General features: G+C 40.3%; 57 protein-coding genes and 1 riboswitch (1 of these 58 running past the window's edge). Of the genes, 33 read left to right on the top strand and 24 right to left on the bottom strand.

The features are described 5' to 3' along the window. Window positions 1–720: 720 nt before the first annotated feature. On the top strand, window positions 721–1,545 hold the full coding sequence (locus ACH63V_RS09075) for a TorF family putative porin (RefSeq protein ID WP_311070231.1): 825 nt from the start codon (window positions 721–723) through the stop codon (window positions 1,543–1,545). Between the two features lie 43 nt (window positions 1,546–1,588). Here the strand turns inward: ACH63V_RS09075 and ACH63V_RS09080 are convergent, their stop codons facing one another. Both ACH63V_RS09080 and ACH63V_RS09085 read right to left on the bottom strand, forming a co-directional pair. After that, entirely contained in the window at window positions 1,589–2,467 is an 879-nt protein-coding gene (locus tag ACH63V_RS09080; protein WP_396463308.1) for a dihydrodipicolinate synthase family protein, read from the bottom strand. Between the two features lie 15 nt (window positions 2,468–2,482). Beyond that, entirely contained in the window at window positions 2,483–3,259 is a 777-nt protein-coding gene (locus ACH63V_RS09085; RefSeq protein ID WP_111855745.1) for an aldolase, read from the bottom strand. Window positions 3,260–3,370: 111 nt separating this feature from the next. On the opposite strand from ACH63V_RS09085, the gene ACH63V_RS09090 reads away from it, so the two are divergent. Continuing rightward, complete coding sequence (locus ACH63V_RS09090) at window positions 3,371–4,804, top strand: PLP-dependent aminotransferase family protein (protein ID WP_396463309.1); 1,434 nt, start codon at window positions 3,371–3,373, stop codon at window positions 4,802–4,804. A gap of 24 nt (window positions 4,805–4,828) precedes the next feature. On the opposite strand, the gene ACH63V_RS09095 is transcribed toward ACH63V_RS09090, so the two are convergent. The 3 genes from ACH63V_RS09095 to ACH63V_RS09105 all read right to left on the bottom strand — a co-directional run bounded on the left by ACH63V_RS09095 (window position 4,829) and on the right by ACH63V_RS09105 (window position 7,254). After that, window positions 4,829–5,374 carry an NADPH-dependent FMN reductase gene (locus tag ACH63V_RS09095; protein ID WP_396463310.1) on the bottom strand — a complete coding sequence of 182 codons (546 nt, stop codon included), beginning with the start codon at window positions 5,372–5,374 and terminating at the stop codon, window positions 4,829–4,831. Window positions 5,375–5,473: 99 nt separating this feature from the next. Next, window positions 5,474–6,961, bottom strand: coding sequence for a YifB family Mg chelatase-like AAA ATPase (locus tag ACH63V_RS09100; RefSeq protein ID WP_396463311.1), 1,488 nt, complete (start codon window positions 6,959–6,961; stop codon window positions 5,474–5,476). Between the two features lie 65 nt (window positions 6,962–7,026). Further along, a complete protein-coding gene (locus ACH63V_RS09105) occupies window positions 7,027–7,254 on the bottom strand; it encodes an accessory factor UbiK family protein (RefSeq protein WP_396463312.1) in 228 nt (75 codons plus the stop codon). A gap of 279 nt (window positions 7,255–7,533) precedes the next feature. Between ACH63V_RS09105 and glnK the strand changes: the two genes are divergently transcribed. The 6 genes from glnK to ACH63V_RS09135 all read left to right on the top strand — a co-directional run bounded on the left by glnK (window position 7,534) and on the right by ACH63V_RS09135 (window position 13,040). Continuing rightward, window positions 7,534–7,872 (top strand): P-II family nitrogen regulator, encoded by a 339-nt coding sequence (glnK, locus tag ACH63V_RS09110; protein WP_000780326.1) that lies wholly within the window; start codon window positions 7,534–7,536, stop codon window positions 7,870–7,872. 57 nt (window positions 7,873–7,929) lie between these two features. After that, window positions 7,930–9,327 carry an ammonium transporter gene (locus ACH63V_RS09115; protein WP_396463313.1) on the top strand — a complete coding sequence of 466 codons (1,398 nt, stop codon included), beginning with the start codon at window positions 7,930–7,932 and terminating at the stop codon, window positions 9,325–9,327. 162 nt (window positions 9,328–9,489) lie between these two features. Beyond that, window positions 9,490–9,948, top strand: coding sequence for a transcriptional regulator NrdR (gene nrdR, locus ACH63V_RS09120; protein WP_000543541.1), 459 nt, complete (start codon window positions 9,490–9,492; stop codon window positions 9,946–9,948). Window positions 9,949–9,963: 15 nt separating this feature from the next. Further along, window positions 9,964–11,049 (top strand): bifunctional diaminohydroxyphosphoribosylaminopyrimidine deaminase/5-amino-6-(5-phosphoribosylamino)uracil reductase RibD, encoded by a 1,086-nt coding sequence (gene ribD, locus ACH63V_RS09125; protein ID WP_396463314.1) that lies wholly within the window; start codon window positions 9,964–9,966, stop codon window positions 11,047–11,049. Then, window positions 11,046–12,338, top strand: a complete 1,293-nt coding sequence (locus ACH63V_RS09130; RefSeq protein ID WP_001083669.1) for a DNA adenine methylase — start codon at window positions 11,046–11,048, stop codon at window positions 12,336–12,338. Before ribD ends, ACH63V_RS09130 begins: the two co-directional genes overlap by 4 nt. 42 nt (window positions 12,339–12,380) lie before the next feature. Next, window positions 12,381–13,040 (top strand): riboflavin synthase, encoded by a 660-nt coding sequence (locus tag ACH63V_RS09135; RefSeq protein ID WP_396463315.1) that lies wholly within the window; start codon window positions 12,381–12,383, stop codon window positions 13,038–13,040. 58 nt (window positions 13,041–13,098) lie between these two features. Here ACH63V_RS09135 and ACH63V_RS09140 read toward each other — a convergent pair whose 3' ends face one another. From ACH63V_RS09140 to ACH63V_RS09155, 4 genes are all read right to left on the bottom strand, one after another. After that, window positions 13,099–13,317 (bottom strand): hypothetical protein, encoded by a 219-nt coding sequence (locus ACH63V_RS09140; RefSeq protein ID WP_004883640.1) that lies wholly within the window; start codon window positions 13,315–13,317, stop codon window positions 13,099–13,101. A 130-nt stretch (window positions 13,318–13,447) separates the two neighbouring features. Beyond that, window positions 13,448–14,086, bottom strand: a complete 639-nt coding sequence (locus tag ACH63V_RS09145) for a hypothetical protein (protein ID WP_022575135.1) — start codon at window positions 14,084–14,086, stop codon at window positions 13,448–13,450. Between the two features lie 38 nt (window positions 14,087–14,124). Continuing rightward, window positions 14,125–14,532 (bottom strand): DNA polymerase III subunit chi, encoded by a 408-nt coding sequence (locus tag ACH63V_RS09150; protein WP_006581179.1) that lies wholly within the window; start codon window positions 14,530–14,532, stop codon window positions 14,125–14,127. Further along, window positions 14,525–15,973: a leucyl aminopeptidase gene (locus tag ACH63V_RS09155; protein ID WP_396463316.1), complete on the bottom strand. Its 1,449-nt coding sequence runs from the start codon at window positions 15,971–15,973 to the stop codon at window positions 14,525–14,527. Before ACH63V_RS09155 ends, ACH63V_RS09150 begins: the two co-directional genes overlap by 8 nt. A 143-nt stretch (window positions 15,974–16,116) precedes the next feature. Between ACH63V_RS09155 and lptF the strand changes: the two genes are divergently transcribed. The 4 genes from lptF (at window position 16,117) to ACH63V_RS09175 (ending at window position 21,160) form a co-directional block, all read left to right on the top strand. Further along, a complete protein-coding gene (gene lptF / locus ACH63V_RS09160) occupies window positions 16,117–17,217 on the top strand; it encodes an LPS export ABC transporter permease LptF (protein WP_396463317.1) in 1,101 nt (366 codons plus the stop codon). Further along, complete coding sequence (gene lptG / locus ACH63V_RS09165) at window positions 17,217–18,287, top strand: LPS export ABC transporter permease LptG (RefSeq protein ID WP_039249061.1); 1,071 nt, start codon at window positions 17,217–17,219, stop codon at window positions 18,285–18,287. Before lptF ends, lptG begins: the two co-directional genes overlap by 1 nt. 125 nt (window positions 18,288–18,412) lie before the next feature. Next, complete coding sequence (gene gpmI, locus ACH63V_RS09170; RefSeq protein ID WP_002048914.1) at window positions 18,413–19,960, top strand: 2,3-bisphosphoglycerate-independent phosphoglycerate mutase; 1,548 nt, start codon at window positions 18,413–18,415, stop codon at window positions 19,958–19,960. A gap of 15 nt (window positions 19,961–19,975) precedes the next feature. After that, complete coding sequence (locus ACH63V_RS09175) at window positions 19,976–21,160, top strand: S41 family peptidase (protein ID WP_396463318.1); 1,185 nt, start codon at window positions 19,976–19,978, stop codon at window positions 21,158–21,160. Between the two features lie 3 nt (window positions 21,161–21,163). Here ACH63V_RS09175 and ACH63V_RS09180 read toward each other — a convergent pair whose 3' ends face one another. From ACH63V_RS09180 to ACH63V_RS09190, 3 genes are read right to left on the bottom strand one after another with little or no spacing between them, the layout of a single operon-like run. Beyond that, window positions 21,164–22,585, bottom strand: a complete 1,422-nt coding sequence (locus tag ACH63V_RS09180) for a sigma-54-dependent transcriptional regulator (RefSeq protein WP_396463319.1) — start codon at window positions 22,583–22,585, stop codon at window positions 21,164–21,166. A gap of 24 nt (window positions 22,586–22,609) precedes the next feature. After that, entirely contained in the window at window positions 22,610–24,178 is a 1,569-nt protein-coding gene (locus ACH63V_RS09185) for a sensor histidine kinase (RefSeq protein ID WP_396463320.1), read from the bottom strand. A 10-nt stretch (window positions 24,179–24,188) separates the two neighbouring features. Next, window positions 24,189–24,824, bottom strand: coding sequence for a response regulator (locus ACH63V_RS09190; RefSeq protein WP_000633799.1), 636 nt, complete (start codon window positions 24,822–24,824; stop codon window positions 24,189–24,191). 211 nt (window positions 24,825–25,035) lie between these two features. Between ACH63V_RS09190 and pbpG the strand changes: the two genes are divergently transcribed. Further along, window positions 25,036–26,082: a D-alanyl-D-alanine endopeptidase PBP7/8 gene (gene pbpG, locus ACH63V_RS09195; protein ID WP_311070215.1), complete on the top strand. Its 1,047-nt coding sequence runs from the start codon at window positions 25,036–25,038 to the stop codon at window positions 26,080–26,082. A 107-nt stretch (window positions 26,083–26,189) separates the two neighbouring features. Here the strand turns inward: pbpG and thrC are convergent, their stop codons facing one another. The 4 genes from thrC to xerD form a co-directional block, all read right to left on the bottom strand. Continuing rightward, a complete protein-coding gene (thrC, locus tag ACH63V_RS09200) occupies window positions 26,190–27,329 on the bottom strand; it encodes a threonine synthase (protein WP_019457006.1) in 1,140 nt (379 codons plus the stop codon). A gap of 54 nt (window positions 27,330–27,383) precedes the next feature. Further along, on the bottom strand, window positions 27,384–28,685 hold the full coding sequence (locus ACH63V_RS09205; RefSeq protein WP_263612743.1) for a homoserine dehydrogenase: 1,302 nt from the start codon (window positions 28,683–28,685) through the stop codon (window positions 27,384–27,386). 244 nt (window positions 28,686–28,929) lie between these two features. Beyond that, window positions 28,930–29,745, bottom strand: a complete 816-nt coding sequence (locus tag ACH63V_RS09210) for a DsbC family protein (RefSeq protein ID WP_311070214.1) — start codon at window positions 29,743–29,745, stop codon at window positions 28,930–28,932. Window positions 29,746–29,891: 146 nt separating this feature from the next. Next, entirely contained in the window at window positions 29,892–30,812 is a 921-nt protein-coding gene (xerD, locus tag ACH63V_RS09215; RefSeq protein WP_396463321.1) for a site-specific tyrosine recombinase XerD, read from the bottom strand. A 143-nt stretch (window positions 30,813–30,955) separates the two neighbouring features. Between xerD and ACH63V_RS09220 the strand changes: the two genes are divergently transcribed. The 5 genes from ACH63V_RS09220 (at window position 30,956) to ftsW (ending at window position 36,048) form a co-directional block, all read left to right on the top strand. Further along, window positions 30,956–31,216, top strand: a complete 261-nt coding sequence (locus ACH63V_RS09220) for a FeoA family protein (protein WP_002053176.1) — start codon at window positions 30,956–30,958, stop codon at window positions 31,214–31,216. Further along, entirely contained in the window at window positions 31,213–33,069 is a 1,857-nt protein-coding gene (locus tag ACH63V_RS09225; RefSeq protein WP_311086982.1) for a ferrous iron transporter B, read from the top strand. The genes ACH63V_RS09220 and ACH63V_RS09225 overlap by 4 nt, the downstream gene beginning before the upstream one ends. A gap of 12 nt (window positions 33,070–33,081) precedes the next feature. Next, window positions 33,082–33,333, top strand: a complete 252-nt coding sequence (locus tag ACH63V_RS09230) for a DUF6587 family protein (RefSeq protein ID WP_031952219.1) — start codon at window positions 33,082–33,084, stop codon at window positions 33,331–33,333. Between the two features lie 147 nt (window positions 33,334–33,480). After that, the gene (gene murD / locus ACH63V_RS09235; protein ID WP_396463322.1) at window positions 33,481–34,827 is read left to right on the top strand and encodes a UDP-N-acetylmuramoyl-L-alanine--D-glutamate ligase; all 1,347 of its coding nucleotides are present in this window, start codon (window positions 33,481–33,483) and stop codon (window positions 34,825–34,827) included. A gap of 24 nt (window positions 34,828–34,851) precedes the next feature. Next, entirely contained in the window at window positions 34,852–36,048 is a 1,197-nt protein-coding gene (ftsW, locus tag ACH63V_RS09240; protein ID WP_191012483.1) for a putative lipid II flippase FtsW, read from the top strand. Window positions 36,049–36,098: 50 nt separating this feature from the next. Here ftsW and gluQRS read toward each other — a convergent pair whose 3' ends face one another. The 6 genes from gluQRS to ACH63V_RS09270 all read right to left on the bottom strand — a co-directional run bounded on the left by gluQRS (window position 36,099) and on the right by ACH63V_RS09270 (window position 42,569). Beyond that, window positions 36,099–37,082 carry a tRNA glutamyl-Q(34) synthetase GluQRS gene (gene gluQRS, locus ACH63V_RS09245; RefSeq protein ID WP_396463323.1) on the bottom strand — a complete coding sequence of 328 codons (984 nt, stop codon included), beginning with the start codon at window positions 37,080–37,082 and terminating at the stop codon, window positions 36,099–36,101. A 2-nt stretch (window positions 37,083–37,084) separates the two neighbouring features. Next, window positions 37,085–37,621: an RNA polymerase-binding protein DksA gene (gene dksA, locus ACH63V_RS09250; protein WP_263612749.1), complete on the bottom strand. Its 537-nt coding sequence runs from the start codon at window positions 37,619–37,621 to the stop codon at window positions 37,085–37,087. A 210-nt stretch (window positions 37,622–37,831) separates the two neighbouring features. Then, on the bottom strand, window positions 37,832–38,644 hold the full coding sequence (gene cpdA, locus ACH63V_RS09255) for a 3',5'-cyclic-AMP phosphodiesterase (RefSeq protein WP_396463324.1): 813 nt from the start codon (window positions 38,642–38,644) through the stop codon (window positions 37,832–37,834). Between the two features lie 4 nt (window positions 38,645–38,648). Continuing rightward, window positions 38,649–39,275 carry an NUDIX domain-containing protein gene (locus ACH63V_RS09260; RefSeq protein ID WP_396463325.1) on the bottom strand — a complete coding sequence of 209 codons (627 nt, stop codon included), beginning with the start codon at window positions 39,273–39,275 and terminating at the stop codon, window positions 38,649–38,651. Between the two features lie 75 nt (window positions 39,276–39,350). Beyond that, window positions 39,351–41,228, bottom strand: a complete 1,878-nt coding sequence (thiC, locus tag ACH63V_RS09265; protein WP_396463326.1) for a phosphomethylpyrimidine synthase ThiC — start codon at window positions 41,226–41,228, stop codon at window positions 39,351–39,353. Between the two features lie 89 nt (window positions 41,229–41,317). Beyond that, a riboswitch (TPP riboswitch) is annotated at window positions 41,318–41,452 on the bottom strand. Window positions 41,453–41,486: 34 nt separating this feature from the next. After that, window positions 41,487–42,569 carry a hypothetical protein gene (locus tag ACH63V_RS09270; RefSeq protein WP_396463327.1) on the bottom strand — a complete coding sequence of 361 codons (1,083 nt, stop codon included), beginning with the start codon at window positions 42,567–42,569 and terminating at the stop codon, window positions 41,487–41,489. A gap of 109 nt (window positions 42,570–42,678) precedes the next feature. Between ACH63V_RS09270 and ACH63V_RS09275 the strand changes: the two genes are divergently transcribed. The 4 genes from ACH63V_RS09275 to phoU all read left to right on the top strand — a co-directional run bounded on the left by ACH63V_RS09275 (window position 42,679) and on the right by phoU (window position 46,416). Beyond that, entirely contained in the window at window positions 42,679–43,260 is a 582-nt protein-coding gene (locus ACH63V_RS09275) for a TetR/AcrR family transcriptional regulator (protein WP_263612753.1), read from the top strand. After that, window positions 43,253–44,158, top strand: a complete 906-nt coding sequence (locus tag ACH63V_RS09280; protein WP_396463328.1) for a DMT family transporter — start codon at window positions 43,253–43,255, stop codon at window positions 44,156–44,158. The genes ACH63V_RS09275 and ACH63V_RS09280 overlap by 8 nt, the downstream gene beginning before the upstream one ends. A 96-nt stretch (window positions 44,159–44,254) precedes the next feature. After that, window positions 44,255–45,586, top strand: coding sequence for a TolC family outer membrane protein (locus tag ACH63V_RS09285; protein WP_396463340.1), 1,332 nt, complete (start codon window positions 44,255–44,257; stop codon window positions 45,584–45,586). A gap of 107 nt (window positions 45,587–45,693) precedes the next feature. Next, entirely contained in the window at window positions 45,694–46,416 is a 723-nt protein-coding gene (gene phoU, locus ACH63V_RS09290) for a phosphate signaling complex protein PhoU (protein WP_000075183.1), read from the top strand. A gap of 315 nt (window positions 46,417–46,731) precedes the next feature. On the opposite strand, the gene ACH63V_RS09295 is transcribed toward phoU, so the two are convergent. Then, a complete protein-coding gene (locus ACH63V_RS09295) occupies window positions 46,732–47,001 on the bottom strand; it encodes an oxidative damage protection protein (RefSeq protein WP_002053140.1) in 270 nt (89 codons plus the stop codon). Window positions 47,002–47,010: 9 nt separating this feature from the next. Further along, a complete protein-coding gene (gene argH / locus ACH63V_RS09300) occupies window positions 47,011–48,444 on the bottom strand; it encodes an argininosuccinate lyase (RefSeq protein ID WP_396463329.1) in 1,434 nt (477 codons plus the stop codon). On the opposite strand from argH, the gene ACH63V_RS09305 reads away from it, so the two are divergent. From ACH63V_RS09305 to gspD, 11 genes are all read left to right on the top strand, one after another. Then, window positions 48,435–49,574 carry a sensor histidine kinase gene (locus ACH63V_RS09305; protein WP_134263459.1) on the top strand — a complete coding sequence of 380 codons (1,140 nt, stop codon included), beginning with the start codon at window positions 48,435–48,437 and terminating at the stop codon, window positions 49,572–49,574. The two genes, argH and ACH63V_RS09305, sit on opposite strands and share 10 nt — an antisense overlap. Before the next feature lie 60 nt (window positions 49,575–49,634). Beyond that, on the top strand, window positions 49,635–50,375 hold the full coding sequence (locus tag ACH63V_RS09310) for a LytTR family DNA-binding domain-containing protein (protein ID WP_019457021.1): 741 nt from the start codon (window positions 49,635–49,637) through the stop codon (window positions 50,373–50,375). A gap of 100 nt (window positions 50,376–50,475) precedes the next feature. Beyond that, window positions 50,476–51,393: a hydroxymethylbilane synthase gene (hemC, locus tag ACH63V_RS09315; protein WP_396463330.1), complete on the top strand. Its 918-nt coding sequence runs from the start codon at window positions 50,476–50,478 to the stop codon at window positions 51,391–51,393. 4 nt (window positions 51,394–51,397) lie between these two features. After that, entirely contained in the window at window positions 51,398–52,165 is a 768-nt protein-coding gene (locus tag ACH63V_RS09320) for a uroporphyrinogen-III synthase (RefSeq protein ID WP_396463331.1), read from the top strand. A gap of 8 nt (window positions 52,166–52,173) precedes the next feature. After that, window positions 52,174–53,013 (top strand): hypothetical protein, encoded by an 840-nt coding sequence (locus ACH63V_RS09325; RefSeq protein WP_396463332.1) that lies wholly within the window; start codon window positions 52,174–52,176, stop codon window positions 53,011–53,013. Between the two features lie 9 nt (window positions 53,014–53,022). After that, entirely contained in the window at window positions 53,023–54,216 is a 1,194-nt protein-coding gene (locus ACH63V_RS09330; protein ID WP_396463333.1) for a heme biosynthesis protein HemY, read from the top strand. A 7-nt stretch (window positions 54,217–54,223) separates the two neighbouring features. Continuing rightward, complete coding sequence (locus ACH63V_RS09335; RefSeq protein ID WP_396463334.1) at window positions 54,224–54,664, top strand: acyl-CoA thioesterase; 441 nt, start codon at window positions 54,224–54,226, stop codon at window positions 54,662–54,664. Window positions 54,665–54,858: 194 nt separating this feature from the next. Next, complete coding sequence (locus tag ACH63V_RS09340; RefSeq protein WP_002053185.1) at window positions 54,859–55,185, top strand: H-NS family nucleoid-associated regulatory protein; 327 nt, start codon at window positions 54,859–54,861, stop codon at window positions 55,183–55,185. 331 nt (window positions 55,186–55,516) lie between these two features. Further along, on the top strand, window positions 55,517–56,260 hold the full coding sequence (gene gspN / locus ACH63V_RS09345) for a type II secretion system protein N (protein WP_396463335.1): 744 nt from the start codon (window positions 55,517–55,519) through the stop codon (window positions 56,258–56,260). Further along, window positions 56,260–57,099 carry a type II secretion system protein N gene (locus ACH63V_RS09350; protein WP_396463336.1) on the top strand — a complete coding sequence of 280 codons (840 nt, stop codon included), beginning with the start codon at window positions 56,260–56,262 and terminating at the stop codon, window positions 57,097–57,099. Before gspN ends, ACH63V_RS09350 begins: the two co-directional genes overlap by 1 nt. 41 nt (window positions 57,100–57,140) lie before the next feature. Beyond that, a protein-coding gene (gene gspD, locus ACH63V_RS09355) for a type II secretion system secretin GspD (protein WP_396463337.1) crosses the window boundary here: on the top strand, window positions 57,141–57,671 show its beginning. Its footprint extends 1,746 nt past the window's final position; only the first 531 of its 2,277 coding nucleotides appear in the window; its start codon is at window positions 57,141–57,143; the stop codon falls past the right edge of the window.

Here is a 57,671-nt window from a genome sequence, read left to right on the forward strand (position 1 = left end):
CATTTATTTTATATTCAAACGTCAAAAAATAATTGATTCTTGTGTTCGTTTTTTATCCATTTTTACTGGATATGTTTACTTTTTAACCTTGTTTTGAGTTGATTTTTTCAACGATTTATTTTAAACATCCTTTAAATTGTTACAATATAACATTATTTTAAAAGCGCAATGTATAAGAGTGGATTGTTATAAAAAGCCAATACAATTTAATTAAGCTGATCAAAATTAGTGCGATATTTTGCGTAAATTCTGTGCAGTACTCTTTTTGTTTATATTATCGCTTAAAAAAGACCCAAAATAGTTCATCAGTTTTAACTCAGAAATAAATAAAGAAATGAAGTAAGTAAAAATGCTCACTCACAGATCATTACAAGTGTGATCTTCAATAATTTACGTACTTTTTATATCTCGGCTTTAGATGTAAATAGAAAATTTACGCACATCAAATGAATACTTCTAAGCTCGGTAATAATTTCCGACAAGGGGTTTTTCTATGTTGAGCATTTTTAGCCTTGTAATAATTTTATTTTATTACATTGTTTTTTATAAATATATTTCTATGGGCGTTAGGCGGTATTTTCATTTTAAAAAGAATTTGATTTCAAAACTCATGCAACGTAGCGATACGAAATATCGACTTGGCACAGCAATTGCTAAAGCTTAAGTAACAAAATTTGTTTAATTCAATTAAATCGTGCGTTCATTGTGGGGGAGATCAAAATGATGAAATTTGCACTTAAAGCAGTAGCATTCGGCGTACTCACGGCAGGTTCAACCATGGTTATGGCTGAAAATGCTCCATCATCTTTTTACGGAATCACGACAACGGGTAGTGTAGCAGCAACCACAGACTATCGCTTCCGTGGTGTTACCCAATCTTCAAATAACCCTGCCATTCAAGGTGGTTTTACTTTTACTCATAAATCAGGTGCTTATTTATCACTTTGGGGCTCAAGTGTTGATTTTGGCGTAACGGGCAACTCAACTGAAACAGATGTCGCTTTGGGTTATACCAATACTTTAAAGTTATCCGATAAACTTGCACCAACTTATGATGTAGGTGTAATCCATTATGGTTACATTGGTTCGGGCCATAGTTTTGACCGTAATGGTATCGGTTACGATGGCAAAAACGGATTAGATTTTAATGAAGTGTACGGTAAGTTAACGTTTGCCGACTCTTTATTTAAAGGCGATGCACTTAGTGTAGGCGTTAACTATTCAAATGATTATTGGGCTAACTCTAAACAGTTCTGGTATTTTAATGTTGGTTATTCAGCGCCAATTGCAAACACTGGATTTACTGGGCTTGCATCAGTTGGTTATAACAAATTTAAAAATAAAGAAGCTTTAGCTGTAGTTGCGGGTGGTCCTGGTACGGACGACAGCTATATCGATTATAAAGTTGGTGTAAACCGTAATATCTTAGGTATTTTGGCTGAGTTAGACGTAGTGGGTACCGATGTGAGTACTTCTGGTATGACAGACGCTCAGAAGAAACCTTATGACGCTGGCTTAGTGTTTAGTTTAACTAAAACTTTCTAAGTTTATGCTGTAGAAAAGCGGGTAAATAACCCGCTTTTTTTATTTAATTTTCTATTTCAGAAAGTAATCGTTTTAACTGGTTAAGCTCAACATCCGTGGCTTTAGATAAAGGTTTACGTGGTAAGCCTGCAGAAATACCTTGTAGCTGTAAACCTGCTTTAATTGTTTTTGGTAATCCACCATTTACGATAAAGCGGAGTAAAGGAAGTTGTTGGTAAAATGACATCTGGGCCTGACTTAAATCACCATTTTTGACGTGTTGAATAAGCTGTTGAGGTTGCTGACCTAACAGGTTTGGTGCTGCTGTACACCAACCGCTTGCTCCTGCACATAAGGCTTCTAAAGCTAGAGGGTTGCAGCCGTTATAAAATGGGAGTTCTCCTTTTGAGAGTTCCTGAATTTTATGCATGCGCTGAATATCACCGCTACTTTCTTTCACCATCGTGATGTTTGCAATGTTGTTAAACATACGAACAATTAACTCTGGAGACATATCAACACCACTCGTTGCAGGGTTGTTATACACCATAATCGGTAAAGTCGTTGCCTGAGCAATCGCTTGGTAATATTCAAAAATCTCTTGGTCTGTTAGCTTCCAGTACGATACAGGAATGACCATAACTGCGTCTGCACCATAGCTTTGCGCGATTTGCGCCTTTTTGATGGCTTGATCAGTGGTGAGTTCTGAAATTCCAATAATGACGGGTAAGCGTTTATTAATACTTTCAATTGAAGTTTTTGCGACTAAGCACCATTCATCCCATTCAAGATAAGCGCTTTCGCCTGTACTGCCTAAAGGTGCAATCGCGTCGCAGCCATTTTCAATAAGCAAGTCGAGCATCTGTTTTAGAACAGGAAGGTTAATGGTGTTGTCATCAAAAAATGGAGTAACAGGGTAGCCAATAATGCCGTTTAGTTTCATGGTCGAAATCTCTTTTTAAATACAGTCAGAATGTTTTTTCAAAGCTTTACGTGCGTAGTAAGCAAAGTTGACTTTGTTGCGTTTATCGGTAGATACCCAGTCATGAGCTTCTGTAGCTAAATCGTGTGGGATCGGCTGAATTTGTCCGGCAGACATGGCTAGTAGTTGCAGTTGAGCTGCGCGTTCAATTAAAAGCGCCAAGTTGCAGGCTTCTTCAATGGTTTTTCCCGTGACCAGTTGACCATGGTGAGATAACAAAACAGCGCGGTTTTTACCCAGAGCAGAAGAAATCAAAATGCCTTCTTCATTGCCCACAGGAACACCTGGCCAATGGCCTACAAATGAGCAATCTTCATAAAGTGCGCAGACATCCATTTGAGAAATCATGAGCGGAATTTGAAGCATGGAAAGAGCCGCTACATGAGTCGGATGCGTATGGATAATGCAGTTCACTTCGGGATGTTCTTTATAAATCCATGTATGAAAACGGTTGGCTGGGTTTGCCATACCATCTTGATTGATGGGTTCTAAGTCTTGATTCACCTCAAGCAAGTTTGAGGCAGTAATTTCATCAAAACCCAAACCAAAACGTTGGGTAATAAAGGATTCTTTACTTTCACTACGACAAGTAATTTGGCCTGCTAAACCAGCATCATGGCCATGGTCAAATAAAATACGACAAGTGAGTGCAAGCTTTTGGCGATCAGTTAAATTTGAGTCGCTTATCCACTTTTGCATGTCTTGCTGTGCGTGTTGCATCAGCTCTTGTTTATTTACAGAAGCAGTCTTCATCTTTTCTCCAGTCCAGTTGACCAAATTAAGTAGGTGAAGGCAGAATAGAAAACAACTGGATGAATCAATACATCCAGTTTTTATAAGTTATATGGTCCAGATGGGGCAAATATGCTAAGACCTTGGCAAGTACATTTTCGTATCGATGAAAGAGAAGAAAAAACAGTTTTTTTAAAGCTTACTAACTTGATTAGTCAGGAAATTTTAAGTGGCCGTTTGGTGCAAGGAACTATGTTGCCAGGGTCTCGTAGCTTGTCAAAAGAACTAGGGATTAATAGAAAAACAGTACAAGCAGTCTATGAAGAATTAGAAGCACAAGGATGGCTGGTGACTCGTCCCAGAAAAGGCACATTTGTGGCAGATGTTTTGCCAGAAAAACAGTTTCAAATAGAGCTAGTATCTGAGCGAAAATTTAATGATAAGCCGATTATTCAAGAAGTTGCCTTATACCCACATAACGATGGTGTGCCAGATCCACGGCTTATTCCCTACGAATTATTTTCACGAGCCTATCGGCATGCACTGATTAAAATTACGCAAAACCAATACATGGGCTATGGTGACCCACGGGGAATGATTGAGTTAAGACAAGCCTTACAACAAATGCTATCGATGGAACGTTTTATGAATGTTGCCGAAGATGAAATTTGTATTGTACGTGGAAGTCAGATGGGAATTTTTCTTGCATCTCGTGCATTACCCAATCGGCAGGGCGTTATTGTTGTTGAAGAACTTTACTACCCATCTGCTTTTAAAGCGTTCCAATCAAATGGCTTTCAAGTGGTTGCTGCCAAATTAGATGAGCAAGGTATTGTCATTCAAAATCTCGAACGGATTTTAAAAGAACACTCGGTTGCAGCAATTTATACAACGCCACATCATCAGTACCCTACAACCGTTACCATGCCAATGAGTCGTCGTCTTCAACTCTTAGAACTTTCAAAAAAATGGGGCTTTTATATTATTGAAGATGACTATGATCACGAATTTCACTATGACAGTCGGCCTATGCCGCCCTTAACAAGTTTGCCTCATTCTGAATTGGTTATCCATGTGGGCTCCTTGTCTAAAGTTTTTGCACCCGGTATTCGCTTGGGTTACATCGTGGCATCTTCACCAATCATTCAATCCATTACTGAAGATATTTTATTGATTGATCGGCAAGGCAATAACATTACAGAACTTGCGTTAGCAGATTTAATGCAGCGAGGGGAGATCAAACGACACATCCGTAAAATGAAAAAAATATATCAACTACGCCGTGACCATGCCTTAGCTGAGTTTCAGCGAGTTTTTGCTGAGTCTGTTCAGATACAACCACCTGCGGGCGGAATGGCTTTATGGGTGAAGTTCCAGAAACCATTTACTCAAGATCAGCTTATAAAGTTAAAAGAACTCAATATTGATACAGAGCATAAGTTTAAACAAATTGGGTCTTCTAATTGTTGTATTCGCTTGGGTTTTGCCGCTTTATCAGAGAAAGAAATTACTGCTTTAATCGAGAAGTTAAATGAGATTCTTAATAAAAGAACAATGAACTCATAATCTGCTATTTCATTTTAAGAAAGTTCACTCTAATTGATCGTGATACTTTTGAATTTCTGAGACAAAGCCAAGCAGGAACGGTGTAACTTGTGACTTATATTCTTCAGTATGTAGCATTTCAAAAATTTGTTCAGGCGATTTGCTAAGAAGAGAGAAGCGTAAAAATAAATCTTCAAAAAAGTTGCTACTCACTGTCGAAAGTACTCTTCTTAAAGAGATTAGCATGTCGTCACCGCGACTAGATGCATGAACTAGAACGATAGGCTTGTCTATGATTTCAGTACGGGAAACCATCCAATCAATTGCATTTTTAAGACCACCTGGAATACAACGAATATATTCAGGACTTGAGATAATGATGCCATCTGCGTCAGAAACAGATTTGATGAAATCTTCCACTACAGTAGGCGTTTTTTCTCCTTCATTATCTGGAGAAAAGATAGGCAGATTATTAATGTGATCAAAAACTGTAAACTCAATACTGGACGGTGCTATATCTTTCATTGCTTTTAATAGCGCTGTATTTGTAGATGCTTTTCTTGTACTACCCGAGATAGCCAAAATTTTCATAGCGTCCTCTTTTTGCCTTTTTATATAGGCATTAATAAATTCTTTAATGAACAACTCATAACATATTAAAAAAGCGGATACACGATCCGCTTTTTTATTTTAAGAATGATTGCCTCGATAAGAGAGTGCTTCTGTGAGATGAGGACTTTGAATCATCTCACTTTGAGCCAAATCGGCAATGGTCCGTGCTACTCGTAAAACCCGATGATAAGCACGTGTAGATAAATTTAAACGCTGCTGAGCCATTTCAATCATTCGCTGTGACGTGTCATCCAGAATAGCGAACTGCTCTAATTGTTTAGGCGAAAGCGCTTGATTTAAACAATTTTGTCTTTGCATTTGTTGTTCATAAGCTGAAATTACACGCTGTCTTACAGCCGTAGAACCTTCAACAGGCGTTGGATCTTGTAGTTCCTGAGCTTTTAAAGGTGGTACATCAATATGTAAATCGATACGGTCAAGTAAAGGTCCTGATATACGATTTTGATAACGTTTAATACTCTCTGGTGAACACTGACAACGACTGTCTTGATTAAATGCGTAACCACATGGGCAGGGGTTCATCGCTGCAATGAGTTGAAAGTTTGCAGGATAAGTAATTTGCCGAGCTGCTCGTGAAATAATAATTTCTTTTGACTCGAGCGGCTGGCGTAAGACTTCTAATACTTTGCGATCAAACTCGGGCAATTCATCTAAGAATAGAACACCTAAATGCGATAATGTAATTTCACCCGGTTTAGGGTGAGAACCGCCCCCAACTAGTGCAATTGCTGATGCTGTATGGTGGGGTGCACGAAAAGGACGCTGTCCAAAAGTATGAGGCGTATTTGAGATAGAATAAATGCTAGCAACTTCAAGCGTTTCTTGAGTAGAGAGAGGCGGTAAAATTGAAGGAAGACGTGAGGCGAGTAAAGTCTTACCTGTGCCCGGTGGCCCTTTAAAGAGCAAGGAGTGCCCTCCAGCGGCTGCAATTTCTAGTGCACGACGTGGGCGTAGCTGACCTTTTACATCTGCAAGGTCAAATTTATACGGCATGTCATTTGAGCGGGAAGATGATTGCACCTGAGATAGCTTGGTATTTCCTAAAAAGTGTTCACAAACTTCTTTTAAATGGCCCACCGGATAACACTCAAGATTTGGTAAATGACTAATATCCTGACTATTATCGACTGGTAAAACAATTTTATGCTGGGCTTGCTGGCATGCCATTGCTAAAGTTAAGGCGCCTGATACAGGTCTTACATGACCGTCTAGTGCTAACTCTCCAATAAATTCAAAGTCTTCTGTGCAGTTCTCTGGAAGCTGACCTGAGGCAATTAATATCCCTAATGCAATCGGTAAATCTAAACGTGAACCATCTTTGGGCAAATCTGCGGGAGCAAGATTAATGGTCAGCCGTTTAGTCGGAAACTGAAATCCACTATTAATAATGGCTGAGCGAACCCTGTCTTTACTTTCCCTCACTGCCGCTTCAGCTAGCCCGACAATCGTCAGAGAGGGTAAGCCTTGACTCACATGCACCTCTACCTCTATGAGAGGGGCATGCAAACCTAAAAGTCCCCGAGTATAAATTTTAGAAAAAGACATCTTATTGTTCCATTATGGTGCTTAATTTTTAATCGTTGTAAAGTGTAAGTGCGCTACATTGGTGCTTATTTTTTATTTTTTAAAGTTTCTTCTAATAGACTCACTTGTTTTTGTAGCTCTTCTAAACGTTGGTTGGCTAAATGAAGTGCGGTTTTTTGTCTTTCGATTTCTTGTTTAGACACGAGGTCTAATTTCTCGACAGTTTCATTTAATAATGCACGTAAGTTTTTTTCTAAATCTTTTTTAGGCTCGTCAATTTGTTCCAAAATAGCCTGTAATAGAGCTTCTAGCATGAGATATCCAAACTGTTGTATTACCTTATGCTTGCCAGTTTAACACTGCTTGAACCTCGGATATAGGCTTCTCGGCTTTTCCATATTGGATAACGATAAAACGAAATAAAAACAGGACTGCAAATTCATTTTATTTTTAGTAGCTCATCTACATCTTGATAACTAAATAGGTTATAAAGAAAGCTCATGCAAAAGATTCATCTCCTCCAACCTTTGAAATATTGGCATGAAAATTGAACATAAAACCTTACTGGTGAAAAGAAGCCGAAGGAAACAAACATGAAGCTTGTAACTGCAATTGTAAAACCGTTTAAATTGGATGATGTGCGTGAAGCACTCTCTGACATTGGTGTACAAGGGATTACCGTAACTGAAGTTAAAGGTTTTGGTCGTCAAAAAGGGCATACAGAACTTTACCGCGGCGCGGAGTATGTGGTTGATTTCTTACCTAAAGTAAAAATCGAAATTGCGATTAGCGATGAAATGGTCGACGCAGTAATTGAGTCAATTACTCGTGTGGCAAGCACTGGGAAAATCGGTGACGGTAAGATTTTTGTGACTAACCTGGAACAAGTCATCCGTATCCGTACGGGTGAAACAGGACCAGATGCTGTCTAAATTGGCACAAAGCTTGCTGAGCAATAAATAGCTCGCAAATGAGGTTGGGGGACACGAATGAAAAAAATGCTTATGGCGCTGAGTCTAACAGGCGCACTTTTGGGTGGTACTGCCGCTTGGGCAGAAGAGACTGTAACAACACCGACATCTGAGGTTACAGCAACATCAACGTCTGCAGCACCTGCAACAACTGCAGCAGCACCAGCAGCCGCCGCAACTCCGGCAGCTCCAGCACCGACACCTAAACTCGATACAGGCGATACATCTTGGATTTTAGTGTCAACAGCTTTAGTACTGTTGATGACGATTCCTGGCTTGGCATTGTTCTACGGCGGTATGGTCCGTAAGAAAAACGTATTAAGTACCATGATGTTCAGCCTTTCTGCTGCAATTTTGGTAAGTTTGCTTTGGGTGATTGCTGGTTATTCACTCGCGTTCTCTGGCACAGGTGCATACTTTGGTGACTTGTCTAAAGCTATGCTCAATGGCGTAGGCTTTAATGCACTAAGTGGAACAATTCCTGAAAGCTTATTTGTTATTTTCCAAATGACTTTTGCCATCATTACTGTCGCAATTTTGAGTGGTTCAATTGCTGACCGTATGAAATATTCAGCTTTCATGGCGTTCATTACCATTTGGGTACTTGTGGTTTATGCGCCAATTACTCACTGGGTATGGGCAACAGACGGTTGGTTATTTAAAGCAGGTGCATTAGATTTTGCTGGTGGTACAGTTGTACATATCAACTCCGGTGTTGCAGGTTTAGTCGCAGCTTACATGCTTGGCAAACGTATTGGCCTTGGCCGTGAATCTATGGCACCTCATAACTTAACTTTAACTGTAATCGGTGCAAGCTTACTTTGGGTGGGTTGGTTCGGCTTTAACGGTGGTAGTGCTTTAGGCGCTGGTGCTCGTGCAAGTATGGCAATTCTTGTTACTCAAGTTGCTGCTGCTGCTGCTGCGTTCTCTTGGTTAGTTGTAGAACGTATGATTCGTGGTAAAGCTTCTGTATTAGGTGGTGCATCTGGTGCTGTGGCTGGTTTGGTTGTGATTACACCAGCAGCTGGTTTCGTCGGTGTCGGCGGAGCTTTAGTAATGGGCTTAATCGGTGGTGTAGTCTGCTTCTGGGGTATTACAGCACTTAAACGCTTACTTAAAGCGGATGATGCATTGGATGCCTTTGGTTTACATGCAGTAGGTGGTATTGTCGGCGCGATTTTAACTGGCGTGTTCTATAGTGATGAAATCATCAAAGCAGCTAGTGTAACTTTAGCTCCAACATTTGCAGGTCAATTGTGGGTACAAGTTGAAGGTGTACTTGCAACTATGGTTTACAGCGGTATTGCAACCTTCATTATTCTTAAAGTGATTGATATTGTGATTGGTCTGCGTGTTAATGCCGATGATGAACGTATGGGTCTGGATTTAAGCCAACATGGCGAACGTATCGAATAATTCGTAATATATCTGCTGTCTTAAAAGAACAGTCTTGCGCTGTGATCAAAGCGATGCCTTGATCTAGCTCAGGACTGTTTTTTTGTCTCATAGAATGCTGGTTCTGTAAGTGTAGAAATTTTGCTACACTAGGTCAAAGTAATTGACCCTATTAAGTCCGCTATGCATTGTCCATTTTGCAACGCCGCAGATAGTAAAGTCATCGATTCGCGTCTAGCCGCAGAAGGTTGTCAGATTCGTCGACGTCGTGAGTGTGTAAGTTGCGGTGAACGTTTTACCACTTTTGAAAGCTATGAAGTGGTGATGCCCCGTGTGATCAAATCGAATGGAAAAAATGAACCGTTCGATGAGGCGAAGCTACGTCGTTCGCTTATGCATGCCTTACAAAAGCGCCCAGTGACACAAGAGCAGATCGAAACGGTTCTAAGCGATATTCAATTGCAGATTCGCCGTTTAGGTGAGCGTGATGTTAAGTCTAGAACTATTGGTGAAATTGTCATGCAATCTTTATTCGCACTTGACCACGTTGCCTATGTTCGTTTTGCTTCGGTTTATCAAGACTTTCAGGATGTTGAAGCGTTTCGCCGTCAAATTGAGCAAATGCAACAACGTGAGCACTAAACATTTGAGATTTATATGTCTGAGTTGAAACAAGATCAGTACTGGATGCAGCAAGCCATTGAACTTGCCAAACGAGGACTCTATTCGACAAAACCAAATCCAAATGTCGGTTGTGTCATTGTCAAAGACAATCAAGTGATTGGTGAAGGTTTTCATCCTAAAGCTGGTCAACCTCACGCTGAAGTTTTTGCGCTGCGTCAGGCGGGTGAACAAGCACAAGGCGCAATCGCTTATGTAACACTTGAACCATGTGCTCATTATGGAAGAACCCCTCCGTGTGCTGAGGCACTTGTAAAGGCACAAGTTAAAAAAGTGGTTGTGGCATGTCCCGACCCAAACCCGCTTGTTGCAGGTAAAGGTGTTCAAATTTTAAGAAATGCTGGTATTGAAGTAGAAATCGGTATTTGTGAAGACTCTGCAGCCAAACTTAATCAAGGCTTTTTAAAAGCGATGTCTACGGGCATGCCATATGTACGTTTAAAAGTCGCTTCAAGTTTAGATGGGCGTACTGCAATGGCATCTGGTGAGTCGAAGTGGATTACGGGTTCTGCTGCCCGTCAAGATGTTCAACATTGGCGTGCCATTTCAGGCGCCGTGATTACAGGCATTGATACTGTGATTGCTGATGATTGCCAGCTTAATGTACGTTCACTCCATGATATTGAGATCGAGACGGTTGCTCAACCAAAACGGGTAATTCTAGATCGGAGAGGGCGCTTACCGCTCACCGCTAAAATTTTAGAAAATCCTGAAACTGTCATGGTGATGGGGCCATATCGTCAGGAACTTGCTGACTTAGGCGTGATACAATTAGAAATTCAGCCTTTAAAAACACTATTACAGACCTTATCTAAGCAATACCAAATTTATGATGTGTTGGTTGAAGCTGGCGCAACTTTGTCTACCGCCTTTTTACAAGAAGGTTTGGTGGATGAAATGATCAGTTATGTTGCCCCGACTTTATTGGGGCAAAGTGCAAGAGCCATGTTCAATGCAGATTTTGAATATATGGCACAGCAACTTCGTTTTAAACTTCTTGATGTAATACAACTTGATCAAGATATACGCTTAAGGTTAATCCCTACGCAAGAGAAAGTATGAATTCAGAGCCTTCGGTTTACCACAAACGTCGTCATGCAGCTCGCACGACAGACGAATATCTTTTTCATCAGCTTGTACCATACTTGGGTAACAAGCGCCGATTGCTCCATTTGATTTTAGAAGCCCTAGAAATTACAGGGACGCTGAATAGCAAGAAAAAGAATCCTCCAATTTTTGCCGACTTCTTTGCGGGTAGTGGTGTGGTGTCTCGTTTGGCACGTCAAAATGGTTACCGAGTCATTGCGAATGACTGGGAACCTTATAGCCATGCTTTAAATCATGCGATTTTAGCTTGTGTCGATGCACCTGCGTTTAAAGAGTTGGGTGGATATCAGAAAGCCATCGATTATTTAAATAGGCTGCCTGAGGTTAAAGGTTGGGTAACGCATAACCTTTGCCCTCGTAACGATGATGTCTATGATCCGTCGCGTGACCGTTTGTTCTTTAAGCGTCGTAATGGTATGCGCATCGATGCGATTCGCCAGCAAATTGCAACATGGCAGGCACAAGGCGCAATTAATGATGTAGAAATGAGTGCTTTGCTCGCACCATTACTCTATTCGGCAAGTTTTGTAAGTAATACTAGTGGTGTATTTAAAAGCTTCCATCAAGGGTGGGGCGGACGTACACAAACGGCGTTAGAGCGCATTGAATCATTGCTGTGGCTCACACCTAGCCGTTTTTGTGAGATTGGTGACCGTAAGCGTCCAGCTGCTGAAATGTGGTGTGTAGATGCTCAGCATTTAGCAAATCAGATGAGTGGTTTTGAAGTAGATGTAGCCTATCTTGATCCACCTTATAACCAGCATGCTTATAGTAGTAACTACCACGTTTTAAATGCATTGACGTTATGGGATCAAGTCGATTTACCACCGCCAGATACCAAAGGCTATAAGAGTGGTATTGATCGTGCATGGCGTAAAGAGCGTCCAAGTCCGTACAACTCGTCTAAACATGCAAAAGATGCGTATGAAAAATTACTTTCAACCATCAATGCACGTTATATTCTGACCAGTTATTCGACCGATGGTAATATTGAGCCAAAAGATCTACTGATGGCCAATCTGGAGCGTGGAAAAGTCACTTTACTAACTCAAGATGTTCCACGTTATCGCGTAAGTAAACAACGACAGTCAGAGCGCGCACGTGTGCTTGAGTTTATTGTGATTACCGATACTCATGCCAAACCAGGACCGCCATTACGTCAATTGTTAGGCCAGCTTTACCACTTTGCCGAGCTAGGTGGTGTAGATACTTCAGGTAACAGTACGCAGCTCGCACTTTGGTAAGCGCTGCAATTTAAGCAGTGTAAAAGATTTGGAGATTGAGCCATGTTTACAGGCATTATTGAAAGTTTAGGTAAAGTAGAAAGCCTGCAAAGTGTAGGTGGCGATGTGCGTTTACGTATTCAAACCGATTTGGATATGTCTGATGTACATTTGGGTGACTCAATTGCAACCAATGGAATCTGTCTCACCGTGATTGAGTGGGGTAACAATTGGTACGCAGCAGATGTTTCTCGCGAAAGTTTAAACCGTACTACTTTGGGTAACTGGAAAGTGGGTCAACGTGTCAATGTTGAAAAAGCGATGCTGCCGACAACCCGTTTTGGTGGACACATTGTTAGTGGTCACGTTGATGGCGTAGGTGAAATTACCGTAGTACGTGAAGATGCTCGCTCAATTTATTATGAAGTGACAGCGCCTGTAGAACTAGCTAAATATTTAGCAGAAAAAGGTTCTGTAACTGTAGATGGTATTAGTTTAACCATTAACCATTTGCGCGGTAATATTTTAAGTTTGAACTTAATTCCACACACAGCAGAACGTACCAATATTGGAACATGGCAAGTAGGTAGCAAAGTTAACCTTGAAGTCGATGTATTAGCACGTTATATCGAACGTTTATTACTGGGTGATAAAGCTGCTGAACAGAAGACTGAATCAAATATTAGTATGGCTTTCTTGGCTGAAAATGGTTTTTTAAAATAAAATTTTAAATCACCAAAATAAAAAACCGGACACTTGTTCCGGTTTTTTATTTTAAAAATTAATGCTTGGTGAGAGTAACCGAATGAGTACCAACCCATGGTTTATTGTGCTGGGTGCGTGTAATTGAAAACTCACCTTTTTCTGACGCTCGTGTAAGCAAGATTGAAAGCGAATTAAAGTCGTTATGACTCATATAAAGTTCTTGTGCTGAAAATGTCCATTGCTCACCCTGATTAAGCTGCTCAAGTTGCGTTGAAATCTGATGCGGAATGTCCATTTTTACCCTCATTAATTTTCATAAATAACCATGCGTTATTCTAATAATTATTTGAACTAAAAGAATATTATGCATGACCATTTTGTGACAATTAAATGTCATTTTGATGACAAAGAGGGTTTCACAAACTTTACTTTTCTATTTTTTCATCAGAAAACTTAGAATTCTTTAAAATGTATTCGATTTCTTCTTGAGCTGCCGAATTTAGCTTAGCTCGGAAAGCTGTTACAGATTGTTCAATTAAGCTCTCAGCTTCAAGTTCTAAACGAATGCGTAAACTTTCAAGCTCAGATAGAATTTGATCATCGGTAATGCTAAGTTTTACGCCAGAAGAGTAGTTAACTGCTGGGGTTTCAGGATTTTTCTGATAACGCGCAGTTTGTTCAGCAACTTCTTGTTCTAAATGACTGCGGAAAGCTTGTAGAGCTTCAGTTTGTTCACTAAATTTACGAACTTCGTCTGCTTGTAATTCAGCAGCATAGGCTGCTTCCATTGCGCGCTTATCTGCAAGAGACTTTTCTAAAGCAAGCTGACGACGAATACGTGCCTGTTCGATTAACTCAGCTTTTAAGTCAGCATAAGCTTGTTCAATGTTTTGCTGTGACTCTAGCTGTGCCTTCTCATCATTGAGTACCCAAAGTTGAATAGGCGTCTGAGGCTCTAATAAATCACAAATACGTGCCAAATCCTGTTGATAGGCATGACGGACAGCTTCAGGCGCATTTAACCATCTTTTTTTAAAATCTTGCCCGACATTTAATGCCACCACAGTTCTCCTTTGTTCAACAGTATCTACATTTTAGCGCGTTATAATTTAAAGGTTCGAGGTTCTATACCCAAACGACGATACATTTTAAATTTTTCTCGGCCAATTTGCTTGGCTGCTTCATTATTTTCAACAATTTCTATAATGTGGCTAAAATGATTCACTTGTTCAAGTGCATGATTGTTAAAATTAAATACCAACCAGCCTTGTTCAGAAGGTTGTTTAGCCGAAATACATACTGCTGCGTCTGCCTGATCAATCCCATGTGCAATGAAACTGGTCGGATCAAAGCTCCACAATTTTTCATCAAGTGTTTGTTGTAACTGTACATCTGGGCAATACCACCAGATGTTTGAATGCTTCAGCAAAATCTTTCGACATAAACGGCAAGCACTATCGACTTGCCGTTCTTCACTGGTTTCAAACAGATAAAAGCTAACTTTAGCCATTCGTATTTACACGGTTAGCCAAGAATTGCATAAGTAGTGGTACTGGACGGCCAGTCGCACCTTTTGCTGTACCTGATAACCAAGCTGTTCCTGCGACATCTAGGTGAGCCCAACGATAGTCACGAGTAAAACGCTCAAGGAAGCAGGCTGCTGTAATTGCACCACCGTGTGGTCCACCAATGTTAGCGATATCTGCAAAAGGTGAGTCCAATAGTTCTTGATAATCATCAATCACTGGCATGCGCCATACACGGTCAAATGATTGTTCACCCGCCTGTTGAAGCTCAGCTGCTAAGGCATCATCAGGAGAGAATAAACCGCTTAGCACTTTACCTAATGCCACTACACAAGCACCGGTTAAAGTTGCGATATCAACCACGACTGCTGGGTTGAAACGTTTGATATACGTTAACGTATCGCAAAGAACCAAACGGCCTTCTGCGTCAGTATTTAAAATTTCAACCGTTTGACCACTCATGGTCGTTACGATATCGCCTGGACGGGTCGCTTTACCCGAAGGCATATTTTCTGCTGCTGCAATCGCGCCCACCACATGGATTGGTAGGCGTGCTTCACATAATGCGCGGATTGTACCGAGTACAGAGGCTGCTCCACACATATCGAATTTCATTTCATCCATGCCAAGGCCTGGTTTTAAAGAAATACCGCCTGTATCAAAAGTAACGCCTTTACCGACAAGTACGACAGGAGCTTGTTCAAGCTGTGCTTGGTATTCAAGAGTGACAATACGACCTGGACGCTCAGATCCTTTGCTGACTGCAAGGAAAGCATACATACCTAAGTCAGCCATTTGCTGCTCATTCAATACAGTCACTTTGAGTAAATCAGGGAATTCTGCTGCTAAAGCTAAAGCCTGTTCAGCCAGATATTCAGGGAAACAGATATTACCTGGACGGTTTCCTAAGTCACGCGCAAAAGACTGACCAGATTGTACTGCATGCACTAACGCAAGTTGATTTTCATCAAGACTGGTTTGTGGACTAATTAAATCAACTTGTTGTAACAGAAATTCATTTTTTTTCGATTTAAACTCATCATAACCATAAGCTGCTTGAGTTAAGCTTAAGGCGAATAAATAATGGTATTCGACAGGTAATGCAGCAATATCAATTGCGATATGCTTAAATTTATTTTGTGTCGATTTGATAATGGTTTGTGCCAATTTAGCTAACTTAACTGCTTGAAGTTCAGCTGCTTTTCCTAAACCAAGTAGTTGGCTATGAGGTTGAGTGCTAAGCTGACCAAATAATGGCAGTGTCTCATTGAAGTTAGCTTTATATTGAGTCGCTGTAAGAATACTTTCTAGGTTATTGATTTGATATGTATTGAGGCTGCTTTGTAGCTGTTCTGAATCAACTAAAACCCACAAAGATTCATTAGATGTTTGTTCAGGAAAAGTTGTATAAGTTGTAAATTTCATGGCTGCCGTGATTGCCTATAGAAAGTTATGTTGGATTAAAACATTGAAACACTTTCAAGCATAGCGTTGCAATGTGCGGTTTTATATTTTTAACATTCGGGTAAACTAGCGTTCGTCCCGTTTAGCCTTTTGGAAGTATTAATTTGATTATTCGGCGTTATCTCGTCAAGCAAGTTGTTTCTACCTCATTGGTGGTCATTGCATTATTGACCCTAATTATGATGGGTGGTCGTCTGATCAAATACTTTGGTGTGGCGGCACAGGGGCGTTTAGATGCAAGTATTTTATTTAGCATCGTTGGATACCGCTTACCTGAATTTTTAACTCTCATTTTACCACTAGGTCTTTTTATTGGTTTAATGTTGGTGTTCGGTCGTTTATATGTTGACCATGAAATGGCTGTCTTGAATGGTAGTGGGGTAAGCCGTCATCAGTTAGCACGCTTACTTATTCCAATGACACTGGTTTACATGGTGTTTCAGTCTGTACTTATGCTATGGATGACGCCGTGGGGACTACGTGAATTTGAAAAATTAACAACGACCCAAGCTGTACGGACAGGCTTTGACTTGGTTCGACCAAGAGAGTTTATTTCTTCGGGGCCTTATACGATTTATGCAGGCTCATTGTCGGAAGACCGTAAAAACCTCAAGGATATTTTCTTTTATCAACGCGCGACCAAAGAAGGCAAGCCAGATGTCATGATTTTGGCAAAAGAGGCAACACGTGTTGAGATGGCTAATGATACCGCCAATGTTGTCGATCTGGTTCAAGGTCGCCGTTATGAAATATATCCGGGACAACCTAAATATACGCAAGCAGAGTTCCAGTCTTACCGCTTAAGGCTTGAGAATGATAAAGACGTTAAGTTTGAAAGTAGTGAAGTAGAAGCACTTCCAACTTCTAAGCTATTGGCTAAAACTAATGATCCAGTCATTAGAAGCGAATTGGGATGGCGTTTATTTGGTCCGTTTACCATTATTGTTGCCCTAATGATGTCGGTTGCATTGTCTGAGGTGAGTCCTCGACAAGGTCGTTATTATCGTCTTATTCCATCTATTTTTATTTTCGCGAGCCTGATTGTGCTTATGATTGCGATTAAGACTCGTATTAGTAAAGGTGAGTTGGATATTTGGGCTTATCCAGCGGCTTTATTGGTTTATGCAATTGCAGCTGCCTTATTTTCACGTAAACAGAAATTAGGGCCGAAAATCAAGAAACAGATCAAGCGAGTGAAATTATAATGTTAGCACGTCGAATAGTCGCCAAATATGTGACGAAAACCACTGCGCTTGCAATGTTTGGTACCACCATTGTCTTATCTGTTTTGCAAGTCTTGTTTACCTATTTGGGTGAGTTGGGTGAGTTAAAGCCTGACTATAATGCATGGCAAGCTTTTATCTATGTATTATGGGGCGCTCCTCGTTATCTATACGAAATTTTGCCTATCTCGGCCTTAATTGGTGCTGTGATTGGATTGGGCGCTTTAGCATCCAACAGTGAACTCATCGTGATGCGCTCAGTTGGGATTAGTTTATGGCGTATTGTGGGCTGGGTAATGCGTTCAGCTTTGCTACTCATTGTTTTATCTTTTGCGTTAAGCGAGTGGGTTGTTCCCTATACCAATGAGAAAGCACAAAGTATCAAAAGCCATCGTTCAGTAGCGGCTTTAGGCGAAGTGAAAGGTTATTGGTCACGAGAAGGGCAACGCTTTATTTATATTGATTATGCAAACTCGCAAGGAAATTTAAGAGATATTCAGGTGGTCGACTTTGACAAAGAATATCACTTGCAGTCAGTAATTAATGCAGAGCAAGGAAAGTTTATCAAAGATGGTCAATGGTCTTTGCAAAAAGCCAGCCAGACCGACATTCTTACAGATGGTAATTCAATACAAAATAACCATGATCAGCAGTCTTTAGGGTTGGCTTTACAACCTAAATATGTACACATGGTGACTTTAGACCCTGAAGACTTATCTCCAAGTCAGCTCATTAGTTTTATGCGCTATATGGAGGAATATAGCCAAGTTCCTAAAACTTACCAATTGGCTTTCTGGCAAAAAGTTGCCTCTCCATTTTCATTGATTACGCTTGTATTAGTGGCGTGTTCTTTTATTTTTGGTCCACTACGTCAACAGTCAATGGGTTTCCGTTTGGTGATTGCACTCTTTATTGGTTTAGGCTTCTATTACTTGCAAGATTTCTTGGGTTACGCAAGTTTGGTATATGCACCTTCTCCAGCTTGGTTTGTACTTGTACCTATTATTTTAATGTTTGGTGCCGGAAGTTACTTACTTTACCGTGCCCGCTAATTCGAAAGAATATGAATGGCTTTCTCAATGATCTGCATTGGTGAAAGCCATAGGAAAAAATAGAGTCTTCACCGAAAATTCGGTAAGATATTGCGATGAAATTGTAGACAAAAGAGAAATTGATTATGACGGATGCAACTGCTGGCAAGATCCCTCACGTTCTGGTAATTATGGACGGTGTTGGACACCGTGAAGCGATTGAAGATAATGCTTTTCTTGCAGCAAAAACCCCGAATTTAACTGCAATGAAAGCAAAGCATCCAAATAGTCTGATTTCTGGTTCTGGCGAAGATGTAGGTCTACCTGATGGACAAATGGGTAACTCCGAAGTTGGCCATATGAACCTTGGCGCTGGCCGTGTGTTGTACCAAGATTTTACCCGTATTACTAAAGACATTCGTACTGGCGACTTTTTCAAACATGAAGTGTTGATTGACGCTGTTGAAAAAGCAAAAGCGGCAGGCGGTGCAGTTCATATTATGGGCTTACTTTCTGAAGGTGGTGTTCATTCACACGAAGACCATATTGTGGCAATGTGTGAGCTTGCATTAAAACGTGGTGCAAAAGTTTACCTTCATGCATTCCTTGATGGTCGTGATACTCCTCCACGTAGTGCTCAACCTTCATTAGAAAAATTAGACGCTTTGTTTGCTCAATATGAAGGCAAAGGACGTATTGCAACCATGATTGGTCGCTATTTTGCAATGGATCGCGATAATCGTTGGGACCGCGTTGAACAGGCTTACCGTTTATTGACTGAAGGTGAAGCTGTTCGTACCGCAAATACTGCAGTTGAAGGTTTAGAGCTTGCCTATGCAGCTAATGAAAATGATGAGTTTGTAAAAGCAACTCGTATTGGTGATGTGGCCAAAGTTCAAGACGGCGATAGCGTTGTTTTCATGAACTTCCGTGCTGACCGTGCTCGTGAAATTACTCGTGCATTTGTCGAAAAAGACTTCGCTGGTTTTGAGCGTAAAGTTGTACCGAACCTTTCTAAATTTGTCATGTTGACGCGTTATCAGGCAAGTATTGATGCACCTGTGGCATATATGCCTGAAGAGTTGAAAAACTCACTTGGTGAATATTTATCTTCTCTTGGTAAAACGCAATTACGTATTGCTGAAACAGAAAAATATGCTCATGTGACATTCTTCTTTAGTGGTGGTCGTGAAGATGAATACCCAGGTGAGAAGCGTATTCTAATTCCATCACCAAACGTTGCAACATATGACTTGAAGCCTGAAATGAGTGCTTATGAAGTAACTGATGAACTCGTTAAGGCAATTAACTCAGGTGAGTACGATTTACTTGTTGTGAACTTTGCCAATGGTGATATGGTAGGTCATACAGGCGTATTTGATGCTGCGGTTAAAGCCGTTGAAGCAGTTGATACATGTTTAGGTCGTGTATACGAAGCTGTGATGGCGAAAAAAGGCCACATGCTTATTACTGCTGACCATGGTAATGTCGAGCAAATGCAGGACTATGAAAGTGGTCAGGTTCATACTCAACATACAACAGAGCTTGTACCGTTTATTTATGTTGGTCCAACACAAGCGACTATTGCAGAAGGTGGTGTACTTGCAGATGTTGCACCGACCATCCTTAATCTAATGCAGATTCCTGTACCTGCGGAAATGCAAGGTCGTAATCTGATTACATTATCTGCATAAGCGATAGGTGACTAAATGCTGCAACACAATATATATAAAGCTTTTTTTGGTAGTGTATTGATGTGTTGCAGCCACCTCGCTCTTGCTGCTCCTGTTGTAAAAGAAAAATTATCGCCTCAGCATGCTGATTCACAAGAATCTGAAGAAAGTTATGCAGAAGTCCCTATTGAATCGATTCAGCAGTTTGTACAAATTTACGGAATTGTTCGCGATAACTATGTCGATGAAAAGTCGGACGACGCTTTATTTTTACAAGCAATTAAAGGCCTTGTTAGTGGTCTAGACCGTTACTCCCGTTATTTGTCAGCTGAAGAATATCGTCAACTCATTCAATATACCGAAGGCGACCTTGCTTCGGTTGATTTCGCGTTAAGTCCAGAAGCACATATTCATAAATGGATGATTCGTGACCTGAAGGCGGGTTCAGACTCATATAAATTAGGCTTAAGAAATGGCCAAACTATTTTAAAGATCGACAACCAAGAGCTTAAGAATCTGACGCAAGATCAAGTATTTGGTTTGCTTTATGGATCGATAGGGTCAACACTTCAAGTACAGACAGAAGAGGCAAATACCCCAATCAGTTTGGTTCGTAATAAAAAGATTGAAACCGATATTGAACCTGTCATGTTACATAATCAGGTATTGGTTTTAAAAATTAGAGTGTTCCAGCAAGATACTGCCAATGAGATTAAACGTTTAATTGAAGAAAATAGTTCTTCGCGTTTAAAAGCCGTATTAATTGATTTACGAAATAACCCAGGTGGGCTGTTATCTGCTGCTGTTGAGTCAGCCGATTTATTTTTAAATCATGGCATTATTGTTTCTACAAAAAGTCGTTCGGAAGGCAATCAGCAATTTCAGGCTTTACCGGGGAATGATTTTCAAAATATAAAAGTCGGTATTTTAATTAATCACCGATCTGCATCGGCTGCAGAAGTTTTTACTGCTGCAATGAAAGAGCATCAACGTGCTTGGGTCATTGGTGAGAAAAGTTATGGAAAGGGCGTTGTACAAAAGCTTTTCCCTTTACCAAGTGGGGCAGCCTTACAAATGACGGTCTCACATTACTACACACCAAACGGCAATATGATTGAAGGGCAAGGTATTCAGCCTAACCAGACTTATCCCTTACCTCCAGAAATGAAAGAAGAAGTGTATTTAGATCGTGTTGCCGATCTACTTCTAAAAAGGAAGTAAGCTTTATACTTCCTGTTCAGTTTCAGTATCTAATCCAAATTTCTTCAAGCGATAGCGTAAAGAACGGAAAGTCATTCCTAGTTTTTTAGCTGCTAAGGTTCGATTCCAATGGGTCATATTGAGTGCATTGAGCAAGATATCTTTTTCAATACTTTCTAAATAACGCTCCAAGCCCTCAGTAGGCAATTTCTTTACAGTCTGTGGAGTAGCCACTGGACTTTGTAAGCTTTGAGATGCCGATGTTATTGGATGAGGAATATTTGCTCTTAAAGGTGCAGGATGCAAATGTGGTATATCAATGTTGGCATCGTCGCTTAAGGTAATTGCTCGCTCAATCATATTCCTTAATTCGCGAACATTGCCCGGAAAGTGCTGCTGTAACAAGTAAGTTTCAGCTGCTTCGGTTAATTGCTTAGGTGGGGTTTCCCACTCCATACAAATTTTCTGAATAAAGTGATTTGCAAGTAACAAGACATCTTCACCACGTTCACGTAGAGGCGGTAACATCAGGTCCATAACGTGGATACGGAAGAATAAATCCTGACGGAATTTGCCTTGTCTAACCAATAAATCTAAGTCTTGATGACTCGCACTAATTACCCGAAAATCAACATCAATTTCCTGATCGGAACCGACAGGACGGATCTTTTTTTCTTGTACCGCACGGAGTAGTTTAACCTGCATACTTAATGGTAATTCGGCAATTTCATCTAAAAATAAACTACCGCCATGAGCCGATAAAATTAGGCCTTGTTTGTCTTGCGTGGCTCCAGTAAAGCTACCTTTTTTATGCCCAAACAGCTCACTTTCCATGAGTTCGGTTGGAATAGCACCGCAGTTAATCGCAATAAAAGGACCTTCACTACGGTTACTCAGCCGATGAACTAGGTTAGCAACTACTTCTTTACCTGTTCCAGACTCACCCGTAACAAATACCGGTGCTTGAGAGCGAGCAATTTTTTTAATTGCGACGCGTAATTGTTGAATAGGCAGAGAACGACCGATTAATAATTTGTTTTCTAAAGCACTCTCGGCAAAATCATGCTCTGCTTTTTGCCGATTCAAGGCTTTCTGTAATAACTGATCTAGATGTACTTGGTTGATGGGTTTGCTTACAAAATCAAAAGCACCTGCTTTTAATGCTGCAATTGCAATATCCATATTGCCGTAGGCAGTTAAAACCGCAATAGGTGTGTTGGTGTAATTTTGAGAGACATGTTTGACTAGATCTAACCCACTTCCATCGGGTAGGTTTAAATCGGTTAAACATGCATCGTAATGAAACTGTGTGAAGAGTTGTTTGGCCTGTTCAACCCGATAAGCAAGATGTGTTTTAATCCCCATTCGTGCAAGTGTCATTTGCATTAAAAGGCACAAATCTTCTTCATCGTCTACAAGCAAAACGAGTGGTTGCTGTTCTGCCATTTCCCCAAAAACCTAATAAAAAAATCAATATATTATTGGGCATTCTATTCTGAAGCATGCCCCTTGTTTTTGCTCTACATAGGTGAGCTTTGCATGGTTTGCCTCACAAAAACTATGAGACAAGTATAATCCTAAACCAGTTCCATTAATTTCGGTACTAAAAAATGGTTTAAATAGTTGAGATATATCACGTTTTGAAACGCCTTCACCGTAATCGATCACATCAATATAAATTTTATTTGTTTGTGAATGAATGTTGATCATGACATTCGGTGAGTCGGGTGCATTGTGCCGTAGAGCATTTCGCACCAGATTGATCATGACTTGTCTTAATTGTTTTTCGTCAAATAAAAATTTTAAAGAACGATCAGAAATTTTGAGCTGAATAGAATGCTTAACGTCAGATAAATCTTCATCGAGTAATGTATTTATAAAGTGGTTTAAGTCAATCTGAATGGGGTGTGTTCTTTCACTACGAGCAAGTCCTAAGGTGTCTTGAACAATACTATCAATGCGTTTGGTTTGCTTGCCAATCATATGGCGTAAAGTATTTTGTTGTTCTGGTTCGCTATCTTTAAGTAGTTCATTTGCTTGAACAATTGCAGCAAGGGGATTGCGAATTTCATGTGCAATACTTGCTGAGAGTTGACCTAAAGCCGCAAGTTTGAGCTGCTGTGCTTGCTGATTAATTTGCTGGGCATCTTGTAAAATAAGCAGTGTTAGCGCTTGTTGTGGGACTAAAAGATGTTGCACTTTAATATTAATAGAATAGGCGGATAACCGAGACTCAAAAATAAATCGGTCACCTTCTTGTAAGTCACCAAACTTCAATATTTCAAATAAATCGGCATGCCATTTAGCCAAAGAATATTTTTCATTGGCAAATTGGGGAGGAATGCCAAGCAGTGAGCAAGCGGCTGGGTTGCTGACAACGATGTCGTAGTTTTCATCTAAAACTAAATAGCCTTCTTCAATTTGTTCTAAAATATAACGGTTAATATTTTGTAATTGATAAAGTTCTATTGATTGGTGAAAGGTGAGTGCTTCAAGTAATTTAAAACGCTGCACGGCAATTTGCCCAATACCATGCACCACAAAAAATAAGAAGGCCAGTAGGGCGCTATTACCGATCGTGTTTAGATTATTGTAGTCGAACAAACTACCCACGAAGCGTTGGTAAATAACTGCAATGATCGCAAGTAAGGTAATGATTAAAGACATTCTTGCGCTGAGCAAAATTGCCGAGGTAAAGATTGCAATTACATAAAGTAGACTAAGCTGTAAATTTGGTTCACCAACAGAAAAAGTCAGCAAACTCAAACAAATAACATCGACAATAAAAAATAAAGCAAGCTGGCGTGTTGCCTGAGTCGCAACCAATTTAAAGCATAACAACTGGACAAGGCTTAAGAGCGAATAGCCGAGTAGTGTGTAGAAATATAAAGCAGGGTGCTGCAAGCTATTGTCGGTTTGCGCATTGGTTGAAACCAAAATAATAGTCAGGCTAACCGCAATAATAAGACGGTATAAACCATACCAAGTGCCCAAACGAAAAATCGTATGGGACAGGGATGAATTTAAAGGAGAGTGCATGTAAGTCTGCTTATGGTTTGATCAGACCGTAACGAATCGCAAGATGTGTGAGTTTTACATCACTATCAATTCCTAACTTTTCAAAAATACGATAACGGTAAGTATTTACAGTTTTCACACTCACAAAAAGTTTATCGGCAATTTCTTGTGCGCTAATACAGTTGACGACCATCATCGCAACTTGCATTTCTCGCTCCGATAATGAATCAAAAGGGGATTGTTGAGTGTCGGATAAATAAGAGCTTGCTAGCTGCTCGGCAATATCAGCGCTAAAATATTTACCGCCCTGCATGACTTTATTAATTGCACGTACCATCTCGGCAATTGGCGCACCCTTGGTGATATAGCCTTTTGCACCGGCTTTTAGCAATAAAGATGGGTAGGGTTCTTCAGCAAGGCCACTTACAGCAATGACTTTGGTCTCTGGGGCTGTTTGTAATAAACGACGAGTTGTTTCTACACCACCGATGCCCGGCATGTTGACATCAAGTAGTACGACTTGCGGATGTTGCTGGCGAACGATAGCAATTGCTTCTTCCCCAGATTCGGCTTGTCCAATTACCTCAACATCTGCATGATCTTCTAACATACGGCAAATACCCGTACGTACCAGTTCATGGTCATCGACAACTAAAACTGTAATCAAGAAGACCTCCTTTCTTTCAAAAAACAAGTTTTTTGTTACATAAAGCAAAATAAGCTTGCAATGGAATGACAAAATTAGCAATCCTATTCTTCTATAGTGAGCGAATAGTTGTGCACAATTGTGTCGGTAAAGCTTTATACCTTATATCCCAAATGTAAGGCATAATGATAGTAAGCGCAAATGTGTGTCACCCTGAGTCGAGTATTGTGCCGTGAAAAATTCTAAAAAGTCTTTAATGCATGTGCTAAGCATGTCTATTTTGCTTAGTTTGAGTTCAACAAGCTTTGCAGAACTCGTCAATAACCCGTCCTCAGGGAGTACTGGTACTGCAAGTTTAAATTGGTCAGCAGCGGATGCTAGTCAACTTTTAAATGATGAAGATGATGAGCCAACGCCGCAAGGTTCAACTTCCGTAACTACAACTTTGCGTGGCGGTAATGCGCCAAAAGTTATTAGCTCTACACCTAGAGTTGCTCCAATCCGTGATACTGGGGGTTATAACGCCCAGCCGAGTGTCAGCGCACGTGCTGCACTTGTGATGGATGCACAAACAGGTGAGGTTCTTTATAGTAAAAATACCAACGCATCGGTACCGATTGCGTCTATTACCAAATTAATGACAGCAGTTGTAACGGCAGATGCGCGTTTAAACATGTCAGAAGAAATTACACTTGAGCAAATCGATTTTGCTGGTGCAAATGGTAAAAACTCAAGCTCAACCTTACGTGTTGGCGACAAGATGAACCGTGCAGAAGTTCTTCTGTTTGCTTTAATGAAGTCTGAAAACCCGGCAGCAGCAGCTTTAGCGCGTACTTATCCGGGCGGTCGTCCTGCATTCGTAGCAGCGATGAATGCGAAAGCACGTTCTTTGGGTATGAGTGCAACTCATTATTATGAATCAACTGGTTTAGACCCACGCAATGTCTCTTCTGCGCGTGACTTGGGGATTTTGGCGAGTACAGCATCTCAGTATGGTTTGATCCGTCAATTCTCGACAACACCGACTTATGATTTTAACTTGGGTTATCGCGTGTTGAAATCTAACAACACCAATGCCTTAGTCCGTAATGGTGGTTGGAATATCAACTTATCTAAGACTGGTTATATTAATGAAGCAGGCCGCTGTGTTGTGATGCACACGACTGTAAACTCACGTCCAGCAGTGATTGTATTGCTTGGTGAGCCAAGTACACAGGCACGTAATAACGATGCAACTAACTTATTAGGTTGGTTGAGTAATTTGCCAAAACGTATTTAAGTTCAATATCTTAAAAACGCTTCTACTAAGAAGCGTTTTTTATGGCATTTAAAAAAGCATAAAAAAACGGCTGTATTAAACAGCCGTTTTTTATAAAAACTCAGATCTTACATATTAGATAAAATCGAATCTTTAACTTGGTCCATTGTTGCATCAATTGACAACATCACTGCATCAGCACATTGTTTAATTGCAGTATCAGGATCTTTCAAGCCATTACCAGTTACTGTACATACGATGACAGAACCTTCAGCAATCTTACCGGCTTTAATGTCACGGATCGCGCCGCCTATAGAAGCAGCAGACGCTGGCTCAACAAATACACCTTCATACATAGAAAGTAAGCGTTGAGCTTCTAAAATTTCGCTGTCTTGAAGTTCATCAAACCAGCCTTTAGAGTCACGTACTACAGCTTTTGCATGGTTCCAGCTTTGTGGGTTACCAATACGGATTGCAGTTGCAACTGTTTCAGGGCTTTCAACTGGAGCACCACGTAAGAATGGAGCTGCGCCAGAAGCTTGGTAACCTACCATTGTTGGTAAGCCTTCTGGTTTAGGACCAGTGAATTGATCGGTCGCAGCATCGTAAACAACTTGTTCGAACTGATCAGCAGGTTGGTTTGCTACAGCTTCTGTATAACCCATCCAGTGAGCGGTGATGTTACCTGCGTTACCTACTGGCAAGCAGTGATAATCAGGTGCGCGGCCCAAAGCTTCAACGATTTCATAAGCAATGGTTTTTTGACCTTGCAAACGGTAAGGGTTGATTGAGTTTACAATCGTTACAGGTGCTTGATCAGCCACTTCTTTTACTAGACGCATACCATCATCGAAGTTACCACGGATTTGCATAGTGATCGCACCATACATCATGGCTTGAGCCATCTTACCCATCGCAATTTTGCCTTCTGGAATCAAAACAAATGCTTTGATACCAGCGCGAGCAGCGTATGCAGCAGCAGCAGCAGACGTGTTACCAGTAGATGCACAGATAATCGCTTTAGAGCCTTCTTCAACCGCTTTGGTTACAGCCATGGTCATACCACGGTCTTTAAATGAACCAGTCGGGTTTAAGCCCTCATATTTCACATAAATTTCAACATCTTTGCCAATAATACGTGGAATATTCTCAAGTTTAATGAGTGGGGTGTTGCCCTCACCCAAAGAGATAGCACGAGTAGTTGCCGAAACTGGCAAACGGTCACGATAACGATCTACAAGACCAGTATAACGATTGGCATTAGACATGATGGTGTTCCAATTAGAGGTGAAGCGGGAGAGGGAATCTTTCCCTCAACCTGATTAACTATCGAGCGATTCTAAACGAATTCTTACGATTTCGCCACGAATAGCAGGTAATGCTTGGATTTGCGCAAGAGCATCATCCATTTTTGATTCAACGATTGGATCGGTCAAAATTACGATTGGAATGAGGTCTTTTAAGCGTGATTGTTGCATGATGGCATCAATACTGATTCCAGCACGGCTTAAGATGGTCGTTACATCTGCAAGTACACCAGTCTGATCTTCAGCATTTAAGCGGATGTAATAACCTGTGGTCATTTCTTCACGGCTTAAAATTGGCATATTCGTTAATGCTTCAAAAGCAAGTTGAGGAATTGTACCTGCGCCATCTTCTGTATAAGAGATGTCACGAACAATATCAATCACATCGGCAACAACCGCAGAAGCTGTTGGGCCTGCACCAGCACCAGCGCCGTAGTACAGCGTTGGACCAACTGCATTTGCCTGAACTAAAACAGCATTTTTAACACCGTTTACGTTAGCAATAAGTTGCTCATCTGGAATAAGTGTTGGATGAACACGTAATTCAATGCCATGTTCAGCACGACGGGCAATACCTAAATGTTTAATGCGGAAACCAAGCTCTTCGGCATACTTCACATCTTGTGCAGTGATTTTGCTGATACCTTCGGTATAAACCTTATCGAATTGAAGAGGAATACCAAAAGCACAAGACGCTAAAATTGTAAGCTTGTGTGCAGCATCAATACCTTCAACGTCAAAAGTTGGGTCTGCTTCTGCATAACCGAGTTCTTGAGCTTCTTTTAATACATCATCAAATGCACGACCTTTCTCACGCATTTCAGTGAGAATAAAGTTACCTGTACCATTGATAATGCCTGCAAGCCACTCGATATGGTTTGCAGCAAGGCCTTCACGGATCACTTTAATAATTGGAATACCGCCAGCTACTGCTGCTTCATAAGCAATTTGCACAGCATTGTCTTCAGCTGCTTTAAATAGTTCATTGCCATGTTCAGCGAGTAAGGCTTTGTTTGCAGTAACAACTTGCTTACCGTGTTTGATCGCTTCCATGATGACTTCGTAAGCAGGGTGAATACCACCCATCACTTCTACAACCACATCAACGTCTGGTTGACGAACGATATCAAGTAAGTCTGCGCTTTGTTTAATCCCTTCTAATTCAAGATCTGGACGAGGGCGGCGTGTTCCAACGTGGGTAATTTGAATTTCTCGACCGGTGCGACGTTTAATTTCAGCGGCATTTTCTTGTAGTAGTTTAAGGGCTCCTCCACCTACGGTTCCTAAACCGAGTATTGCCAGGCGAACTGGTTTCACGTCACACTCCATATCATCATTTAATCATTTAGTTGAAGCTAGATCATAGCTAAAAAAAACGCCAGACTCTAGCGCTTTTCGTGCCTGTTCAATCAATTAGAGTGCGATGTTCGGAAAAGCAGAGTAGATCAGTCTTTAAACACTGATAGAAAAAGTATTAATTATTGGAAAAACAAAGCGCTGCAATAAGAGCAGCGCTTTGTTGAAGAGATAGCTAATTAATCCTTCATCAGCTTGATGGATGTTATTTATCCAGTTTTTTAACCAATTCATCTGGTGTTAAGTAGCCACCCAAGTACTCGCCATCAACATTATAGATTGCAGGAGTACCATTTACGCCCATGTTTAAACCAAGTTGATATTGTTCGCGAACAGGGTTTTTACATTGCGCAGGTGGAATACTAACGCCTTGTACAGCTTGGTTAAATGCAGCTTTACGGTCTGCACTACACCAAACGGCTTCCATGGTTGGCATGAATTGCTCACCACGTGGCCAAGCAATGTAACGAACCTCAATACCCTTTTCATTAATTTCAGGTATGTGCTCATGTAGTTTATGGCAATAAGGACAGCTTGCATCGGTAAATACATAAATTACATGTTTAGCCTTACCACCCTTGGCTGGGTAAACAATCAAATCTTCATTTTTTAAAGCAGCAAGGTGCTTTTTATTTTCTGAAGCTTGCAGGTTATCGCCAATATTATGTAGCTCTTTACCGCCTAAACGGATGACATCACCTTGAATAAGGTATTTACCATCACTAGTTGTATAAATCGACGTCATGCCTTCGAGATTTACCCAATATAAATTAGGAACTTCAGTAGGCTTAATGTCTAAAATTTTGGCGTTGATATTTGCATTCTTAAATTGTTTTTGCAAAGTTTCAATTAAACGCTGTTTAGCATTACGTTCAATAATAGTTGAAGCTTCCCCAGTAGCAGGTGCGGTCGCTGTGAGCGCATCTTCTTTTTGTGGTTTGTTTTCTTTAGAACAAGCACTGAACAACAAGCTAGAAGCCAAAGCACAGGCAAGAAAAATTTGAGATCGGGTAAAGGACATAGATAACCCTTATTTCATCAGTATTTATAGTCAGAAGCTGCTAAGCATAACAAAAAATCTAGTATGTATTGTTAAAACTTTCTTAACCTTTGTGAACGAAATCAAACGATTGTTCGCTGAATTTCAAATAATTCGTTTAAAAAATTTTAACCTCTAGGGTGATGTTTTTCATGTAATTGTTGCATTCTGACTTGTGCTACATGGGTATAGATTTGGGTAGTAGATAAGTCACTATGACCCAGTAACATTTGTACTACGCGTAAATCGGCGCCATGATTAAGTAGATGTGTTGCAAAGGCATGACGTAAGGTATGAGGCGACAGCTCAGCCTGAATATTGGCTTGTAAGGCATAACGTTTAATCGCATACCAAAAGTTCTGACGACTCATAATTCCGCCATGTTGGGTTAAAAAGAGATAGTCAGTAGAGCTTTTATAGAGTTGAGGCCGAGCATCCTGCAAGTAGCGCTCTACCCAGTCACAGGCATATTGTCCTAAAGGCACCAAACGTTCTTTATTGCCTTTACCGGTAATACGTAAATAACCTTGTTTTAAATTGATCAGCTCCAAACGTAGGTTGATTAGCTCAGAAACGCGTAAACCACATGCATAAAGTACTTCAAACATCGCTCGGTCACGTAACCCCAAAGCTGTTGTAATGTCAGGTGCTTGAATAAGTGCTTCGACGTCTTCTTCTGATAAATCTTTGGGTAAAGCTCGGCCAATTTTGGGTGAGTGATGTGTCGCTACTGGGTTATCACTTCGTAATTTTTGTTCACGTAAAAATTTGTAAAACTGGCGTAGGGCAGATAAGCAGCGTGCGATTGAGCGTGGACTTTTTCCTATTTTGGTAAGTTCAATTAAGACATCAGAAATGTCATCACTCGACCATTTCGGCAAGCTATTTTTTTTATGAAGTTCAGCACATTGAATCAGGTCAGATAAATAAGCATTACGAGTATGTGGACTTACTGTTTGAGCAACCAAATAGTCACGAAAACCTTGTAAAAAGCTCAAATGTCCAGGAATTTGAACAGGGCTTGGAATACGCGGTTTTTTATTTATCATAAACAATATCCTCTAAACCACTGTACTTTAAAAGAAACTTTAAGATTTGTCGATTAAAGTAGGTGAGAATTGAAATCTAACCTTATTTGGTAATTATTCTCATTTATATGTATACTAGAAGAAAAGGTTTAGGATCGGATGCGGTGCGTTTATCAGCGTTGAAAGTGAAGCAAGCGGCTACCATCACCAAAGTAGATCGGATGACACAAACGTCCGAGCAGCAAGATTTGGTCGCAATTCGTTTGGAAAGCTTGGGCTTTGTACCAGGTACTCGAGTGGAAGTGATTACCAAGGGTATTTTTGGTGGTGATCCGATCTTAATCCAAATTGGCTTTACTCGTTTCGCTTTACGTAAGGCGGAAGCGGAAAAAATCGAGATTCAGTTAGAAGGAGTACCCGCATGAGTGATGCGCTACGTATTGCCCTTGTGGGAAACCCAAACTGCGGTAAAACTTCTCTGTTTAACCATTTAACTGGAACAAGACAAAAAGTTGCTAACTATGCGGGCGTAACTGTAGAGCGTAAAGTCGGTAACTTTCAGTTACCTTCAGGTCGTGCAGTTCGTGTACTGGATTTACCAGGTACCTATAGTTTGCAGGCAACCAGTCCAGATGAAGAAATTACCCGTGATGTCTGTCAAGGCAAAATTGCCGAAGAAGGGCAGCAAGATGCTTTTTTATGTATTGTCGATGCGACCAACTTAAAACTGCACTTGGGTTTGGTGCTTGAAATTATTGAATTAGGTCGCCCAATTCTGGTTGTGTTGAACATGATGGATGAAGCGCGTCGTCGTGGTATCCAGATTAATACACAGAAACTCTCTGAGCGTTTAGGTGTCCCTGTTGTTGAAACAGTTGCCGTACGTAACTCAGGCATTGAAAACTTATTGCATGCACTTGACCAAGAGAAATATACCGTACCGCATACTGAACTGAGTGGTTTAAGTGGTGGACATCATCAGAAAATCGAAATGATTTTTAAAGATGTGGTCAATTTTGTTGATCATGATGATAAGCGTACTGATTTTCTAGATCGAATTTTCTTACATCCTGTGTTGGGTTTACTCAGCTTGGCAGTGATGATGTTTATTGTCTTTCAGGCGGTATTCGCTTGGGCGGAACCTTTTAAAGCTGCAATTGAAGATGGCGTAATTCCATGGTTAGGTGAATGGTTAAATGGAGCTATTCATCAGCCTGTGCTACGTAGTTTAGTGGTAGATGGTGTTCTGGCGGGAGCGGGTACAGTGTTGGCATTCTTGCCACAAATTTTGATTCTTTTCTTCTTTATTTTGGTGCTCGAAGAATCAGGTTATTTACCGCGTGCTGCGTTCTTGCTCGATAAATTAATGTTTAAAGCTGGCTTGAGTGGCCGTTCTTTTATTCCATTATTGTCGAGTTTTGCCTGTGCGATTCCCGGCATTATGGCAACCCGAAGTATTAGTGATTCACGTGACCGTTTTACCACGATCATGGTTGCACCTCTCATGACATGTTCGGCACGTTTGCCTGTCTATGCCTTGTTAATCGGTGCATTTATTCCAAGTCAAACTGTTCTAGGGATTTTCAACTTACAAGGTTTGGTGCTGTTTGGTTTATACATGGCGGGTATCTTAAGTGCGCTTTGTGTTGCCTTTGTGATGAAGTTCTTGCGTAAAGACAAATCACAACATGCCTTGTTAATGGAGTTACCAAGTTATCGTTTTCCTGACCCAAAAAGTATTGCTATTGGGTTGATGGAACGCGCAAAGATTTTCTTACGTCGTGTTGGTGGGATTATTGTTGCATTAACCATTATTCTTTGGTTCTTGTGTACTTTCCCTCAAGCACCAGAAGGTGCAACGCTACCGGCAATTGATTATAGCTTTGCGGGTATGGCGGGACACTTGATTCAGCCTTTATTTGCACCGCTTGGCTTTAACTGGCAAATCGTGGTGGCTTTAATTCCTGCGATGGCTGCTCGTGAAGTTGTGGTCGCAGCATTAGGTACGGTATATGCGTTGTCTGGTGCTGATGATAATGCTGTTGCACAAGGGCTTGCCCATTTGATTAGTGCAAATGGCACAGGCTGGTCACTGGCTACAGGCTTGTCTTTATTGGTCTGGTTTGTTTATGCACCACATTGTTTAGCAACTTTGGCAACGGTACGCCGTGAAACAGGTTCATGGAAACATGTGGCAGTCATGACAGCTTATCTATTTGGTTTGGCTTATCTCATGTCATTTTTAACTTACCAAATTGCATCACGCATTTGGGGTTAATAGGAGGCGCTTATGTTTGATTACCTTATTGTTGCTGTATTGGTGTTGTGGAGTGCCATTGTTGTCTTTAAAAAGGTATTTCCTCAAACATCCGCTTCAGTATTTCTTGCCCTATCAACCCAGTGTCAACGGTTGGGCTGGCAGCGTTTGGCGACATGGCTGAAGCCTAAACAGGCTGCTGGTTGTGGCGGTAATTGTGGTTGTTCTGCTGATGATACTCCTGCACAAAAGTCCGCTCCGGTACAAACGGTGAAGTGGCGTTAATTTTTCTGTATAAAAAGCCATCGAATGATGGCTTTTTTACGCACTGACACAAAAAAAGTAGAATAAAAGTCAAACTGAAAAAGTATTCAAAACAGCAAAGTGCTAACATTTTTGCCATTCTGTCGATTGATAAATTGTGGGGCAAAAATGTTAATACAACGTGGTGGGTTAAAAGTTGTAGCAGGCTTGGGTATATCAGGTGTTTCTGCTGTAAATTTCCTGCATGAACAAGGCTACCAAGTTGCAGTAACGGATTCCCGCCCCACACCTCCTGGACATGATCAAATTCCTGCAGATGTGAAGACCAGTTTTGGTCAACTCGACCAAGAATTATTACTACAAGCAGAAGAAATTATTTTAAGCCCGGGCCTTGCCCCACAATTACCAGAAATTCAGGCTGCCATTGCTCAAGGGATTTCTGTGGTGGGTGATATTCAGCTACTTCGCCGTGCAACTGATGTGCCGATTGTTGCGATTACAGGCTCTAATGCGAAGAGTACGGTTACTACTTTAATGGGCTTAATGGCTAAAGATGCAGGTAAGAAAGTTGCCGTTGGTGGCAATCTTGGTCGCCCAGCTCTAGATTTATTAAAAGATCAACCAGAGTTATTGGTACTTGAGTTATCAAGTTTCCAGTTAGAAACCACATCTCACTTAAATGCTGAGGTGGCTGTGGTATTGAACATGAGTGAAGATCACTTGGATCGTCATGGCAACATGTTAGGTTATCACCAAGCAAAACACCGTATTTTCCAAGGTGCTAAGAAAGTTGTATTTAACCGTGATGATGCTTTGAGCCGTCCTCTAGTACCTGATACAACTCCAATGCAAAGCTTTGGTCTAAATGCACCTGACTTAAATCAGTACGGCGTTTTAAGAGATGCTGACGGTACACTTTGGCTTGCTCGTGGCTTGCAGCGTTTAATTAAAAGCTCAGACTTATATATTCAAGGTATGCATAACGTAGCCAATGCTTTAGCGTGTTTAGCATTAGGTGAAGCAATTGGTTTACCTATGGACTCTATGCTTGAAACTTTAAAACACTTTAAAGGTTTAGAGCATCGCTGTGAGTATGTAAAGACCGTGCATGATGTACGTTATTACAATGACTCTAAAGGAACCAATGTGGGTGCGACCCTTGCAGCAATTGATGGTTTAGGTGCTGCGATTGAAGTGAAGAAAGGTAAGGTTGCACTCATTTTAGGTGGACAGGGTAAGGGCCAAGACTTTGCTCCTTTACGTTCTTCTATCGAAAAGTATGCCAAAGTTGTGGTATTAATTGGTGAAGATGCTCCGGTCATCGAACAAGCCATTCAAGGTGCAACAAAAATTTTACATGCAGCAACGCTTACAGAAGCTGTAGAGCTGTGTCAACGTGAAACACACGCTGAAGATGTGGTATTGCTATCACCAGCGTGTGCAAGTTTTGATATGTTTAAAAGTTATAATGACCGTGGTCAGCAGTTTGTTGCCTGTGTCAATTCGTTGGTTTAAAGAAAATATGATTAGGAATGTAGTATGGCAGGCTTAGCTCAGACCACAATCCAGAAAATCAATCATTGGTATGAACGGATATTGCCGAAATGGCCAACGGAAGTGACGCCACGTAATGTCTTGATTTTCTGTGTCGTTGCATTGTTATGTATCGGTTCGGTGATGGTAGCATCTGCTTCGATGCCTTATGCAGAATATATGCATGAGAACCCGTTTCACTATGTCATCCGCCATGCAATTTCTATTGCAGTTGCTGGGGTAGTGGCGTATTTGACCTACCGAATCTCACTCAATACATGGTTTAAAAATACTTTTCCGCTGTGGTTATTAACCATGGTTCTGTTACTTGCTGCTTTGGCGGTAGGTTCGGAAGTCAATGGTTCTACTCGTTGGATTAAAATCGGTGGTTTTACCTTGCAGCCTACAGAGGTTGCCAAGGTTATGATGGCAATCTTTACAGCAGACTACGTGGTACGTCGTGCCAAAGAAGTACGTACGCACTGGAAAGGTTTACTGCGTTTAAGTGGTGTGATGGCAATTACGGTCGGTTTGATTATTGCCGAGCCTGACTTGGGTGCTACGATCGTTATTGTCATGATGATGGTTGGGGTGTTCTTTTTAGCAGGTGCACCACCAACACAGTTCTTGATTATGCTTGGTGCGATTGTCACCGGTATTGTGTTTTTGATCTTATTTGAGCCTTACCGTTTTCAACGTTTGATTTCATTTACTGACCCATGGGCAGACCCATTAGGTGTGGGTTATCAGTTATCAAACGCACTCATGGCATTTGGTCGTGGTGAATGGTTTGGAACAGGTTTGGGGCATAGTGTTCAAAAGCTATCTTATTTACCTGAAGCGCATACTGACTTTATGTTGGCCGTGTTAGGTGAAGAGTTTGGCTTCTTTGGTATTTCGATTGTCATTGGCTTGTCTTTCTTGATGTTGGCTTGTTGTATCAAAATTGGTCACCGTGCTTTGAAACATCATTATCTTCGCGCAGGTTATTTAGCTTACGGTATCAGTATTATTTTCTTGCTCCAGATCTTGGTAAATGCGGGCATGAATATGGGTTTGATGCCAACTAAAGGTTTGACTCTGCCATTTATTAGTTATGGTGGTACATCTTTAATGATGTGTGCAGCCATGATTAGTTTGATCTTAAAGATTGATGCATCAACTCAAGAAGTGAACCCTGAAAGAGAAGAATCAAACTTCTAAAGCATTTCAGTTGTTATAAAAAGCCCGATATCGAATCGGGCTTTTTTTATTTATAAATATATTCCGCCAAGCTCTTGTCCGTGAGGAATTAAATCTACATTCCACTGCGCTACAGCTTGCTTGAGCATCAGTCTAGGTTGATCTAAATCAACGCTTGGTTGGCCTAGTGCTTGTATGGCTTGTTGTAGTAATTCAGGAGCTTTAGTTAAATCGAGTGCTTGAGCAAGATTTTGTTTAGAAAGCTTTTGCCCTTGATCATTCATGGCGAGTGGAAGGTGCATATAGCTGAGTTTAGGATAACCGAGGAGCTGACCTAACCAGATTTGACGTTCGGTGTTATCTAAGAGGTCTGCGCCGCGAACAACGTGTGTAATACCTTGTAGATAATCATCTACAACTACAGCAAGTTGGTAGTTAATAATGCCGTCGCGACGTTTAAGAACAAAGTCTCCAAGGTCGTATTGCAGATTGGAGCAATGACGTCCTTGTAGGCGGTCATCGAAACAGATGTGCTGATCTTGTACTTTTACCCGAATCGCTTGACCGTGAAAATCAAGATTCAGATCACGGCAGGTACCTGCATAGATTGCATTTGAACCGAGCATTTTACGGGTACACTGACAAGCATAAACCAGACCCTCTTTTTTAAGTTGGTCTAATACACTTTCATAAATGTCTAGGCGGTCTTTTTGAAAAATGATCTCGGCATCTGGATCGAACTGAAAAGCTTCGAGTGATGCGAGTATATGGTCTTCACTACCGGGGTAGATGCGGGGAATGTCGGTGTCCTCAACACGAACTATCCATCGCCCTTGATGAGCTCTGGCATCACAATAGCTGGCAACAGCCGTAATGAGTGATCCGAAATGTAAAGGGCCGGTTGGCGAGGGCGCAAACCGGCCTGAGTATGAGCAGCGATTAAGCGGAACATTGTTCCGCCGCTGCGCAAGAGAAAAGCTATGCTTTTCTGGCAGGCGATTTAACTGCTGCGCAAGAGCCGAGTTGTACTCGGCTAGAGAATTCTCAACAGTCACAATTAACCGTTATTTTGCTTCTCTTTAATTTCTGCCAAAGTTTTGCAGTCAATACATAACGTTGCAGTTGGACGTGCTTCTAAACGACGTAAACCGATTTCGATACCACAAGTTTCACAGAAACCGTAGTCTTCGTTTTTAATCGCTTCCATAGATTGTTCGATTTTACGAATTAATTTACGCTCACGGTCACGTGTACGTAATTCAATTGCAAATTCTTCTTCTTGGGTAGCACGGTCATTTACGTCTGGCAATGCAGTTGATTCGTCTTGCATCGTATTTAAAGTACGATCAACTTCAGACATTAATTCAGCTTTCCATGCTTGCAGAATTTGTCGGAAATGCTCGAGCTGTCCTTCAGACATGTACTCTTCATTTTTCTTAGGTTGATAAGGTGCAATACCAAATAAACTTGCAGTTGTGCCTACGTCAGAAGTTTTAGGTTTCACTTTACGTGCACGTTTTGCAGAAGCTTTATCACCTTCTACTACAACTTCTGTATGTTCATCCAAAACTTGGTTGTGGTTGTCATTCGCCATAATAGGGCATTCCTCATCATACACGTATTATCTATACGCAAAAAATATGGTGATATGCAAGTGTTTTTATAGAAAACCATCGATGGATTTTTCCATCGGGTCGTCATCATATAGATTTTTCCTGCAAGATGATAGTCATTCCGACCCGTAAATATTTTCAAAACGTGTTTGTACTAGTCATAATTCTATATAAGCATATAAAAAATAGGGCTAATAGCCTGAAATATCAGTATTTATACGGGTTTTAAAATTTTCAAGTCGAAACACTTTTGTTTCAAAACTACCATCGTTATTCAGACGAATGTAACGATAACCCGGTGCATTTTGATCGAGTGCAAAATCATTACTAAACGGCTTAAACTGTACACTTGTGGAAGGTGTCGAGAAAAATTCGATGCCTTGCCAAATATTAAGAGAGTCTTGATGGACGTGTCCGCAAACTAACGCTTTTACATTTTTAAATGGGCTTAACGTATCAAGAAGAACATTCGAGTTTTGAAGCTTATGGTGATCAATCCATTTTGATTTCATTGCAAATGGATGGTGATGACAAGCCAGTAAAACTGGATGATCTGCAAATTCCTCAAGTAGATTTGTTAAGTTTTCTAATTGTTCCGAAGACAAATGACCATCCACTTTTCCCTTTACCGCGCTATTGAGCATAATCACTCGCCAGTTGCCTAAACCGACAACCACAGGTTCCTGATGGTTTTCGTTATGCAATGGAAAGTGGTCAACATTGTCATGATTGCCGAGAGTCTGGAAAAATGGCAGGCCCAAGGTTTGCATAAAGTTGATGTAACGCTTGTAGGTAATAGGTGTTGGTGCTTGCGCGAGGTCTCCAGTATGAATAATCGCATCGGCTTCGGGATGTTGTTTTAATATCTGTTGAATAATGGCATGGAAACTTTCTTCAGGATTCATCCCCACAAATTCTAGCTGTGGATACTCCAATAAATGTGTATCGGTAATTTGTATGATGACATGATTTTTTTGTGAAAGTGTTGAGACTTGAAAAGTCACCGTCCTACCTCTTCGGATTTATTATCGTTTTGCTGTGTTGAGCCAGCCATTGTAATGCCATAATAACAGGGGCATTTCTTAAACGTCCGCTGTCGAGTAGTGTTTGAATTTCACTATAACTAAACAAGTGCAGCTGAATATTTTCACCCTCATCATCTACACCAAAAACACCGCCTTCAGCGGGTAAATTGGTTTGGGCAACATACAGATGAAATAGCTCTGAACATGCGCCTGCTGATGGATAAAAACTAAATAGATGTTCTAAATCCTGAACTTCACAACCTGATTCTTCAAGGCTTTCGCGTCGAATGCAACTTTCTGGTGACTCATTGCCATCTAACACACCCGCGATAATTTCGAGTTGCCACGGCGATTGAGAGTCGTCTAAAGCACCAACACGAAACTGTTCAATCAGGGCAAATTGTTGTTTTTGATCATTGTAGAGTAGTACTCCAGCCGCTTCAGGCCGATGCACAAGTTCGCGCTGCAATACAGGAGTATATTCAGTTTGATTAAATAGACGATGTCGAAGGCTGATTTTTTCAACTTGAATAAAACCACGGAACAGAGATTCACGTGATGTTACTTCGACATCTTTAGATGTATAACTTGGACGCTCGACAATACTCATGATTCGATCAGGACGAAATCTATTTATTTCATCCTAACCGAGAATCATGGCTAGGCAAGTGTTTTTTTTGAATATTTACACTTTATGATACAGTTTTTGTCCTTGCTCTTGATAAACCTCTTTCATCGCTTTGAGGCCTTCTTCAACCTCTGAATCGCTATTGGTGAGATTGTTGGCATAGTCGCGGACATTCTGAGTGATTTTCATTGAACAGAATTTCGGACCACACATTGAGCAAAAGTGTGCAGATTTATGTGCTTCTTTTGGTAAAGTCTCGTCATGCATGCTGCGCGCTGTATCTGGGTCTAAACTTAGGTTGAACTGGTCGTCCCAACGGAATTCAAAACGGGCTTTAGACAAGGCATTATCACGTACCTGTGCACCCGGATGGCCTTTAGCAAGATCAGCTGCATGTGCTGCAATCTTGTAGGTAATAATTCCGTCTTTCACATCTTTCTTGTTTGGCAAACCTAAATGTTCTTTAGGTGTCACATAGCAAAGCATTGCTGTGCCATACCACCCAATCATAGCTGCACCAATAGCAGAAGTGATATGGTCGTAACCCGGAGCGATGTCAGTCGTTAAAGGCCCAAGCGTATAGAATGGTGCTTCTTTACACACTTCTAACTGCAAGTCCATGTTCTCTTTAATCATGTGCATTGGTACGTGGCCCGGACCTTCAATCATGACCTGAACATCATGTTCCCATGCGCGGTGAGTCAGCTCACCCAGTGTTTTAAGTTCGCTGAACTGCGCTTCGTCATTTGCATCTTGAATACAACCCGGACGTAAGCCATCACCTAAACTAAATGACACGTCATAGGCTTTCATGATTTCACAAATTTCGTCGAAATGAGTGTATAAGAAGTTTTCTTCATGATGCGCTAAACACCACTGCGCCATGATCGAACCACCACGAGACACAATACCTGTTAAGCGGTTTGCTGTAAGTGGCACATAGCGAAGCAATACACCTGCGTGAATCGTGAAATAGTCAACGCCTTGTTCAGCTTGTTCAATCAGCGTGTCTTTAAAGATTTCCCATGTTAGGTCTTCTGCAACACCATCCACTTTTTCAAGCGCTTGATAAATTGGTACTGTACCGATTGGAACTGGTGAGTTACGAATAATCCATTCACGTGTTTCATGAATGTTTTTACCTGTTGACAAGTCCATAATCGTGTCGGCACCCCAACGAGTTGCCCAAGTCATTTTTGCAACTTCTTCATCAATTGAAGAGCCAAGCGCTGAGTTACCAATATTGGCATTAATCTTAACCAAGAAATTACGGCCAATAATCATTGGCTCAAGTTCTGGGTGGTTAATGTTGGCAGGAATAATAGCGCGGCCTTCAGCCACTTCTTGGCGAACAAATTCAGGCGTAATTTCTTTTAAATTTTTTGCACCAAAGTTTTGACCTGGGTGCTGGCGCATATCTACAGCTTCGCGTTGGCGCTGATTTTCACGAATCGCAATATATTCCATTTCAGGCGTGATAATACCTTGCTTGGCATAGTGCATTTGCGTGACATTTTTACCAGCTTTAGCACGGCGCGGGTTTTGAATGTGAGCAAAACGAATGTCAGCGGTACGAATATCTTTTAAACGTTCTTGACCAAACTTTGAAGTTAAACTTGCAAGTACGTCGGTATCGTTACGTTCTTCAATCCATTTTTGGCGAACTGAAGGTAGACCTTTATTTAAATCGATTTGAACATTCGGATCGGTATAAACACCTGAAGTGTCATACACCATAACAGGAGGGTTATGTTCACCGCCAAGACCAGTAGGGGTATCGGTTAAAGAAATTTCCCGCATTGGAACCTGAATATCAGGGCGAGAGCCTTCAATATAGACTTTTTTTGAAGCGGGTAAGATGCGGGTTAAATCTTTTGCATCTTGTTCATGTTGTGCTGAAATTTCAGCAGAAGAAAGATTCGTTAACTGGTTCATCACATGATCCTTATGAATAACATCAACGAATCAAGCACGACCAAAAACGATGGCGGATTTATCTTTAAGAGATAAATTGAGGGCTGTAAGTTTTCAGATGGCTTGATTCCTACGCAGGTCTTAACCTGATCAGGTTCAACGGTACTTGTGATCAAACTTGTGTTGCGATAACACGGAATTTACACAATCTCAGCGAGCTATTACTCGCGCTCCGTCAAGCGATTTAAAGACTAACATGTTTTAGGTTGGCTGGCATTGTCAATTTGTATCTATACAAACCGCATCCATGTGGCAGTCACGGTAGCTTTGAGTATTCCATGGTGACTCTAATTTTAATAACTGCTCAAGCTGTTCATGCACAATCTGATAGGTTGATTTCTTTTGCCCATTTTCATCAGTTAAATCTGTCTTAAATTGAGTATTACGCTCATCCACGGGAGTGGCAATAAACTTCAAAAATTGTTGGGCGGGTTTTGCTAAACTAGATTGGTTTTGTGTAGATAAGAAACGGATTTGTTGAAGCGCATCTTTATCAATCCATGTGTTTGGAGCAAACTCATCGGACACAGGCGTATTATCTAGACCAAAGAAAATAAAATATCGGTACTCATTAAATAATAATTTTGCATCACTAATAAAATAACTCTTTGGATATTTTTGAATAAATTTTTCCCAAAACAATGCACGTTCGGTGAGCTCTTTCCATGAAATAGCCAAAGCACCATCGTCATAAAAAATGTCTTTATTGTCTTTTGCCATACGCGTTAAGAACTCTTTTTGGTCAGCGGGTAGGGCTTTAGCAAAAACATCAACTAAATAGTTCGGTTGACGGCGATAAGTAAACATACCTTCACCTTGGTAGAGGAGTTCAATATAGGCTTGGCCTTCATGTTGAATCAGATATTGATCACGAGTACTAAGCTGATCGAATAACTTTTTCTTGGTTTTCATTGTTTTTTTAGCATCTAATGGTTCTTTTTCTAAAATGGCATAGCCAAAAGCTTCAAACGCTTTTGCTGTTTTTTCATTATATTCTTGTTTTAGAAAACGCTGATACATGGCGGTTGAAGCATTAATCAGCTTCAGTTGTTCATCATTTTTTAATGATGGAACACAGGTTTTGAGTTTTTCATTAACTTGATTTAGGTCCTCTATTTTACTGTTTTGATTAATCGTGTGCATAGCTACCATAATTTGTAAGCAGCTACTGTCTTGTTTTTGAGTGGCCTTTTGCTCAGTTGATTTTTGTTCTTTAGATATAACTTGATCTTGCTCTGATGTTTTATTACATCCAGCTAAAAGTAGTGCGCTACACATACTCATCATTAGAACTTTTTTCATCTTTATATTTTTATCAAAGTGAATATTGCTCAAATTATAACTCGGAAAAAGATTGCATCATTGTTAGAAATCTTTATTATTAGGTAGGTCGGTCTACTTGAATAAAGCTATGAATGATAAAACAGCAAGACAGAAAATTCTCGATGCCGCTTCAACTTTGTTTTATAACGATGGCATTACTGCAACTGGCATTAACTCAGTTACGACTAAAGCTGATGTAGCCAAGATGTCGCTTTATAATAATTTTGCTTCAAAAGGTGAGTTGGTCGATGCCTATATTGCTGCACGGCATCAAGAGTGGCTAGACCTTTACCAAAACCGTTTAGCAACAACAAAAACAGCTAAAGAAGCTATTTTAGCGGTATTTGATGCCTATCAAGACCATGCGGAATTTGCCTATGAGAAGGGCTTTCGAGGATGTGGGCTTTTAAATGCTGCCGCAGAGTTTCCCGCAAATAGTTCAGGTCGAAGTTCGGTAAGACAACATAAAGAAGAAGTTGAGGCTATTGTTGCGGAGCATTTAAAAAAATTAATACCAGACTCACAGCGTGTTAACTATGTGGCTACGCAGCTTTCATTTCTTTTAGAAGGCTCTATGGCAAGAGCAGGCTTAGAAGGTAACAGTCGTCAACTTCTATTCGCAAAGCAAATGGCAGAAGATATTTTAGATCGAGAATGCCCACATGATTAGCCATATTAAAAATAGTAGTTATGGCGGCACAATTGCGATTTTAGTTGCCTCTGTTTTGTGGGGAACAACAGGTACTGCGGCCGCATTTGCACCGACACTTGGCCCACTTGCTATTGGCGCCGCAGCGATGGGTGGAGGAGGTCTTTTACAAGCTTTAGTTGCATCCCGAGCGATACGTGAAAACCGACAATTTATAAGGGAAAATCTTTTAATACTGCTTTTGGGTGTAGCGGCGGTGGGTATTTACCCTTTGGCTTTTTATTCCTCAATGCATTATGCCGGCATTACGATTGGTACTGTGGTTTCAATTGGTTCTGCTCCACTGATCGCAGCAATTTTAGAGCGATTCTTTGATCGCAAAGCTTTGTCTGCCATCTGGTTTCTAAGTTTTATTTGCGGTGTACTTGGCGTAACGATGTTGTCGATGGGTGAAAGTCATGCAGTTCAAGATAGTACAAATCAATGGAATAAATACTTCGGTATTTTTCTTGGGCTTGTCGCAGCTACAACTTATTCGCTTTATTCATGGGCTGCAAAAAGATTAATAGATCGGGGTGTTGCCTCTAAAGCTGCAATGGGCATGATTATGGGCGGCGGGGCGGTTATTTTGCTTCCTACTTTGTTGGTTACAGGTGGAGGGTTATTAGAAAGCTCAACCAATTTACTTGTAGCTGGCTATATGATGTTAATTCCTATGTTTTTGGGTTATCTACTTTTTGGCTTCGGATTAAAAACGGTCAATGCGAGCAAAGCGACTACCTTAACTTTATTTGAACCTTTAGTTGCTGCGATTTTTGCGATTGTGTTAGTGGGTGAGCATGTTTCATGGTTGGGTTGGATCGGCATGTTTTTGATTTTTATTTGTATTTTAATATTATCAAAATCGCGAGACTCTTAAAAAAACTAAAACTTTTAATGGCTTGAGTTTGATTCGAATTTTTCTTAGTCTTAAAGCCAAGTTTTATCGTTGATTTAAACAATGAAAATAAAATTAATGCTTGTGGCGGGTTTATGGAGTTTTACCTCGTCAAGTTTTGCTCTAGATTTAGTTGAAACTTATGAGCGCGCGAAACAAAATGATCCGATATGGCAAGCGAATCAACAACAATTTGAAGCAGATCAGCTCAATTTAGGCTTAGCAACGGGTGCTTTATTACCTACAGTTACCTTGTCTGGAAAAATTAATCGTAATAGCCAAACCGTAAAACGTTCGAATTTTCCGGGTGTTGATCAAGAAGGGTTGTCAGATGCTTTGGTGAGTAATACCTCGACCACCAAACAAGCAACTTTATCTGCTCGTCAGCCTCTTTTTCGTATGGATGCATGGGAAGGTTATAAGCAGGTTAAAACCTCAGTTGCACTCAGTGAAATCACTTTAAGACTGCAAAAACAAGATCATGTTTTAAACGTGGCCGAAGCTTATTTTAATGTACTTCGTCAGCAAGCACTTACTGCTGCATATTTACAAGAAGAAAAAGCTTTGCTTGAACAGCTCAATATGATGAATGCCAAGCTTAAAGAAGGTTTGGTAGCGCGTAGCGATGTCAGTGAAGCAAATGCCCAATATCAAAGTGCCAGAGCCAACCGTATTGCGACCAATGTACAGATTTTATTAGCTCAAGAGCAACTATCTGAATATATTGGCCCTTATCAGGATAAGCTTGCCGTACTGCGAAGTGATTTTACTTTTCAAAAACCTTATCCAGCCCAGCTTGATGATTGGTTAAGTTTAGCCCAACAGCAAAATTTAAAGATTCAGCAAGCACGTTTACAACGACGATATGCTGAAGATCAACGTCGTGTGGAAAAAGCTGCACTTTATCCACAGATAGACGCAGTTGCGAGTTATGGTTATACCAAACAAACCCCAGAAACTCTTATTTCGACTGACGGGAAGTTTGACCAGGTAGGGGTAGAGATGAATTGGAATTTATTTAATGGAGGACAGACCCGAACCTCTATTAAAAAAGCCAGTGTAGAGTTAAATAAAGCACAAGCCCAACTCGATGCAGCCATTCGCCGTGCCAATGTTGATGTAAAAAGTGCTTTTATGCAGGTAGATACTGATCGAGCAAAACTTGAAGCAAGAAAGGCGGCAATGGACTCATCAGCACTTGTTTCTCAAGCTTCAAAAGCAAGTTATAACGAAGGCTTAAAAAGTATGGTCGATGTTTTGTTGGCGCAGCGTAATGCTTTTTCAGCAAAACAGGATTATCTTAATGCTCAGTATGACTATTTATTAAATGTACTGCGTTTAAAAGCTGCTGTAGGCCAGTTAGGTGAAAAAGATCTGGTCGAATTAAACAGTTGGTTAACGTATCAGTAATAAAAAATGCTTTTATCTGAAATTTAATTTTGTCATAAAAATTTAATGATTGATGTGTTTTAATGCTCAATCATTTTATCCCTGCGCCATCATGTTGGAGGCTTCCCTTGAGTCCGAGTAATCCGGTGTTAAGCCATCATATTTCTTCTCAATTTAATGAAGATTTGCAAGATGTGAACACAAAGTTTATGACCATGGGTGGCTTGGTCGAACAACAGGTTGCCAATGCAATTCATTCTTTGCTTGATACAGATGCGAATTTAGCAATTGATGTTCAATTTAAAGATAATGCAGTCAATCAATATGAGCGTGATATTGATGAAGGTCTGACACTGATTTTGGCGCGTCGCCATCCAGCCGCAATTGACTTGCGTATGGTGATTGCAATGAGCAAAGCCAATACTGACCTTGAGCGTATTGGGGATGAAGCTGCAAAAATTGCCCGTATTGCGCAAAATCTATGTGAAGAGGGTGGATCACCTCGTGGTTACATGGAAACCCGTCATATTGGTAACCAAGTACGTGTCATGATTCACGATGCACTTGATGCTTTTGCACGTTTAGATGCAGATCAAGCTTTACGTGTACTTTTAGCAGATGCGGATATTGACCGTGAATATCAGTCAGCAACGCGCACTTTAATGACCTATATGATTGAAGACCCGCGTCATATTGCGCGCGTGATTAACGTGATGTGGGTTTTACGTTCTTTAGAGCGTATTGGTGACCATGCACGTAATATTGCTGAACAAGTCATTTATATGGCGAAAGGTTTTGATGCTCGCCATACCAAAATTGAAGAAATTGAAGCGAAAGTTCACGAAAAATAATACTTGAGCTGAAATATCTAAAGGCCTTGTTTGAAACAAGGCTTTTTTATTTGTTTAAAAATAATAGATAAAAAAATGTCCCGAACTTTGGGGGGAAGTTCAGGACAGAAAATCAAGTGCATTAAGAGAAAACACGACAGGGATCATGTCTCACTTGCTATGAATTGATAATAAGGTTGCAACCAATTCATGTCATGTAGAGTCCTGTGCGCTCTATGTAAGGCTTTATATGTTTGTGTAAGTTTCACGTAAAAAAAGGCAGGTCTATGTATATAAACCTGCCTTTTCAATGATGATGGGCTTAGAAAAAACGAATTATTCCGGCTTCCAACCTTCTGCTTTTTCAACGCTTTCATCATTATTGAAGAACTTCTCACGTTGTTCTTCAAGGAATTTTTTCGCTTCTGGATCAAACACGTTTAAACGCTTTTCATTAATCAGCGTAGTTTGGTGTTGTAGCCACTCTTGCCATGCTTGCTTAGAAACATTTTCAAAAAATTCTTGGCCTTTGGCACCAGGAAACGGAGCAAAGTCTAATCCTTCCATTTCCTTTTGATATTTACGGCAAAATACTTGTCGACTCATTTTGTATCCTTAAGCGTATAACTGTTCTAGACGTGTATGGGCACGAGCAATTGCAGCTTCAACCTGTTTTGGTGAAGTTCCGCCAATATGATCACGTGCATTTACCGAAGCTTCTAGTGTCAATGCTTTATCAAATACGTCTGCTGTGATTAAGTCAGAGAATTGTTGTAATTGCTCTAGTGTTAATTCAGATAAATCTTTTTCTTCAGCAACACCTAATGCAACAGCTTTACCAACAATTTCATGCGCATCACGGAACGCAACGCCTTTTTTCACTAAGTAGTCAGCAAGGTCAGTTGCAGTCGAGAATCCACGAAGCGCAGCTTCACGCATGATTTCAATATTTGGAACCAATGCAGGAATCATGTCTGCAAATGCCATGAGTGAACCACGAACCGTATCGATTGCATCAAATAAAGGTTCTTTGTCTTCTTGGTTGTCTTTGTTGTACGCCAATGGTTGACCTTTCATGAGCGTAAGTAAGCTAATTAAGTCACCAAATACACGGCCAGATTTACCACGAATAAGCTCTGGAACATCCGGATTTTTCTTCTGCGGCATAATTGAAGAACCAGTACAGAAACGGTCAGGAATGTTCACGAATTTAAACTGTGCAGAAGTCCAAAGAATAAGTTCTTCAGACATGCGTGATAAATGCATCATGATTAAAGATGCTGCTGCATTAAATTCGATGGCAAAATCACGGTCAGATACAGCATCGAGAGAGTTTTCAGATACAGCTTCGAAACCTAGAAGTTCTGCTGTGTAAGCACGATCAATTGGGTAAGTAGTACCAGCAAGAGCCGCAGAACCAAGTGGCATACGGTTAACACGCTTACGGCAGTCTTGAAGACGTTCAGTATCGCGAACTAACATTTCAAACCATGCCAATAAGTGATGACCAAAAGTTACTGGTTGAGCTGTTTGTAAATGAGTGAAGCCTGGCATAATGGTATTTACATTTTTGGCAGCCAAGCCCAACAAACCTTTTTGTAAACGCTCTAATAGGCCCAAAATGTCGTCAATTTCGTCGCGCAGGTAAAGACGGATATCAGTTGCAACTTGGTCATTACGACTACGGCCAGTGTGGAGTTTTTTACCTGTAATGCCAATACGTTGAGTCAAACGTGATTCAATGTTCATGTGAACATCTTCAAGATCGATACGCCATTCAAAGTTTCCAGCTTCAATTTCTGCGCGAATGGTGCTTAAACCTTCAATAATGTCGTCTCGTTCTGCTTCTGTCAGTACGCCAACTTTTGCAAGCATGGTAGCATGCGCAATTGAACCTGCGATGTCTTGCTTATAAAAACGTTGGTCAAACTGAACAGAGGCAGTAAATTCTGCTACAAAAGCGTCTGTCGCTTCAGAAAAACGACCACCCCACATACCTGAGGTTTGGTCTGGGGCTGCTGAATTAGGGGGATTTGAAGATGTGGTCATGGTGGCTCAGTAAAATAAAAAAGAGTATATCACTTGCCGAAGCTCAACAAACAAAGTTGTTTTCTACAGCATATCGAAATCAAAATTCCTCCTATTTTTTTACGAAAATTGATCGTTGGCAACATTTATTCGAATTAATTATCGCAAGTAATGTTTTGGCGCTGGTTTTAGCTTTGGCTGAAGCGCAATCGTGGCATGCCTTAAGCGGGTCGCGCCTTTTACAATATATGATTTTTATTAACTGGGTGATTTTGTCTTTTTTTGCCTTAGTTGAATATTTTCAAAATTTTTTTAGTCAACTGCAGCAAAAATATGCTTTGGCAATTGGCTTTGTTATGCTGCAAGCGATTGTGGTAGTGACCACCCTAATAAGTAATTTTTTTCAATTCGGAATCTTGAAAAGAACGAGTGATATAGCACATGACTGGAGCATTTATTTTACCAATGTCCCTTTATATTTAAGCTATGGAATACTACTCGGCGCATTTTGTTTGCGCTATTTATATGTCAGAGAACAGTGGTTACATCAACAATATGCAGAATTAAATGCGCGTATTCAGGCCATGCAAGCGCGTATTCATCCTCACTTTTTATTTAATAGTTTAAATAATGTGGTGAGTTTAATTACGATAGACCCAGATAAAGCCGAAAGTATGCTGATTAGTCTGTCGCGTTTATTTAGAGCGAGTTTCCAAGAATTAAAATTGGTAAGCTTGTATGAAGAAATTGAACTCAGTAAACAATACTTAATGATTGAACAAATACGTTTAGGTGAGCGTTTACAAGTCGACTGGAAAGTGGAGCTTGAACCTTTGCAATTAAAGCAGGTCACGATTCCTTTATTGACATTACAACCTTTGTTAGAGAATAGTATTTTTCATGGGGTGGAACCAATGGTGGGTAAGGCAACCATAGGGGTATTGGTTGAAATATTGCAAAATCAGGTCAGTATAGTCATTACCAACCCTTATACAGACGATACAATAAAATCACGGAAAGGGCATGGAATCGCTCTTGAAAACGTTAAACAACGCTTGAAAGCGTATTATGGGAACTCAGTTAGGTTCCAGGTATATAAGGGTGAAACTTTATATACCACTATTATGAGCTATCAATACCAATCAAAATAATAAGCCAGTCAGAGTTAACCATAAAAAAATGGACCAAGTTAACGGTGACAAGGAGGATGAATGAAGGTGCTAATTTGTGATGACGAGCCATTAGCAGTGGAGCGATTGTCACGTTTAGTTTCAAAGATGGGACATGAGGTTGTTGCAACAGCTCATCATGGCCAAGATGCCTTGGAACAGGCACGGCTTCATCAACCAGATGTGATTTTACTTGATATCCAAATGCCGGGTATGAATGGTCTCGTCTGTGCGGAACAATTAAGCCAGCTTAACCCTCGACCTGCTATTGTCTTTTGTACAGCTTATGATCAGCATGCTTTAGAGGCGTTTAAGTCACAAGCACAAGCTTATCTTCTTAAACCGATTGATCCGGCAGAACTTGAACAAGCTTTAAAGCAGTTAACGCAACTTACCCAAGCACAGCTTAATGCTTTGCCGAATCCTGAACTTTTACAGGATTTAAAAACACAAAGACATCAAATTGCTGCTAAAACCTACCGTGGGGTTGAACTGATTCCTGTTGAAAATATCTATTACTTTTTGGCAGATCAGAAATATGTCACGATACGTCATAAAAATGGCAGTGTATTAATTGATGAAACACTGAAAGAACTTGAAACTGAATTTGCAGATCAATTTATCCGTATTCATCGAAATGCCTTGGTCTCAATTGCTTATTTGGATGGTTTAGAGCTTGTCAGCTCAGGCCAGTATCAGGTTCGATTGAGAGGTCTTGATGAAAGACTTTCCGTTAGCCGTCGCCATTTATCTACGCTTAGAGAGCGGATACATCAGCTTTAACTTGTAGCTATCTTATTTCTGCTGGTGAGATTTTACTTGCAATTTTAAGGGATCAAGTTAAGTTTAGGGTGTATTGTTTGACCAGCCCATGCTTGAATTTATGAAAACCTTGAAAATTGCTACACGACAAAGCCCACTTGCTCTTTGGCAGGCAGAACATATTCGTGCCCGTTTACAGGAGCTTCACCCGGATTTAACGGTAGAGCTGGTCAAGTTTGTCACGCAGGGCGATAAAATTTTAGATACACCTTTAGCAAAAATTGGTGGTAAAGGCTTGTTCGTTAAAGAGTTGGAAGCTGCTCTTTTAGATGGTCGTGCGGACCTCGCTGTACATTCAATGAAAGATGTGCCAATGGCACTACCAGAAGGTTTAACTTTGGCAGTTATTTGCGAACGTGAAGACCCATTAGATGCTTTTGTTTCAAATACTTTTGAAAAATTTGCTGATCTACCTCAAGGGGCAAAAGTTGGCACCTCAAGCTTACGTCGTAAATCACAAATTTTAAAACAACGTCCAGATCTACAAATTATTGATTTGCGCGGCAATGTTGGAACTCGCCTATCTAAGCTAGATGATGGTCAATACGATGCGATTATTTTGGCGAGTGCTGGTTTGAAACGTTTAGGGTTAGAACAACGTATTCGTCATTGTATCGAGCCAAATGTAAGCTTGCCTGCTGTTGGGCAGGGTGCTCTTGGTTTGGAATGCCGTGCAGATGACCAAGAAGTACTAGCTTTAATACAGCCTCTTTTACATCCAGAGACTGATGTGTGTGTACGTGCTGAGCGTGCATTTAATGCCTATCTTGAAGGTGGTTGTCAGGTACCGATTGCAGGTTATGCAACCTTACAAGATGGCAAAATTCATATTGAAGGTCGCGTCGGAAGTCCTGATGGGCAAACATTATTACGTGCTGAAATGACAGATGAAGCTCACAATGCTCAGCAGTTAGGTGAGAACCTTGCTCGAAACTTACTTGAACAAGGTGCGGGTGATTTATTAAAGGCTCTTTACTAACGCCATGTTGTTTATTAATACCCGACCTGACTCACGTGCAGCTGAATTAACGGAAGCTTTGCAAAATAAGGGGTATCAGGTCGAGTCTTTACCGCTTTTAGAGCTGGTTGCTCAGCCTTTTTCAGAATCACTCTTTCAACTCTATCAACAGCTAGTCGGGGCACAAGCTATAGTAGTTGTGAGTCCTACTGCTGTTGAAGTAGGTATGCAGTACTTAACGCAAAGTGGTTTAAAGCTAGATGACTTAAAACATATTCAGTGGATTGCGGTCGGACAAGCTACGGCGAATCGTCTCCATGAATATGGAATTGACGCGCATGTTCCAGATGTAGAAACTTCCGAAGGCATGCTCACTTTACCTATTCTCTATAATATGCAGCAGACGGGTAGCGTGGCTTTTTGGAGGGGAGAAGGCGGACGCCAATTTATGATGGATACTTTGCAGCAGCAAGGGATTCAGATTTTAAATTTTGTTTTATATCATCGGCAGTGCCCAGAAGTTTCATATTCAACATTCAAACATCTGACACAGAATTCAAATTATAATTTAGAAAAATGGCTTGTCTTAATTACCAGTGAGGCAAGCTGGAAATATTGGTTAGAGCTTTGTTTAAAAAATAATGTACAACCTGATTGTGTATATTTGGTTTTAGGACCACGTCTTTTTCAACTTGTTAAAAAATATCGCGATCAGCAACAGGCTCATTTTCACATTATTCAACTTGAAAATTTATCGCCTTCGGGGATGATTCATCACATTCAGGCATTATAAGGATTTGTATGAGAAAACTTGTTTCTATCATCATTTTGCTGAGCATCACTTGGTTGGCTAAGCTCAGTTACGATATGTGGCAAATTTCTCGTACTGTTCCAGAGCTTCAGCAAAGTTTACTGCAATCGGAACAACAATATGCCAATTTGAATGATCAATTGGTGGCTTTAAAAAGACAAATACAGTCCCAGCCGAGTAGTGATGTTCAAACAGCACCTTCAACAAATAATGAGATTATTCATTCTGGTATTACGCCAACGGTAGTCATTAAGCAAAAATTAGATTTAATTCAGTTTGCGATTGATCAACAGCAGTTTATTTATGCGGTGGATCATTTAACTCAACTACAACAATCCTTGCCTCAATATGAAATTGCCCCAGCATTGCAACACAGCTTAAATCAGGCAATTGAACAGGATAAACAGGCCATACAACAATACGTAATTGCTCAAAACCAGCGTCATCAATTGATTGATGATTTACTACAAACTATTGATAAAAATATTCAGCAAGCATTGGCTCGGCCTAAACTTGAGATGGACCAATCCGAGTCGGTATCTTGGTGGAAGAAGTGGTTCCGCATTGAAAAAGTAGAAACGCCGTCTATTAATTTAATGAATCGAAGTGTGGTGCTTAAAGAAGTGCAATTAAGATTATTAATTGCTGAGCAGGCATTAAATCAAGGAAAAATGGCAGAGTATCAAAATGAGCTGCAATCAGTAATGCAGAAATTAAATGAAATGCCAGATGCGACCAGTCAGCAGTTGAAAAATCGTATTGCTAAAGTGTCTCACTTATCTATCGTGCCTGTGCCTAAACTATCGACTCTTGGCCTACTTGGCTCATAAGGAGGACATATGAAACATCTCCTATGGGTTTATCTTGTCATTAGCTTAGTGCTTTTTGCGGCCTTAGCTTTGTTGAGCTATGGCTATGGTATGGGCTATGTCTATATCTACTGGCGCCAATTGCAATTGCAAACAAATGTGTGGGGATTAGTCCTTACTTTTGTCGTGATGAGTTTTATTGCTCAGTTAATATGGCTGTGGATTAAACGTTATTCTTCTCGTGAACAACGAAAAAGAGAAAATATTTTTCAGTTTAAAAATCTTCATCCTTATGAGCAATTAGGTATTGTCTGGCTATTAGAAGCTGCCGAAGATCAACGCGTCTTTATCGAACGAGTTTTTACCCAATCAGGGCTTTTAAAAAATATTATTGATGCCAAGTTCTTGGTTTTAAGTGGAGATTATCAAAAAGCATTAGATGCTTTGGATCAGTCTCCGCCTATGGCTTTTGAATTGGCAGAATTACAGCGTATTGAAATATTTTTAGCTCAAAATGAAGCGGAACGCGCATTAACTCATCTTGAGTTTTTATATCAGCATCAATTATCGCCGTGGCTTGAAGAGATCGAGACAGCATATCAACAGCGATTAACTGCGTTATGGGGACGGCTTGCTTTACAGCAACCCTGGTTATATTTGCGTTCGATGAAATATGGATTATTAGACGCTGAGCATCGTGATTTATGGTTGCAGCAACTTCTTCAACAGTTCGATCAAGCTTCAGTTGATGACTTACATGCACTGCAACAGCGCTATCTAGATTTAGAGTCTGAAATTCAAACCCGACCTTATAGCAGTAAATTGCTATGGCTAAAACTCTTGGCGCGTATGCCGGAAATGAGTATTCAGCATGAAACATTAACTTTGCATCTTCTCAAAGAGCAATTTGACCCAGAAGTGTTTTATTTGTGGTTTCAGCAACAATTGCTTAAGCAGGTTCCTGACTATGCGGATGTTGAGGAAAAGATTAATCAATTTGAATCTCAATATATGAGTTTGCCGGTTTTAACATTTGCAAAATGGCATGTTTACATGGCAACTGAACGTCAAGCTGAAGCAGAAATATTATTAAGTTTATACCCAGATAATATTTTAATGAGCTATTTACGTATTAAATCAACCTTAAAAGAAGATGATGAGTTAATCAAACAGTTAAACCTAATCTTTGAAAATGATGCGAATTTTTTAAAATTTAAAATTTGAGGTAAAAATGAAAGAACTGTCTGTCTACCCTGTAATATACGACCAGAAAGTAGCATGGGGAGATATGGATGCTTTTGGTCATGTCAATAATGTACAGTATTATAGATATATTGAAAGCTCACGTATTTTATATATGGAAAATGTAAATATATTGACCGCAAATATATATACTGTTGTTGCTTCAAGTCAGTGCAAATATTTAAAACCCGTGTTTTATCCAGATGTATTAAAAGTAGGTGTTCGTGTAGAGGAGATGCGCAATAGCGCATTCCGTATGGCATATATATTATGGAGTGAGGCACAGCAGCAAATCGTTGCTACAGGTGAAGCTGTAATGGTCTGTATAGATAAAATGACAGGATTAAAATGTGAAATACCAAATGAAGTAAAAAGTAAAATTATTGAATTAGAAAAATCAGTAGGACATGACTTAATACATTTAGCTTAAATAAATATTAAGAAAATATATTTCAATTATAATTATTAATGTAATTAAAAAGTAAATTTATAGCATTATTCTGACGAACTTGTCTTTCAAACTATTGCTTATTGAATAGATTATAAATACTATTGGTTATGATTTAATGTTTTTAAATTTTGTCTGTATTATTTGAATTGTCTGTAAGACTGGAGTATTTATTAATGAAACCGGATATTAGTGAATTATCTGTTGAAGAGTTAAAACGCTTACAAGAAGAAGCAGAAGCTTTAATTGCAAGCAAAAAAGATCAAGCAATCGAAGATGCTTATAATCAAATTATCGAGATTGCAGAAAATGTAGGTTTTAGTGTTGAACAACTTCTTGAGTTTGGTGCTCAAAAACGTAAAAAAACAACACGTAAATCTGTAGAGCCACGCTACCGTAACAAAAACAATTCTGAAGAGACTTGGACTGGTCGCGGTAAACAACCACGTTGGTTAGTTGCTGAAATTGAAAAAGGTGCAAAACTTGAAGATTTCTTAATCTAATTGTATTGCCTCTTAAAAAGCCAAGCGATTTAGCTTGGCTTTTTTATTTTAAAAAGAATTAAAACTTTTATTTTAAAAATGAAGTATTCAATAAAGTGTTTAAATTCCTAAATAAATACATTGTTGAGACTAAATTTGCATTTAGTAAGATTAATCGTCAATTTTCATGATTTTGTCATACGTACAACTTATAGTCTTTAAGAAGACGCCAAGCCTGATTGCTTGGTTTTTTTATATGAAGTGAATTGGCGATGTTGAAAAAGTATGCATAATGTCAGACTAGAGAGGAACTCTCATATAAGGACGATAATTTGCATGTTGGTAAGGCTGAATGAAGAAAAAGTCTAAGCAATGGAAGTGGTGGTTTTTTGCCCTCATTGCATTTTTAATTTTTATTATTTTACAGATTCCGGCGACTTGGCTTATCTCTAAATTTTCAAAGAATAATCAAACTGTCCATAATGTAAGTGGCAATATCTGGCAGGGGCAAGCTGACTGGCATCGTGGTGCTTTACGAGGAACTATCCATTGGAAAACCAGACCGCTAGATTTATTTTTATTACGCTTTGCTGCAGATGTTGATATTCATAGTGGTAATACGCAATTAGCAGGAATCATGGCATATGGTTTTGGCAAAAAAGTAATTGTAAGAAATATGAATGGTCAAGTTGCTCCAGAAACACTGAAGCAGATTGTGAACTGGCAATGGCCTGTAAACAGTATTCAACTTAAAGATATCCAATTTAATTATAAAAAAGAGCAGGGCTTTACAGCGGTTGATGGGCAATTGCATTGGGGTGGCGGAGCACTAGTTTATAATATTGGTGATCGTCAAGATCGTATGAATATGCCTTCTTTAAGTGGGCAGTTGGCTGACCACAATGGACAGCTACAAGTTGACATTCGTGATCAGCGAAATCAAAAAATGGCGAATCTTTTACTTGATGCCAATATGATGCTTGATGTTCAACTCACACAGCGTTTATTGCTTAATGTTCCATCTTATGACGGAAAAGCTGGTTTAGATACTTTTGTCATTAGTTCTCGCCAACCATTATTACAAGGTGGTCACTAATGAAAGCATGGCTTGATAAATTACAGCAATTACAATGGCAAAAATTAGATCGACTCAGTGTAGTCGTCTTAGCCATTTTAATTTTATGGTTGTGTTGGAAATTGGCTTCATTTTTTTGGTTGGTGATTGCCCCTCCACAAATGATGCAGTTTGATCGGGTAGAACTCGGTTCCCAGCAGCCACAAATACCAAACATTAGTACTTTTTCACTTTTTAATGAACCTTCTGCCAATGCGGCTCAGGAAAATGTGAATCTAGAATTACAAGGCGTGATGGTGGGTTATCCAAACCGCTTTTCTTCAGCTGTTATTAAAATTGATAATACTGCTGAGCGTTATCGAGTTGGTGAAACTATTGGTTCTACTTCTTACCAACTGGCAGAAGTTTATTGGGATCATGTGGTATTGCGTCAAGGAAATGGTAGTACTCGCGAACTTGAGTTTAAAGGTTTGCCAAATGGTTTATATCAACCTATGACGCCAGATGCTTCACAACAACAACCTGCTACACCGTCTCAACCTACGGCACCTGTAAATACGACTCAACAGGCTCTAGGGCAAGCGATTCAGCAGATGCAAGGTAACCGAGAGCAGTACCTCAAAGATATGGGGGTCAGTGGCAACTCAAGTGAAGGTTATGAAGTTACAGAACGTACACCGTCTGCGCTTAGAAATAAGTTAGGTTTAAGGCCTGGCGATCGAATTGTCTCTTTAAATGGTCAAACGGTTGGGCAAGGGCAAACGGATGTGCAATTACTTGAACAAGCTCGTAGAGCAGGACAAGTGAAAATAGAAATAAAACGTGGTGATCAAGTGATGACCATACAACAAAATTTTTAGTGATAACACGTCACCATAAGAGTTAGGAAATATCGCGAGTTATGGCTTTATTGAATCATCAACGTCCACTTTGGGCATTACTTGCAGCAGCCCCATTGATTGCGACAGTAAGTAGCAGTGCCTATGCCCAAACATGGAAGATCAATTTACGTGATGCTGACTTAACTGCCTTTATTAATGAAGTTGCAGACATTACAGGAAAGAACTTCGCTGTAGATCCAAGAGTGCGTGGTAATGTCACAGTCATTTCGAATAAACCATTAAATAAAGATGAGGTTTATGACCTATTTCTTGGGGTTTTAAATGTAAATGGGGTCGTTGCGATTCCTTCTGGTAATACGATTAAGCTTGTGCCAGATAGCAATGTTAAAAACTCAGGAATTCCTTACGATTCTCGAAATAAGGTTCGCGGTGATCAAATCGTTACACGAGTGATTTGGCTTGAAAATACCAATCCAAATGACTTAATTCCAGCACTGCGCCCTTTAATGCCTCAATTTGCGCATATGGCTGCGATTGCAGGGACTAATGCACTAATTGTTTCGGACCGCGCGGCAAATATCTATCAGCTT

This window comes from Acinetobacter sp. ABJ-A23_2 (assembly GCF_044538765.1).
Taxonomy (GTDB): domain Bacteria; phylum Pseudomonadota; class Gammaproteobacteria; order Pseudomonadales; family Moraxellaceae; genus Acinetobacter; species Acinetobacter nosocomialis_A.

Bases quoted from the DNA above. Each gene is read 5' to 3' on its own strand.
- ACH63V_RS09075 (WP_311070231.1), top strand. From the start codon at position 721: ATGATGAAATTTGCACTTAAAGCAGTAGCATTCGGCGTACTCACGGCA.
- ACH63V_RS09275 (WP_263612753.1), top strand. From the start codon at position 42,679: ATGAATGATAAAACAGCAAGACAGAAAATTCTCGATGCCGCTTCAACT.
- murD (WP_396463322.1), top strand. From the start codon at position 33,481: ATGTTAATACAACGTGGTGGGTTAAAAGTTGTAGCAGGCTTGGGTATA.
- ACH63V_RS09095 (WP_396463310.1), bottom strand. From the start codon at position 5,374: ATGAAAATTTTGGCTATCTCGGGTAGTACAAGAAAAGCATCTACAAAT.
- ACH63V_RS09310 (WP_019457021.1), top strand. From the start codon at position 49,635: ATGAAGGTGCTAATTTGTGATGACGAGCCATTAGCAGTGGAGCGATTG.
- thrC (WP_019457006.1), bottom strand. From the start codon at position 27,329: ATGTCTAATGCCAATCGTTATACTGGTCTTGTAGATCGTTATCGTGAC.
- ftsW (WP_191012483.1), top strand. From the start codon at position 34,852: ATGGCAGGCTTAGCTCAGACCACAATCCAGAAAATCAATCATTGGTAT.
- ACH63V_RS09350 (WP_396463336.1), top strand. From the start codon at position 56,260: ATGAAAGCATGGCTTGATAAATTACAGCAATTACAATGGCAAAAATTA.
- ACH63V_RS09305 (WP_134263459.1), top strand. From the start codon at position 48,435: ATGTGGTCATGGTGGCTCAGTAAAATAAAAAAGAGTATATCACTTGCC.
- nrdR (WP_000543541.1), top strand. From the start codon at position 9,490: ATGCATTGTCCATTTTGCAACGCCGCAGATAGTAAAGTCATCGATTCG.
- argH (WP_396463329.1), bottom strand. From the start codon at position 48,444: ATGACCACATCTTCAAATCCCCCTAATTCAGCAGCCCCAGACCAAACC.
- ACH63V_RS09180 (WP_396463319.1), bottom strand. From the start codon at position 22,585: ATGGCAGAACAGCAACCACTCGTTTTGCTTGTAGACGATGAAGAAGAT.
- ACH63V_RS09085 (WP_111855745.1), bottom strand. From the start codon at position 3,259: ATGAAGACTGCTTCTGTAAATAAACAAGAGCTGATGCAACACGCACAG.
- ACH63V_RS09090 (WP_396463309.1), top strand. From the start codon at position 3,371: ATGCTAAGACCTTGGCAAGTACATTTTCGTATCGATGAAAGAGAAGAA.
- ACH63V_RS09320 (WP_396463331.1), top strand. From the start codon at position 51,398: ATGTTGTTTATTAATACCCGACCTGACTCACGTGCAGCTGAATTAACG.
- ACH63V_RS09185 (WP_396463320.1), bottom strand. From the start codon at position 24,178: ATGCACTCTCCTTTAAATTCATCCCTGTCCCATACGATTTTTCGTTTG.
- ACH63V_RS09330 (WP_396463333.1), top strand. From the start codon at position 53,023: ATGAAACATCTCCTATGGGTTTATCTTGTCATTAGCTTAGTGCTTTTT.
- ACH63V_RS09130 (WP_001083669.1), top strand. From the start codon at position 11,046: ATGAATTCAGAGCCTTCGGTTTACCACAAACGTCGTCATGCAGCTCGC.
- lptG (WP_039249061.1), top strand. From the start codon at position 17,217: ATGTTAGCACGTCGAATAGTCGCCAAATATGTGACGAAAACCACTGCG.
- thiC (WP_396463326.1), bottom strand. From the start codon at position 41,228: ATGAACCAGTTAACGAATCTTTCTTCTGCTGAAATTTCAGCACAACAT.
- glnK (WP_000780326.1), top strand. From the start codon at position 7,534: ATGAAGCTTGTAACTGCAATTGTAAAACCGTTTAAATTGGATGATGTG.
- hemC (WP_396463330.1), top strand. From the start codon at position 50,476: ATGAAAACCTTGAAAATTGCTACACGACAAAGCCCACTTGCTCTTTGG.
- ACH63V_RS09150 (WP_006581179.1), bottom strand. From the start codon at position 14,532: ATGGCTAAAGTTAGCTTTTATCTGTTTGAAACCAGTGAAGAACGGCAA.
- ACH63V_RS09325 (WP_396463332.1), top strand. From the start codon at position 52,174: ATGAGAAAACTTGTTTCTATCATCATTTTGCTGAGCATCACTTGGTTG.
- ACH63V_RS09080 (WP_396463308.1), bottom strand. From the start codon at position 2,467: ATGAAACTAAACGGCATTATTGGCTACCCTGTTACTCCATTTTTTGAT.
- ACH63V_RS09340 (WP_002053185.1), top strand. From the start codon at position 54,859: ATGAAACCGGATATTAGTGAATTATCTGTTGAAGAGTTAAAACGCTTA.
- xerD (WP_396463321.1), bottom strand. From the start codon at position 30,812: ATGATAAATAAAAAACCGCGTATTCCAAGCCCTGTTCAAATTCCTGGA.
- ACH63V_RS09335 (WP_396463334.1), top strand. From the start codon at position 54,224: ATGAAAGAACTGTCTGTCTACCCTGTAATATACGACCAGAAAGTAGCA.
- ACH63V_RS09230 (WP_031952219.1), top strand. From the start codon at position 33,082: ATGTTTGATTACCTTATTGTTGCTGTATTGGTGTTGTGGAGTGCCATT.
- ACH63V_RS09155 (WP_396463316.1), bottom strand. From the start codon at position 15,973: ATGAAATTTACAACTTATACAACTTTTCCTGAACAAACATCTAATGAA.
- ACH63V_RS09210 (WP_311070214.1), bottom strand. From the start codon at position 29,745: ATGTCCTTTACCCGATCTCAAATTTTTCTTGCCTGTGCTTTGGCTTCT.
- gspN (WP_396463335.1), top strand. From the start codon at position 55,517: ATGAAGAAAAAGTCTAAGCAATGGAAGTGGTGGTTTTTTGCCCTCATT.
- ACH63V_RS09140 (WP_004883640.1), bottom strand. From the start codon at position 13,317: ATGGACATTCCGCATCAGATTTCAACGCAACTTGAGCAGCTTAATCAG.
- ribD (WP_396463314.1), top strand. From the start codon at position 9,964: ATGTCTGAGTTGAAACAAGATCAGTACTGGATGCAGCAAGCCATTGAA.
- gpmI (WP_002048914.1), top strand. From the start codon at position 18,413: ATGACGGATGCAACTGCTGGCAAGATCCCTCACGTTCTGGTAATTATG.
- ACH63V_RS09225 (WP_311086982.1), top strand. From the start codon at position 31,213: ATGAGTGATGCGCTACGTATTGCCCTTGTGGGAAACCCAAACTGCGGT.
- ACH63V_RS09175 (WP_396463318.1), top strand. From the start codon at position 19,976: ATGCTGCAACACAATATATATAAAGCTTTTTTTGGTAGTGTATTGATG.
- ACH63V_RS09280 (WP_396463328.1), top strand. From the start codon at position 43,253: ATGATTAGCCATATTAAAAATAGTAGTTATGGCGGCACAATTGCGATT.
- ACH63V_RS09270 (WP_396463327.1), bottom strand. From the start codon at position 42,569: ATGAAAAAAGTTCTAATGATGAGTATGTGTAGCGCACTACTTTTAGCT.
- ACH63V_RS09295 (WP_002053140.1), bottom strand. From the start codon at position 47,001: ATGAGTCGACAAGTATTTTGCCGTAAATATCAAAAGGAAATGGAAGGA.
- ACH63V_RS09260 (WP_396463325.1), bottom strand. From the start codon at position 39,275: ATGAGTATTGTCGAGCGTCCAAGTTATACATCTAAAGATGTCGAAGTA.
- ACH63V_RS09135 (WP_396463315.1), top strand. From the start codon at position 12,381: ATGTTTACAGGCATTATTGAAAGTTTAGGTAAAGTAGAAAGCCTGCAA.
- ACH63V_RS09115 (WP_396463313.1), top strand. From the start codon at position 7,930: ATGAAAAAAATGCTTATGGCGCTGAGTCTAACAGGCGCACTTTTGGGT.
- dksA (WP_263612749.1), bottom strand. From the start codon at position 37,621: ATGGCGAATGACAACCACAACCAAGTTTTGGATGAACATACAGAAGTT.
- ACH63V_RS09285 (WP_396463340.1), top strand. From the start codon at position 44,255: ATGCTTGTGGCGGGTTTATGGAGTTTTACCTCGTCAAGTTTTGCTCTA.
- ACH63V_RS09105 (WP_396463312.1), bottom strand. From the start codon at position 7,254: ATGCTAGAAGCTCTATTACAGGCTATTTTGGAACAAATTGACGAGCCT.
- ACH63V_RS09100 (WP_396463311.1), bottom strand. From the start codon at position 6,961: ATGTCTTTTTCTAAAATTTATACTCGGGGACTTTTAGGTTTGCATGCC.